Raw genomic sequence first — 53,405 nt, forward strand, 5'->3', positions numbered from 1 at the left:
TAAACCTCCAAAGTTTCGAGACCCTTGGGGGGTCGGGCTTTTGTGCTTTGAAGGCTTCAATGAAGCTCCAAACACACCCTTTTCCCCTAGTGATCTGGCGGCCCGCCTTTTGGCTGAACCCACCAAATGACGACTGGGGTGCCCCCGTCGCTGTTGTCACATTAGCCAGAGCGGCTCGCCAAGCAACCGAATGAAGGCACAAAAGGGGCAATCGGGGGGGCTTTTCAGGGGCATGTTGCACAAAGGCAACGTTTTCACTCCGCCCTGTTTACTTTCCGTCAAACTTTGGAGCTGTTTCCTAACAAACCCTTAATTTTCAAGGGTTTTCAATACGAAGAACGACAGCCGGAACCTAGCCCTTCACGCCAAATTCAGAGATCACGAACGGGTGAGCCTGTGAATAAGTCCGTCCACATATTGGGCAGAACCGGACCTCTGCAGCTCGAAACAAGAAGGCCGGGACATGCCCGGCCTCCGTCGAATCGTACTCTCAAAGGGAGATTCAAGCTACCTTCGGCTTCAGAACGCCACGGCGAATCTGATCCTCCTCGATGGACTCGAAGAGCGCCTTGAAGTTGCCCTCACCGAATCCCTCATCGCCCTTGCGCTGAATGAACTCGAAGAAGATTGGGCCGATCGCGGTCTTGCCGAAGCGCTGGAGCAGCACCTTCGTGAACCCGCCCTCCACGACGCCTTCGCCATCGATGAGGATGCCGTTCTTCTGCAGGCGATCGAGAGGCTCGCCGTGGCTGGGGAGGCGCTTGTCGACGCGCGAGTAGTAGATGTCATTCGGCGCGGGCATGAATTCGAGCCCATTTGCGATCAGCGTCTCAATGGATTCGTAAAGATCGTGCGAGCCCAAGGCGACGTGCTGAATGCCCTCGCCTTTATACTCCTGTAGATACTCCTCGATCTGCCCGGTCTCGCCGGCATCCTCGTTGATCGGGATGCGGATCTTGCCGTCGGGGCTCGTCATCGCGCGGGAATGCAGGCCTGTCAGCTTGCCCTCGATGTCGAAGTAGCGGATCTGGCGGAAGTTGAAGAGGCGCTCATAAAAACCCGCCCATTCGTTCAGCCGGCCGCGATAAACGTTATGGGTCAGGTGGTCGATATAATAGAGGCCGACGCCTTGCGGCTTGGGATCCTTCTCACCGAGCCACTCGAAGTCCACGTCATAAATGGAGCCCTTCGCACCATAGCGGTCGACGAAATAGATCTGCAGGCCGCCGATGCCTTCGATAGCCGGGATCTCGAGCTCATTGGGACCGACCTGCGTCTGGGCCGGCTTGGCCCCCATGGAGATAGCGCGCTCATAGGCATATTTCGCATCGACCACGCGGAAAGCCATGGCCGGAGCGGATGGGCCGTGCTGGCTGGCGAAGCGCTCGGCGAAGGAGCCGGGCTGTGCATTCACGATGAAATTGATGTCGCCCTGCCGGTAGAGGAGCACGTTCTTTGAACGGTGCTTGGCGACGACGGAGAACCCCATCGTCTTGAACAGCTTATCCAACGCCTGTGGGTCGGGATGGCAGAATTCCACGAACTCGAAGCCGTCGGTCCCCATCGGATTGTCTTCGCTGATGGCCGGCGGCGGTGCGTCATGCGGGAACGGTCCCATGGCTTTCCTCCTGTCATGGATGCAGGCTCGTTGAGAGCCTGCCGGTTTTTCATCGGCGCATGCCTCACACGGGGATGCGCCCCTTCTCACACCGCATCCAGCTGGCGATCCGGCGCGGCATCCTGAAAGGCGCGGAGTTCAGCGCAGGCTGCGTCCACCGCGACGATCTTCGGATAGGCATCGAGCGAGATGTTGAAGCGCCGCGCATTGAAGACCTGCGGCACGAGATAGAGGTCGGCGAGCGTGACGCGCGAACCGCAAGCATAAGGGCCAGGTTCAATCATCGCCTCGATGGCATCGAATCCTTCGCGCACCCAATGGGCATACCATTCGTCGATGGCCGCCTGATCGTGCCCCAATATGTTCTTGAGATAGCGGAGAGGCCCAAGATTGTTGAGCGGGTGAATATCGCAGCCGACAACCGAGGCGATGGCGCGCACCTTCGCGCGGTTCACGGCCCCAACCGGCAGCAGAGGCGGCTCCGGATAAACCTCGTCGAGATATTCGAGAATGGCGGGAGACTGGATCAGCGTCGTGCCGCCGATATCGAGAGAGGGAATGCGCTTTTGAGGGTTGATGGCGCCGTATGCACCCTCCCGCTGCTCGCCCTTGAGAAGGTTCACGGCCGCGGATTCGTAAGGCACGCCCTTGAAATTGAGAGCAATCCTGACCCGGTAGGCGGCCGAGGAACGGAAATAAGTGTAGAGCTTCACCCTTCCACCTCCCCTTCAGGTGCCATCAGGCGCGCGTGACCGCTCAGGCGGTCGATGAGGGAGGCGAGAACCCTCTGCTCCTCCTCGGTGAGCACGGAGATGAAGCGCTCCTCGAAGGCGAGCGCCTCGGGAGCCAAGGCCTCGTAGATCTCCCACCCCTCCTCCGTCAGCTCCAGCAGTTCCTCCCGCCGATCGTCCTCGTTCGGGCGGCGCGCGATCAAACCGCGCTGCTCCAGGGCCGAGACCGCCCGCGAGACGGTGGATTTGTGCATGACGCCGTGAGCCGCGATGTCCCGGGCCGTGCGGTATTCGTACTGACCAAGCGTCGCAATGACCCGCCAAGCGGGAATCGAGAGACCAAACCTCTCGGCATAGATCTGCGCCAGCGCGTTCGAGGTCAGGCTCGCCAGCACATTGAGACGGTAAGGGAGGAAACGCTCCAGAACCACCATAGGGCCGGAGACCTCCTGTTTCTTTGCTGCGGAACGTGGGGCCATGGTTGACAAAAATTCGTTGCTGATGCAACTAATATGATAAATTCGTTGCAGTAGCAACTAGATTTGCAAGCCGTCCGGTCAATATCAAACGAGACCGCAATCGGCTCCGTTCCAGGGAGAACGCCTATGAACGTTCAGAACGTCTCCGGTTTTCAATCCGAGCAGCCACGCAAAAGCGCCATCGTGCCGGGCTACATGTCGGGCTTCGGCAATTCGTTCGAGACCGAAGCGCTGGAGGGGGCCCTCCCCATCGGGCGCAACTCGCCGCAGAAGATCAATTACGGCCTTTACGCCGAGCAGCTCTCAGGCTCCCCTTTCACGGCCCCGCAGGCGACCAACCAGCGCTCCTGGCTTTATCGCATTCGTCCGTCGGTCAAGCATTCAGGCCGCTACGTGAAAGTGGACAAGGGCCTCATCCGCACGGCGCCGGCAGCGCGGGAGGAGAGTGATCTTCCCCTCGGTCAGCTACGCTGGGATCCGACACCGATTCCGGATGAGGCCCTCACCTTCATCTCCGGCCTTCGCACCATCACGACGGCGGGCGATTCCGACACCCAGACCGGCATGGCGGCGCATGTGCTCCTCGTCACGCACTCCATGGACAACGAGTATTTCTTCAATGCGGACGGCGAGTATCTCATCGTGGCGCAGCAGGGTCGTTTGCGCTTCCGCACCGAGTTCGGCGTCATCGATATCGAGCCCGGCGAGATCTGCATCATCCCGCGCGGCGTGATCTTCAAGGTCGAGCTCATCGACGGCGCAGCGCGCGCCTATATGTGCGAGAATTACGGCGGCGCCTTCACCCTGCCCGATCGCGGCCCCATCGGCGCGAATTGCCTCGCCAATCCCCGCGACTTCCTCACGCCCGTTGCGGCCTATGAGGACAAGGAGGCCCCGTCTTTCCTCTTCGTGAAATGGGGCGGCGAACTTTATCGCACGCAGATCAACCAGTCGCCGCTCGACGTGGTGGCATGGCACGGCAACTACGCGCCGTACAAGTACGACCTTCGCCACTTCTCGCCGGTCGGAGCGATCATGTTCGATCATCCCGACCCCTCGATCTTCACGGTGCTCACCGCACCTTCGGAGACCCCCGGCACGGCGAACGTCGATTTCGTGATCTTCCCCGAACGCTGGTTGGTGGCCGAAAACACCTTCCGCCCGCCCTGGTATCATCGCAACCTGATGTCGGAATTCATGGGCCTGATCTATGGCGTCTATGACGCGAAGCCTGAAGGCTTCGTGCCGGGCGGCATGTCGCTTCACAATCAGATGCTTCCACACGGGCCCGATTCACAGGCCTTCGAGCATGCGAGCAATGTGGAGCTGAAGCCCGTGAAGCTCACCGGCACCATGGCTTTCATGTTCGAGACGCGCTTCCCGCAGCGTGTGACGAAATACGCAGCCGAACTGCCGACGCTTCAGGAAAACTACATCGATTGCTGGCGCGATCTGAAGAAGCACTTCGATCCGAACCAGCGCGAGCCGAAGTGAGAGCCATAGTCGACACGCACAAGAAAGAGGCCGGCGCAGAGCACCGGCCTCTCCTAAAGCATCGGACTCAGAAGTGGACACCACTTTTGGGATCCATTCGATGCTCATTTCCTGCAGCGCATCGTTTTGAGCGGAAAACCGGAGCCACTTTTCCGCCCGATGCGCTAGTTATTCAAGGCCTCCGAGGCTTACGCCCGTCCACGCGTGCGGATCATGAAGGTATCGAAGGCGTATTCGTTGAGCTGCCACCAGGGCAGCACATCATTGCGATAGGCTACCATCGAGTCGTAGGCCTTCTTGAAATTGGCGTTCTTGGCCGAGAGCTCGTCGTAGAGCTCGTTCGCGGCCTTGAGCGAAGCCTCCATGATTGGCTGGGAGAAGGTCCGCAGCTCAGCACCCGCCCCCACCATGCGGCGCAGCGCCTGGCCGTTCACGGCGTCGTACTTGGCCAGCATCCAGTTGTTTGCGGCCTCGGCGGCGTTGGACATGATGGCCTGGTAATGCTTGGGCAGTTCGTCCCACTTCGCCTTATTGATGACGAGGTGCAGCATGGCGCCGCCCTCCCAGAAGCCGGGCGCGTAGTAGTACTTCGCGACCTTCAGGAAGCCGAGCTTCTCGTCGTCATAGGGGCCGACGAACTCCGCCGCATCGAGCGTCCCACGCTCGAGAGCGGGATACACGTCGCCCGGCGCGATCTGCTGCGGCACGACACCGAGTTTGGCGAGGACCTGGCCCCCGAGACCGCCGATGCGGAACTTGAGTCCTTTGAGGTCGTCGACGGTGTTGATCTCCTTGCGGAAGAAGCCGCCCATCTGCGCGCCGGAATTGCCGCAAACCAACGAGGTGCAGTTATACTTCGCGAGGATTTCGTTGATGATCTCCTTGCCGCCGGCGAAATGCCACCAGGAATGAGATTGGCGCGCATTGAGGCTGAACGGCAGTCCGGTGGCGACGCCGAGCGCCGGCTCGCGGCCGATGTAGTAATAGGTCGGAGTATGGGCGAGCTCGACGGAGCCGTTCTCGACCGCGTCCATGGCCTGGAGGCCACCGACGATCTCTCCGGGGGCGAAGACCTGGATCTGGAACTTGCCGTCGGTCGCGTCCGCCATGTACTTGGCGAAGGTCTGGGCCGTGCCGAAAATCGTGTCGAGCGACTTGGGGAAGCTCGAGGTCAGACGCCAGCGGATCTCAGGGCTGGACTGAGCGATGGCGGGGGCCGCCACAGTCGTGGCAGCAGCCGCAAGGCCGGCGCCCTTCAGAAAGTTTCTTCTCTTCATCGTCGTCATTGGCGTTTCCCCGCGGACTCTTTCGTTGCAAGCTCAATAAACCACAACAACCAGGTGGGTGGCTATGAAGCTCTCCTCGCTCAAACAGGGCCGTGATGGCCGGCTCGTAATCGTCTCGACGGACCTGACCCGCGCGACGGACGCATTTTTCATTGTTCCGACGCTACAGCAAGCCCTTGATGATTGGGAAAAAGTCGAGCCTCGCCTGCGTGACCTTGCGGAACAGCTCGAGCACGGATCCGTGCCCTCCTTCCGCTTTCACGAGCATGACTGCGCCTCGCCCCTGCCCCGCTCTTACCAGTGGGCGGACGGTTCGGCCTATGTGAATCACGTAGAGCTGGTGCGCAAGGCCCGGGGGGCCGAGATGCCTCAATCCTTCTGGACCGATCCGCTCATGTACCAGGGCGGCTCGGATTCGTTCCTCGGGCCGCGCGATCCGATCATCGCCGTCAGCGAGGCGCATGGCATTGATTTCGAGGCGGAAATCGCCGTGATCACGGGTGACGTGCCCATGGGCGCGACCCGGGAGGAAGCGGCAAGCGCCATCCGCCTCGTCGTTCTCGTCAATGATGTTTCCCTGAGAAATCTGATTCCCGCCGAACTCGCCAAGGGATTCGGCTTCTTCCAGTCGAAACCCTCTTCCGCCTTTTCGCCGGTCGCGGTCACGCCCGACGAGCTGCAGGATGCCTGGGATGGTGGCAAGGTTCACCTGCCGCTGCTCTCCACCCTCAACGACAGGCCCGTCGGCACGCCCAATGCCGGGGTGGACATGACCTTCGACTTCCCAACCCTCATCGCGCACGCGGCCAAGACCCGCCCGCTCGGGGCCGGCACCATCATCGGCTCGGGCACCGTCTCCAACAAGGACGAAGGCGGAGGGCCGGGCAAGCCCATCGCCGATGGCGGTCTCGGCTATTCCTGCCTTGCGGAGCAACGCACGGTGGAAACCATCCTCCACGGCGAGGCGCGCACGCCTTTCATGCGCTTCGGCGATACGATCCGCATCGAGATGAAGGACAGGGACGGCCACTCGATCTTCGGCGCCATCGAGCAGGAGGTGGTGGCGTATCGGAAGGAAACCTGATGCATCTCCCATAGGCAGCCACCCGGGACGCTCTACAACTCTGCTTGCAAGCAACGCAGGGAGCGCCTCATGGACGATCACGTCTACAAAGTTGTCGAACTCGCCGGCTCATCCACGGAGAGCATCGAGGATGCCATTCGGACGGCGATCAGCCGCGCGAGCAAGACCTTGCGAAACCTGCGCTGGTTCGAGGTGCTGCAAACCCGCGGTCATATCGAGAACGGCGAAGTGCGCCATTACCAAGTCGTGCTGAAGGCTGGCTTCACCCTGGACGAAGGCGGCTCATAGAGCATAGGTCCGAAAAGTGTAATCCACTTTTGGGACCTATCCGATGCTCATTTCTTGAGTGGCGCATCGTTCTTCGCGGCCCTTCGGGTCCGCACGATGCGCCGAACCGCCTTCGCGAATCGTCAGTCGTCGGCACGAACGTCGAAGAGATGGGGGTACTGACGAGGCTGTGAGCGCAGGTACTGGTTGGGCGCCTTGACGGAGGCGCCAAAATGCGCGGCCGCATGCCAGGGCCAGTGCGGCTCATAGAGAATGGCTCGTGCGAGAGCGATCAGGTCGGCATCGCCCGTGGCGAGGATGGCCTCCGCCTGTACATAATCCGTGATGAGGCCCACCGCGATGACCGGCATCCTGGTGGCCGCCTTGACAGCACGAGCAAGGGGCACCTGGTAGCTGGGGCCCACCGGGATCTGCTGCGCAGAGGAAAGACCGCCGCTCGAAACATGCATCCCACTGCAGCCGCGTGCCTCGAGCGCCTGCGCAAAGGCGACCGTCTCTTGAATCGTCCAGCCGCCCTCGGCCCAATCGGTTCCCGAAACGCGCACGGTGACGGGCCGCTCCGCCGGAAAGGCGGCGCGGACGGCATCGAACACCTCGAGCGGGAAGCGCATCCGGTTTTCCAGCGACCCGCCGTATTCATCCGTCCGCTGGTTGGACAGCGGCGATAGGAACTCGTGAAGCAGATAGCCGTGAGCCGCATGGATCTGAACGGCCCCGATGCCGAGCCGGGCAGCCCGTTTGGCCGCATCGGCGAATGCATTACGCACGCGCGCCAGCCCATCCTGGTCCAACGCCGTTGGGGCATTGTCGGCGGCAGCGAATGGAATCGCGGAAGGCGCTTCCGTTTGCCAGCCGTTGGGATGATCCGGCGAGATCTGGCCTCCCCCCTTCCATGGCACCTCTGTGGAAGCCTTGCGCCCGGCGTGAGCCAGCTGAATGGCGATCGGCATGTCGGACCAGCGGCGGACGCTGTCCAGAACACGCCCCATGGCGGCCTCGCATTCATCCGAATAGAGGCCCACATCGGCATAGGTGATGCGCCCTTCGGGTACGACGGCGGTCGCCTCGATAGTCAGGAGCGCGGCCCCCGAGAGAGCGAGCTGACCTAGATGGATCAGGTGCCAGTCGGTCATGCATCCGTTCTCGGCCGAGTACTGGCACATGGGTGCAATTACAATCCGATTGGCGAGTTCAAGCTCTCCGACCCGAAAGGGTGTAAACAGTTTTGCAGGCGCCATCGGCTGTCTCTCCAGGAAGCGGGTAAATTCAGGACAAAGGGCCGTTCGGCTAAAACGCGCAACCGACCCAAAAGGTCGGAGCAGGGCGATGAGCCGAGACAGGCGACAATGTCCGTCACAAACACCGTCGCCCGTCAGGTGACAAGTCGCTACTTCACCTCGGCCTCGTAGATATAGAGTACGGACTTGTCGTCCTCGGGCATGAAGTAGCCGCGAATTCCCGCCTCGCTCGTCTCCATCCAGACCGGGTTGTGGGTCATGTCGAACCCGGAAGCAGTCCAGAGCAGCACCGGCGTCTGGAAGAGCGGACGACCGTCCGTAAGACTGACCAGATCGATCCCGCCGAGCCGGAACGGAGCCTGATCGGGCGTGACCCGCATTTCCGTGACGCCGGAGCACAGCATGCGGTGATTGCCCGCGTATTTGCAGTCCTGATAATCGAGGTAGTGCGACGTGTTCAGCTTCCTCAGCTGCTCGGGAGACTGATCCCCATTGGTGGGCTTGCCGTTGGCATCGAGAGTCCAGCGATAGAACCGGCGCGAACCCCAGCTCACGCCATGCAGGGAATTGTCGTCGGTATCGTGAACGACGCCGCCGACATGATCCGCGAAGCGGAACATCTCCTCCGCCTTCATGGTCTCCGGATCGACCCGGTAGACGATGGAGCGGCTGTTCGGTCGGTATTCCGCCACGGGCACCCAGATATAGCGCCCGTCGTAATCGATCCCGCCCGGATGATAGATCGAGCCCTCCCCGAGAGTGATCTCGGAGATGAGGTTGCCCTTCATGTCGATCTTGAAGAGATGACCCACGCCCGCGCCCGTATCCCGGTCATAGCCATCCACCGGCTGCGGAAAGCGCTTGGTCGGTTCCTTGATCTCCACGGACGACACGAACAGCGTATCGCCGATCTTCACCATGCCCTGTGGATGATGGGTCACGAAATTGATCGGAACGGCCGAGACCGGCTTCCACTGCGTCCCGCGGGACAGCTTGGTGACCCGCTCGGCCAGAAGATCCCGATCAAGGTCGGCCGCCTGCAGGATCGAGGGTACAGCCCCGATACCCAGCACCGTCAGAAATACGGTCAGGCAACGTCGTGAAAAGCGTTTCATCGCACTCCTCCCTGGTGACATCCGCTTCTAGCGAGCGGGTGATGTCAGTTTAGTGTCGTGTTCGCCCTCAGCAATGCCGTTAGGTTACACCGAACGTTCATTGTGCGGACAGCGTGCGATGGGTCGCCCTTATTCACCCAACTCCTCGCGCAGCATCTCCAATTCCAGCCACCGCTCCTCCGCCGCATGCAGATCCGCCTGCAGTTGCGTGAGAGCGTCCATGGCCTTCTGGAACCGGGCCGGATCGCGGGAATAGAGTTCCGGATCGGCGAGGATCTCCTGCACCTTGGCGATCTTGGCCTCCAGCTCCTCCATGCGCTTCGGCAGGGTCTTGAGGTCGTGCTGCTCGTTGAAGCTGAGCTTCCGCTTGGCTTGGACCGAAGGCGCAGCAGCTGGTTTCTCGGCACCCTTCGGCTTCACGTCCTTCTCGACGGCACGGGCCTGCACGCCCTGGCCGCGCTGGGCCACCATGTCGGAATAGCCGCCCGCGTACTCGATCCAGTTCCCCTCGCTTTCCGAGACGAGGACGGAGCTTACGGTGCGATCAAGAAAGTCGCGGTCATGGCTGACCAGGATGACCGTTCCGGAATAATCCGTGATCATCTCCTGCAGCAGGTCGAGGGTTTCGAGATCGAGATCGTTGGTTGGTTCGTCGAGCACGAGGAGGTTCGAGGGCTGGGCCAAAGCGCGCGCCAGCATGAGACGATTGCGCTCGCCGCCGGAGAGCACGCCCACGGGGGTGCGGGCCTGCTCGGGCGAAAACAGGAAATCCTTCATATAGCCGATCACGTGCTTCGTCTGCCCGCCGATGGTGACGCTGTCCCCTCGCCCACCGGTGAGCGTTTCGGCCACGGTGGCATTGGGGTCGAGGCTCGCGCGGCGCTGGTCGAGGGTGACCATCTGCAGGTTGGAGCCCAGGCGTACCCGGCCGGAATCCGGCTGAAGATTTCCGGTCAGCAGGTTGATGAGCGTGGTTTTCCCTGCCCCATTCGGCCCGATGATGCCGAGCCTGTCGCCGCGCAGGATGCGAAGAGACAGATTCGAGACGATGGGACGGTCGCCGTAAGCCTTCGAGATGCCCTCCGCCTCCACCACGAGGGTGCCGGACTGTTCGGCCTCGGCCAGGGTCATATTGACGGTGCCGACGGCGCGCTTGCGGTCGCGGTATTGCTGACGCATGGCATGGAGGTTGCCGAGACGGCGGACATTCCGCTTACGCCGGGCGGTCACGCCATAGCGCAGCCAATCGGCTTCGGCCACGAGCTTGCGACCGAGCTTGTGCTGCTCGGCTTCCTCCTGCTCCAGCACCTGATCGCGCCATCCCTCGAAATGGGCAAAGCCCTGATCCATGCGCCGGGTGCGGCCCCGGTCGAGCCAGATCGTGGACTGGGACAGGCTTTCCAGGAAGCGCCGGTCGTGGCTGATGAGCACGAGGGCGGAACGCAAACTCTTCAATTCGCTTTCCAACCATTCGATGGCCGGGAGGTCGAGATGGTTGGTCGGCTCGTCCAGCAGCAGAATATCGGGCTCCGGTGCCAGCACATGGGCGAGCGCCGCCCGCCGGGCCTCGCCGCCCGAGAGATCGGCAGGCTTCTCTTCGCCGGTCATACCGAGCTGCTCCAGCAGATAGCGGGCCCGGTAAGGATCATCGCCCGGGCCGAGGCCGGATTCCACATAGGCCAGCGTATTCGGGAAGGCGCTCAGATCCGGCTCCTGCGCCAAGTAGCGCACGGTAGCGCCGGGCTGAACGAAGCGCTTGCCGCCATCCGGCTCGATCATGCCTGCGGCAATCTTGAGCAGGGTGGATTTTCCTGAGCCGTTACGGCCCACGAGGCAGGCCCGCTCGCCGGGCGAAACGGAAAGTTCCGCGCTCTCGATCAAAGGCGTTCCGCCGAAGGTGAGCGCGATATCCTGAAGAAGGAGAAGAGGAGGAAGAGCCATTCCTGCTCACCTGACAGCTCTTGCCTGAGGATGCAAGACCACTCTGGGGTTGTTACGGGGGTGGACGCTCAACGATCTTTATGGTCCCTTGCTACCATCTAGCTGGACCCCTGCATGACTCTGACGAGACGTTTGCTCCTTTTGGCGTTGATCTCCGTTCTGCCGGCGATCGTCATCTGGGCGTTTACTGAGGTTTCGTTGCGGCGGGCCCGGGAGGCAGAGGTCAACGACCTTGCCGTCCGGCAGGCCCAATTGGTGGGCGCCGAACTCGAAAGAATTTTTGATGGGATCCACGGCCTTCTTCTCGCCGTGGATGAAACCCCGTCCATCCGCGCGTTCGATACCGCAGTCTGCAGTCCGTATCTGAAAGCAATTCAGGAAAAAGTGCCGTATGTCCTGTCCTTCGTCGCTATGGACATCAGCGGGCATATCCGTTGCCGGCCAACCGGCACCGTCGATACGCAACACTACTATGCCGACCGCCCCTATTTCCATAATGCCCTCGGCATGATGGGCTTCGTCGTGGGCGAGTATACGCCGGTCTTCGAGGAAGGCGGGCTCGATCCTCATCCCGTATTGCCACTTGCCCTGCCTATCTGGAACGATAGGGGCGATGTGGTGGGCGTGCTGGCCGCGGCTCTCGACCTGAAATGGCTCAGCCAGAAATTGAAGGAAAGGACCGTGCCGAAGGGTGGCTCGGTCATGATCGCGGACCGGAGGGGTATCGTCATCGTCCAGGACCCTTCTCCGAACAGCTTGGTCGGAAAGCTGCTGCCATGGGATTATCTGGCTCAAGCCAGGGCAAATGAGGTGGGAACCGCCGAAACCGTCAGCGTAGACGGAGTCAAGCGGGTCGTGGGCTACATCCCGCTCGCACTTCCCCCGAAAGACATCTACATCAATGTCGGCCTGTCGACGAAGGCCGCCTTCGCGTCGATCAATCAGGCCGCTAGGCGAGGCTTCATGCTGATTGCGGCGGCGCTCATTCTGGCTTTGTCGCTCTCATGGCTGGCGAGCCGCGCCTTCATCACGAAGCCATTCGAGATCATGACGGATGCGGTGAAGGATTGGCGGCGCGGCGATTACCAGGCCCGCATCAACCTGCCTAAGAACTCGGGCGAGTTCGGCATTCTGGCGAAAGCCTTCAACGACCTCATGGACGATGTCGCCGAGCGTCAGGAAGCGCTGAAAGCCAGCGAAGAGCGGGCCCGGCTGGCGCTAGAGGCCGGCCATATGGGAACTTGGTGGTATGATCACCGAAAGCAGATTGGCGGCTGGTCGAGTCAGGCAGCCCAACTCATGGGCTATCCGGCATCGCACACGACAACGACCATCGATGAATGGAAGTCTCTGATCCACCCCGATGACGCGCAAGAGGCCATCGCCAAGATTCGCGAGGCGTTTCTCGGCAATGGCGACTATGAGGATGAGTACCGGGTGCGGCATTCCAACGGGCTCGTCCGCTGGATCAACTCGAAAGGCCAGGTCTCCTTCGATGCAAAACATAATCCTGTGTTTTTTGTCGGCATCTTTCAGGACATCACCGAGCGCAAGCAGGTGGACGAGCAGCAGCGCTTCTTCCTCGACGAGTTGAATCACCGCGTGAAAAATACCCTTGCTACGGTGCAATCCATTGCCGCGCAGACCCTGCGCTCCGCTGAGAGCCCCGCGCAGTTCAAGGAAGCGTTCGAGGGACGGCTGCTCGCCCTTTCCATGACCCATAATCTGCTGACCCTGAAATCCTGGCGCGAGGCGGATCTGCACGATATCGCCGAGCAGGAACTGGCCCCTTACAAGCGGGAATCCGACGAACGGGCCGTGATCGACGGGCCGAGGGTGAATCTGCCGCCCCGTTATGCCATCAATCTTGGCCTTGTTCTGCATGAGCTGGTGACGAACGCCGCCAAGTACGGCGCTCTTTCCGTCCCCACAGGTCGACTCAACCTTTCGTGGACGGTGACCCCTGCCAAGGATCGACCGTCACAATTGCACATCCGCTGGACCGAAACGGGCGGGCCTCCCGTGCAGCCGCCCAAGCGCCAGGGTTTCGGATCTCGCCTGATCCGCCGAAGCGTCGAGGGAGAGCTGGATGGCTGCATAGCGCTCAATTTCGCGGTGACGGGTGCCTCCTATGACATTTCCGTTCCGCTGCCCGGATAACCTATATCCATCAGAGGAAGGACAGCATGCGCCCCATGCAGGCTGCCGTAAGGCAGCTGTCGGATTTGACGGAGAGGACATCAGGCAAGGATGCTTTCAACCCGTTCGGGCCCTCGCGTGAGGCCCGGCAGCAGGAGACAATGTGTGACCGGCCCCTCCCCCGTGCTGTCGATTGAAAACCTCTCCATCGGCTTGCCCGCCTTGGCGGACCGGCAGCACGCGATCAAGGATCTCTCGCTCGCGATCCAGCCGGGAGAGACGCTTTGCGTCGTCGGTGAATCGGGCTCCGGCAAGTCCATGACGGCGATGGCCGCCATCGGGCTTCTGCCGCCTTCCGTCACGGTGCTTTCCGGCGCCATCAAGCTTGGCGGGTTCGACCTGCTCTCCCTCGACGAGGAAGGATGGTGCGACGTTCGCGGGCGGGACATCGGCATGGTGTTCCAGGAGCCCATGACCTCGCTCAACCCGGTCATGCGCGTGGCGGACCAGATCGCCGAAACCTTCCAGGCGCATCGCCTCCTAGGCCCGGCCGAGCGGTACAGGCGCGCCGTCGAATTGCTCACCGAAGTGAACCTGCCGAACCCGGAGCTCATCGCCCGCGCCTATCCGCACGAGCTCTCCGGCGGTCAAAGGCAGCGCGTGATGATCGCCATGGCCCTGGCGCTCGAGCCAAAACTCCTCATTGCCGACGAGCCGACGACAGCGCTTGATGTCACGACGCAGGCGCAGGTTCTGAAGCTCATCGACAACCTGCGCCGCAAGAAGGGCACGGCCGTTCTCTTCATCACGCACGATTTTGGGGTTGTGGCCGAGATCGCCGACCGCGTCGCGGTTCTCCAGAACGGCGAGATGGTGGAACAGGGAACGGCGGATGAGGTGCTCCACAATCCGCAACACCCCTATACCAAGCGACTTCTGGCCGCAGTTCCGTCGCTCACGCCTCCTCCGCCGAAGGAATTGCGGAACGAGCCGATCATCCTGAAGGTCGATGCCCTCACTAAATTCTACGGTGGACGCGGCTTCTTCAGGAAAGGTCGTGAGGTCCAGGCAGCCAATGCGGTGAGCTTCGACATCCGCCGCGGCGAAACCCTTGGGCTCGTGGGCGAGTCAGGCTCCGGCAAATCCACGGTCGGGCGCTGCGTGCTGCGTCTGATCGAGCCGGATGGCGGCACAATCGAGATCGGCAGCCTGCCCTTCAGCGCTCTCTCGCAAGCTGATCTGCGTCCTCACCGACGCAAGATCCAGATCGTGTTTCAGGATCCCTTCGCCTCCCTCAATCCGAGACGCAAGGTAGACTACATCGTTGCCGAAGGCCCGATCATGCAGGGCATCGATCCTGCCAAGGCTTTCGAGGAGGCGCGCATCCTGCTCGAGAAAGTGGGCCTGCCCGCCCAAGCCGCCGGGCGTTATCCGCACGAGTTCTCCGGCGGCCAGCGCCAGCGCATCGGCATCGCCCGAGCGCTCGCCATGAAGCCCGACGTTCTGGTGGCGGACGAGGCCGTTTCTGCCCTCGATGTCTCTGTGCAAGCCGAAATCCTGAAACTGCTCAAAAGCTTGCAGAACGAGCTAGGCCTCTCCATTCTCTTCATCACCCACGATCTTCGTGTCGCTGCCCAGATCTGTGATCGCGTGGCTGTCATGCAAAAAGGTCGAATTGTCGAAATGGCCCAAACCGGGCAACTCTTCGCCGACCCGCGCGACGCCTATACGCGCCAGCTCCTGGCCGCAGTGCCGGGAAAGGCAAGACTATTTTCAGGGAGTACATAACCGGTGAACGACCAGATCAGCCCGCACATCGCACCGAACATGGTTTTCAAGAATCTCATCGGCGGCAAGGACGTCCCGTCCTCCGACGGCATGCTGCTCGATGTCATCTCGCCGGTCGATGGTGCGCTCTTCGCCAAGATCGCTTCCGGCACGGCGCAAGACGTTGATGCTGCGGTCAAGGCCGCGCGCAACGCCTTCGAGGGAGCCTGGGGCAAGCTGACGGCGACTGAGCGAGGACGTTTGCTGATGAAGCTAGCCGCCATCGTCGAGGCGCATGCCGATGAGCTGGCAATCCTCGAGAGCCGCGACAACGGCAAGCCCCTTCGCCAATCCCGTGCCGATGCGATCGCGCTGGCTCGCTACTTCGAATTTTACGGCAGCGCCGCGGACAAGCTTCACGGCGATGTCATTCCCTATCTCAACACGCATTTCATCGGCGTCGAGCGGGTGCCGCATGGGGTCACGGGGCATATCGTGCCCTGGAACTATCCGATGCAGATCTTCGGCCGCTCCGTAGGCGCAGCGCTTGCTGCCGGTAACGCCACCGTCGTGAAGCCTGCGGAGGATGCATCACTCACGATCCTGCGCGTCGCCGCCCTCGCCCGTGAAGTTGGCTTTCCCGATGGAGCGATCAACATCGTGACGGGTCTTGGCCGCACCGCTGGTGCGACGCTTGCTGCCCATCCCGGCATCGACTTCCTGTCCTTCACCGGAAGCCCCGAGACCGGCACCGCCGTGCAGACGGCTGCCGCCAAGAACCATGTGGGCGTCACCCTTGAGCTTGGCGGAAAATCGGCGCAGGTCGTCTTCGACGATGCGGATATCGAGCGCGCCCTTCCCACGCTCGTCAACGCCATCATCCAGAACGGTGGCCAGACCTGCTCGGCGGGAAGCCGCCTCCTGATCCAGCGCGGCATCTTCGAGGATGTGGTGAGTGCCGTTGCCGAGCGCTTCCGTGCACTGCGCGCAGGACATCCGGAGCGCGAGCCCGATCTCGGTCCCATGATCAACCAGGCCCAGCAGCGCCGCGTTCTCGGCTATCTGGATCGCGCACGCAACGAAGGTCTCACCATCCTGGGCGAAGGCGTGGTGGCCATCGATGCGCCCGCCGAAGGCTTCTATGTCCCGCCGGTCTTCTTCGCGCCCGTACCGCACGAGAGCATACTCTCCCAGGAAGAGGTGTTCGGCCCGGTTCTCGTGGCCACCCCTTTCGAGGATGAGGCCGAGGCGATCCGGCTGGCGAACGGCACGCCTTATGGTCTTGCGGCCGGCGTGTGGACCCGCGATGCCATGCGCTCCACGCGCGTGGGCCGCTCCATGCGTGCAGGCCAGGTTTTCGTGAACTGCTACGGCGCAGGCGGCGGCATTGAGCTGCCCTTCGGCGGCTTCGGTCGCTCGGGCCATGGCCGCGAGAAAGGTTTCGAGGGCCTGATCGAGTTCACGACCACCAAGACCCTCGTCATCGCTCACAGGTAGGAAACGATCACTCCTCCAACCTCATCCTTCGAGACGCGGACCGCGTCTGCTCCTCAGGATGAGGCCCACGATAAAAAACTGGATTCTGAGAAAGGAAAAAGTTGATGAAACGCCTCGAAGGCAAGGTAGCGCTGGTCACGGGCGCCGGCTCGGGCTTTGGTCTGGGTATCGCAGAAACATTCGCCCGCGAAGGCGCAAAGGTCGCTGTCGTCGATATCAACGAAGACGCAGCCAAGACTGCCGCGGAGAAAATCGGAGCTTCGGCCATCGGCCTGGCTGCGGACGTCTCGAAAGCATCCGATGTGAATGCTGCCGTAGAGAGGACGCGCTCCGCCTTCGGCAAGCTCGACATCGTGGTCAACAATGCGGGCATCACCCACCGCAACCGGTCCATGCTGGAGGTGGAGGAAGACGAGTTCGACCGCATCTTCGCGGTCAACGTGAAGTCGATTTATCTCTTCGCCAAGGCCGCTATTCCGCTCATGCAGAGCCAGGGCGGCGTCATCATCAACGTGGGCTCCACGGCGGGATTGCGTCCGCGTCCTGGCCTCACCTGGTACAACAGCACCAAGGGTGCGGTGCACACCATGACCAAGTCCATGGCGGTGGAGTTGGCGCCCCAGAAGATTCGCGTCTGCGCTCTCGCACCGGTGGCAGGCGAGACGCCGCTGCTCGCGACGTTCATGGGCGAGGACACGCCCGAGAGACGTCAGCAATTCGTCAACTCGATTCCGCTCGGCCGCTTCTCCACCCCACAGGACATTGCCAATGCGGCGCTCTATCTGGCTTCCGACGAAGCCAGCATGATCACCGGCGTGGTGCTGGAGGTCGATGGCGGGCGCTGCATCTGATCAGCGCGAAGCGCTAGACTCTCTTCTCACGGATCTCGGGCGCACCCGAGATCCGATTCTGCTTGCCGCGCGCATTCCGAACCATGAGGAAATGCCTGTGCTCCCGCGACTTTCTTCCAGACTCGCAGCCGCTCTTCTCGCCTATGCGCTCAGCGGCCTGTCCAGCGCGCTCGGCGCAGGGGCCGAACAGAACGCCAAGGTGCGGCAGGTTGTCGATGACGCGATGAAGCCGGTCATCGAACAATACCAAATTCCCGGACTGGCCGTCGCCGTGACGATCGACGGGACACGTCATTTCATCGAATATGGCGTGGCTTCAAAGGACCCTCAGGTTTCCGTCACGCGCGACACGCTCTTCGAGCTGGGATCGGTCAGCAAGACATTTACCGCGACCTTGGCGGCTTACGCCGAGAGCGAAGGCAAATTGTCGCTCACTGATCCGGCCACCAAGCACATGCCCGAGCTGAAGGGGAGCGCCCTGGACAATGTGCGATTGCTGGATCTCGCTACGCATACGGCTGGTGGTTTCCCGCTTCAGCTGCCCGATCACGTGAAGGATCAACAGCAGCTCATTGCCTATTATCGCGCATGGGAACCCCGGTTCTCTCCCGGCACGCATCGCAGCTACGCCAATCCGAGCATTGGTCTTCTCGGCGTGATCACCGCAAGAGCCTTGGGGGCAAGCTTCGAGACCCTGGCGGAGCGTCTGTTCTCCGAACTCGGGTTGCGGCGGACTTATATCAACGTTCCTGCAGCGGAAATGAAGCCCTATGCCTGGGGATACAATCGCGACGGAAAGCCCGTCCGGGTCTCGCAAGCCCTCCTCGCGAACGAAGCCTATGGCGTAAAATCGAACGCAGTCGACATGATCCGCTTTCTGGAAGTGAACATGGGGATCGGAACGGTTCCGACGAGAATCGCTCGCGCCGTCAATGCGACTCATACCGGCTACTTCCACTCGGGCGAACTGATCCAGGATCTCATCTGGGAGCAATATCCCTATCCGGTCGAGCTGGAAAAAATCATTGCCGGCAACTCGATGAACATGAAGGCGACGCCGGCGACCGCGATTGATCCGCCCATGGCACCGAGAGGGGATATGATCCTCAACAAGACCGGATCGACCAACGGTTTCGGAGCCTATGTGGCCTTCGTTCCGGACAGGAGGGTCGGCATCGTCATGCTGGCGAACAAAGCCTATCCGAATGAAGCACGAGTGAAGGCCGCCTATCAGGTGCTATCGCGCCTCACGGAATGATCCGGCCTCTCAGCCCTTCGTCCATTGAAACGGGAGTGGAGCCTCGCGGAAGGCAAAGCGGTCGAGATGAGAAGCGACGACGCCTTTCATCCGCTCCAGCGTCTCACCATCCTCCGCTTCGACCGTGACCGTGAGCTTGTCGCCATCCGCCTTCATCGTGGCGACGGCGTTCGGGAAGCGGACGATGCCTTCGTTTTCGCTCAACTGTACATCGAGCTTATGGCTCCAATGCTTGCAGAGCTGCTGAAGGTAACGGGTGCCGTTGCTGGTCGGCACCAGAGCTGTCTCACGAGCCATCTTGAGCCTTTCGTGCGGCCTCTCCCTGGGAGAGGCTCATTTCCAGAGATTTATGCGTTTGAAACCCCGCTGGCACGTTAAAAATCGGTAAGGAACATCTTCCCTCCGGCGTCACTCTGCGTAAGCTAAAGACCATCGCGACCCTTCGCTCCTTACACCGGATGGAGATCCGCCCCATGTCGAAGCGTTTCCTGGCCGCCGCCCTGCTCCTCTCCGTCAGCGCCCTTCCTGCCTTTGCCGCCAAGACGTCTCTCGTCGTCGGCATGCCCATCGAGCCCCCGGGCCTCGACCCGACAATTGCCGCACCCGTCGCGATCCGCGAGGTCACCTGGGTCAATCTCTATGAGGGCCTCGTGCGCATCGACCGGAGCGGCAAGGTGCAGCCGCTGCTGGCGAAAAGCTGGGAGATCTCGCCTGATGGCCTCACCTACACCTTCCGCTTGCAGGAAGGTGTGAAGTTCCACGACGGCACCACTTTCGACTCCGCCGACGTGAAGTTCGCTTTCGATCGCGCCCGCGATCCGAAATCCACCAATGCGCAGAAGCAGATCTTCGCGCCCATCGCCTCCATCGAGACGCCTGATCCCGCAACCGTGGTGATCAAGCTGAAGGAGACCTCGGGCAACTTTCTCTACTATCTCGGCTGGGGTGATGCTGTGATCGTGGCGCCTGAAACGGCCGAGAACAACAAAGCCAACCCGATCGGCACAGGACCGTTCAAGTTCAAGTCCTGGACGCGCGGCGACAAGGTCGAGCTCGTCAAGAATCCCGACTATTGGCAGAAGGATAAGGTGAAGCTCGACAGCGTCACCTTCCGCTTCATCAGCGATGCACAGGCGCAAGTGGCTGCGCTGCGCGCAGGCGATGTGGATGCATTCCCGAACCTCGGCGCCCCCGAACTCTTCGCCGAATTTCAGAAGGATTCCCGCTTCAAGGCGGTGGCCGGCAACACGGAAGGCGAAACGGTCGCAGGCATGAACAATGCCAAGAAACCGTTCGACGATGTGCGGGTGCGCCGTGCCCTGATGCATGCGGTGGATCGCAAGGCGCTCATCGAGGGCGCCTATTCCGGCTTCGGCCAGCCCATCGGCAGCTTCTTCTCGCCGAACCACCCGGCTTTCGTGGATATGACCAATGTCATTCCCTACGATCCGGCAAAGGCGAAGGCGCTTCTGACGGAAGCCGGCTACGGCAACGGCCTCTCGATCACGATCAAGACTCCGCAGATGGCCTATGCGAGCCGCTCGGCGGAACTGCTCTCCGCCATGTTCGCGGAGGTGGGCGTCGACATGAAGATCATTCCCACCGAGTTCCCGGCCAAGTGGATCGAGGAGGTGTTCAAGGCCAAGGATTACGACGTCACCATCGTCTCCCATACGGAGCCGCTCGACATCGAGATCTTCGCCCGCGACAACTATTACTTCAATTACAAGAACGACAAGTTCAAAGCGCTGATCGCAGAAGCCGGCAAGACCACGGACGAGAAGGCGCGCTTTGCCAAATATGCAGAAGCACAGAAGATCCTCGCCGAGGACGTACCGGCCCTCTTCCTCTTCCAGCTGCCGAAGCTCGGCGTGTGGAATGCCAAGCTGCAAGGCCTGTGGGAGAATTCGCCGATCCCGTCGAACGACGTGACAGAAGCGTCGTGGACGGAGTGAACAACACCCTCCCGCCTCTTCCCTCCCCCTTGTGGGGAGGGTTAGGGTGGGGGTGTGAGCGATAGCCTATGAAGGTCTAGCGCCGACACCCCCACCTCCATCTCCTCCCCACAAGGGGAGGAGTGTAGATTGGCATTCGATGAATCGCTTTCTCGTTCAGCGCGTGACTAGCGTGAGGCCCATATAGGCCATGCTCCGCCTCATCCTCTCTCGCCTCGCCTCGCTCGCCATCACCCTGCTTTTCGTCTCGCTGGCGATCTTCCTGATTCTGGAAGTGCTCCCGGGTGATCCGGCGGCGATCATGCTGGGCACCGCCGCGCGGGAGGATACGCTGGCGGCGTTGCGGCAAGAGCTCGGGCTCGATCAGCCAGCTCTGCTTCGCTACCTGGATTGGATCGGCGGGATTTTGCACGGTGATCTCGGGCAATCGATCACCTACAAGATGCCGGTCTCGACGCTGGTGGCCGAGCGCATGAGCGTAACGCTGCCCTTGAGCCTTCTTGCCATTCTGATTTCGACCGCTCTCGCCTTGCCCCTCGGCGTCGCCGCTGCCGCGCGCCGCGACGGGCCGGTGGATCGTGCGGTTCTCGTGTTCAGCCAGATGGGCGTGGCCGTGCCGAATTTCTGGATCGGCCTTCTGTTCATTCTCTTCTTCTCCACCCGCCTCGGCTGGTTTCCGGCCGGCGGCTTTCCCGGATGGGGTGCGGGATTATGGCCCGCCTTTCAGGCGCTGCTGCTGCCTTCTGTTGCCCTCGCCCTGCCCCAGGCCGCCGTGCTGACCCGGGTCACACGCTCGGCCACGCTCGAAGTGATCGGCGCGGATTTCGTGCGCACTGCGCGCGCCAAGGGCGTGGACAAACGCGCCACGCTGCGTCGCCATGTGGTGCCGAATGCGCTCATTCCCGTCACCACGATCCTTGGCCTGCAGCTTTCCTTCTTCTTCGGTGGTGCGATCCTGGTCGAGAACGTGTTCAACCTGCCGGGTTTGGGGCGGCTCGCCTATCAGGCGCTGAACCAGCGCGATCTCGTGGTGATCAAGGACATCGTTCTGATCTTTTCCGGCCTCGTGATCGTCGTGAATTTCCTCGTCGATATCGGCTACACGATCCTCGATCCGCGCCTGAGGAGCCGAGCATGACGAACCGCTCCTCCATCCGCGTCAACGCCGCCCTCGTGATCGGCGGCATCCTCACAGCCATGCTGATTGCCACCGCCCTCCTCTCGCTCGTCTGGACGCCGGAGGTGCCGACCCGCGTGCGCGTCGCCATGCGCCTCAAGGCACCGCTGGAGGCAGGCCTGCTCGGCACAGATCATTTCGGGCGCGATGTCCTATCGCTTCTCATGGTGGGGGCCTGGAACTCGCTCGCCATCGCTTGGCCTGCGGTTCTTCTCGGAGCTGCCATCGGCACCGCCATCGGCACGGCGGCAGCCGCATGGAAAGGAATCGCAGACGAGATCGCCATGCGCGTCTCGGACGTGGTCTTCGCCTTTCCCGCCGTGCTCTCAGCCATCATGATCGGCGCTCTTGTCGGCTCAGGCCCGCTCTCAGCGATTCTCGCAATTGCCGTGTTCAACGTGCCTGTCTTCGCGCGGGTCACGCGCGGCGTGGCGCTGCAGATCTGGACGCTTGACTACATCGCCGCCGCCCGCGCCATCGGCAAACATCCCCTGCGCATCACATGGGAGGATGTGTTGCCGAATATCGCGGGCGCGCTCATCGTGCAGGTCACGATCCAGCTCGCACTCGCGATCCTCACTGAAGCGGGCTTGAGCTATCTCGGCTTGGGTGTTCGTCCGCCGAACCCGAGCTGGGGCCGCATGCTGAGCGATGCGCAGACCTATCTCTCGCAAGCCCCTCACCTCGCCATCGCACCGGGCATCGCAATTGCGCTGTCGGTGCTTGGCCTGAACCTCCTGGGCGATGGCCTGCGCGATGCGCTGGACCCGACATTGAAGGGGCGTGGCGCTTCGACGTAAGTGCACGATGTCTTCTATACATTCATGTCATCCCCAGACTTGTTCCGGGGATCCACGTCTTTGATGCGCCGTGTTTCCAAAGACGTGGATGGCCGGGACAAGCCCGGCCATGACGGGGATAGGATATCCTAGGCGGCTTTGCTCATCGCCTTCTGCACATCTGCCAGGATCTCGTAGGAGCGCAGGCGCTTGCCGTGATCGTAGATGGCCGAGGCCACGATCAGTTCATCCGCACCCGTCTGTTCGATGAAGCCTTCAAGACCCTCGCGCACGGTCTCAGCCGAGCCAACGAAGGAGCAGGCCAGCATGTTGGAGGCCTGGACCTTCTCGGCTGGCGTCCAATAGGTCTCGATGTCGTCGATGGGCGGCTGGAGCTTGCCGCGCGTGCCGCGGAACATATTGGTGAAGGCCTGCTGCGCCGAGGTGAAGAGAACTTTCGCCTCCTCGTCCGTATCGGCGGCGATCACGTTCACGCCCACCATCGCATAGGGCTTGTCGAGCTGGGCCGAAGGCTGGAAGCGCTCGCGATAAACCTGCAGCGCCTGGAACAAGGCATTCGGCGCGAAATGCGAAGCAAACGCATAAGGCAGCCCCAGCATGGCGGCGAGCTGCGCGCCAAAGAGGCTGGAGCCGAGAATCCAGATCGGAACATTACTGTCGGTGCCCGGCACGGCCTGAATGGCCTGGCCCGGCTGCAGCGGCCCGAGCAGCGCCTGCAGCTCCAGCACATCCTGCGGGAAGGTATCGGCGCTCGTCGGATCGCGACGCAGCGCGCGCATGGTGCGCTGGTCGGTGCCGGGAGCCCGGCCGACCCCGAGATCGATACGACCGGGGAACAGCGCATCGAGCGTTCCAAACTGCTCGGCGATGATCAGCGGCGCGTGGTTCGGCAGCATGATGCCGCCTGCGCCCACGCGGATCGTCCTAGTGCCGCCGGCCACATGCGCGATCACGATGCTCGTCGCAGCGCTCGCAATCCCGATCATGTTGTGGTGCTCGGCGAGCCAGAAACGGTTGTAGCCCCATCGTTCGGCATGCTGCGCCAGATCGAGAGAGTTCCGCAGCGCATCGGAGGCCGTCGAGCCTTCCGTGATATGCGCGAGGTCGAGGATGGAAAACGGAGGCATGGGCAAGGATCTCTCAAGCGGGCCGGACGACGGGAAGTGTTCAGATCAGCACTCTGCGCTCTTGATACAACCCCCGAAGCCCCTCTCCCGAAGCACAGCAGCCTTGCATAAGAAAAACCCGGCGCATTCGGCGCCGGGTTTTGGAGTTTTAGACTTCTCTAGGATTAGCCGCGGGTGCGGGCCCGGATCATGTAGCTGTCGAAGGCGTACTCGGCCACTTGGAACCAGAGATATTCCTCATTGCGGAAGGCACGGATCGACTCGATGATCTTCTTGAAGTCCGGATTCTGGGCGGAGATTTCCGCATAAACCTCGTTCGTGGCCTTGTAGGCCGCGTCGAGAATCTCTGCAGAGAACGGACGCAGCTGTGCGCCGGCAGCCACAAGGCTGCGGAGCGCCGCAGGATTCTTGGCATCGTACTTGGACAACATGTCCATGTTCGCGGCCATGCAGCCCGCCTGCAGGATCGCCTGATAGTTCTTCGGCAGCGACTCCCACTTGGCCTTGTTGAACATGAAGTGGATCGTCAGGCCGCCTTCCCAGAAGCCCGGGTAGTAGTAGAACGGCGCGACCTTCTGGAAACCGAGCTTCTCATCGTCATAGGGGCCGATCCACTCGGCGGCGTCGATGGTGCCACGCTCGAGCGACGGATAGATGTCGCCGCCCGCCACCTGCTGCGGGACGACGCCGAGCTTCTGCATCACCTGACCGGCGATGCCGGCGATGCGCATCTTCAGGCCCTGCAGGTCCTGGACCGTCTTGATTTCCTTGCGGAACCAGCCGCCCATCTGGGTGCCGGTGTTGCCGCCCGGCAGCGCATAGAGGTTGTGCTTGGCCATGAACTCGTTCACGAGATCCATGCCGCCGCCGTGATAGTTCCAGGCATTGAGCTGGCGTGCATTGAGAGTGAACGGCAGCGCCGCAGCTGCAGCGAAGGTCGGATCCTTACCGACGTAGTAGTAAGCAGCCGTGTGGGCCATCTCGACCGTGCCACCAGAGACCGCGTCGGCAGCCTGGAAGGTACCGACGATTTCACCGGCGGCGAAAGGCTGGATCTGGAACTTGCCTTCAGTGGCCTCGGACACGTACTTCGCCAGGAAGTCCGCGCCGCCATAGATCGTATCGAGCGACTTCGGGAAGCCCGAGGTCAGGCGCCAGCGGATTTCAGGATTCGATTGAGCGATGGCCGGCTTGGCGATGGCACCGGCGGCGATTCCGACACCGGCCGTAGCGAGAAAATTACGGCGTTTCATGATTTCCTCCTGTCTTGGATTGCGCCGCTGCTTACGCGACAGCACCGTCTTGAGCAATTCTCCGGAAGACCAAGTCCGCGGATTTCACACCGTTAATACCGCCACTCAGAGGACAGCACGGTTATGTAATATATAGCATCCATCAAAAGGCCGGCTCTCAAGGTCGGATCCCAAAAAACAAGAACAGGTAATCCTCTAATCCGAATTTTCTCCATCTTTATACAAAATACCTCCAACGGGCCTGTCATACTTCAACTTTCGCCACAGAGTCGTCCCATTCGTTAACTGAGCTTGACCTGAGCAAGGGGAGGAGCCGAACGGCCCTTATAAGCGGATGAACAGGACGGGGATTTTGCTCGCAGCGTCAGCTGTCACGCTCGTGGTTATGAGCAGCGGTGCCGAAGCCCGAAAGGTCTCTTACGAGATCAACGGCAAGCGGTATTCGTACAGTACCAATAATCGCGCCGAAACAGAGGAGGCCAAAAAGCGGATTGCGGCTGCCAAAGCATTGGAAGCAGCAAAAGCCAAGGCCGACGAGGAGAGGTCCAAGCACCCTCTGGTCGCGGCCTTCGGCTCGACAACCCAGAGAGAAGCCAAACAGGCCGAGGAGAGGCTCAAACAGCTTCTTCCCGAAGAGACCTCGATCACCAAGCCCTCGCAATCTTCTCCGGAGTCCTCGCAATCTTCTCCGGAGCGCAGGGCGGACCAGCGCGACAAGCGGCGAGACTCCAGGAAGGATAACAAGAAGCGCGACTCGGCCACTGTCCTGGCGGCTCAACAGCCAGCACTGCCCAAGGCATTGGCCGCTGTTGCTCCGCCTCCTGTTGCCGAGCCAGTTAGAACACCGCATCAGGCCAAGGTCAGATCTATCTCCTTTGATGTCGAGACCGGCATCAGGACGATCATCATGGTCGATGGTGCAGTCGAGGAAGAGCCGTTCGATAGCAGCGTCTTGACTCACCTCGTGCCAGAACAGGGACAGGCGAACAGCCTCATGGCCTTCGTGAACCAGCTTCGCAAAGCTGCGCCTGAAGAGACGACCGGCTCCGTCACGACAAAACTCGCGCAACCGGCGCCTTGATGTCCCTGTAGCATCGGACATCAAAACTGAACCTGCACTTTTAGGTCCGGTGCTCTCTTTTTAAATGGCGCATCGTTTATGCGGAAACCGGATCCATTTTTCTGCACGATGCTCCAGCAAAACAAACGGCGCCGCATTGCTGCGGCGCCGTCCAGTTGAGCGAAAGCAAGTTTCTTAGAAATCCATGCCGCCACCGGGCATGGCCGGAGCTGCGGCTTCCTTCTTCGGCTTCTCGGCGATCATGGCCTCGGTGGTGATGAGGAGGCCAGCCACGGACGCGGCATCCTCAAGAGCCACACGCACGACCTTGGCCGGATCGATGATGCCGAACTTGTAGAGGTCACCGAACTCGCCGGTCTGGGCGTTCCAGCCAGCCGAGTACTCATTAGCCTCGGCCACCTTGCCGACGATCACCGAGCCGTCCTCGCCCGCGTTGAGGGCGATCTGGCGAGCCGGAGCCTGAAGCGCGCGACGCACGATCTCGACGCCGGTCTTCTGGTCGTCGTTGGCGGGCTTAACGCCCTCGAGCGCCTTCAGCGCACGCAGCAGCGGAACGCCGCCGCCCGGCAGGATGCCCTCTTCCACCGCCGCCTTGGTGGCGTGCATGGCGTCATCGACGCGGTCCTTCTTCTCCTTCACCTCGACCTCGGTCGCGCCGCCGACGCGGATCACCGCGACGCCGCCTGCGAGCTTGGCCAGACGCTCCTGCAGCTTCTCACGGTCGTAGTCCGAGGTGGTCTCCTCGATCTGCGCCTTGATCTGCTGGACGCGCGCCTCGATGTCCTTCTTGTCGCCAGCCCCGTCGACAATGGTGGTGTTCTCCTTCTCGATCACCACCTTCTTGGCGCGGCCGAGCATCGGAAGCGTCACGTTCTCGAGCTTGATGCCGAGATCCTCGGAGATGACCTGGCCCTTCGTGAGAACGGCGATGTCCTCGAGCATGGCCTTGCGGCGGTCGCCAAAGCCAGGCGCTTTCACGGCGGCGATCTTCAGGCCGCCCCGCAGCTTGTTGACCACGAGGGTGGCGAGAGCCTCGCCCTCGACGTCCTCGGCGATGATGAGCAGCGGCTTGCCGGTCTGCACCACAGCTTCGAGGATCGGAAGCATCGTCTGGAGGCCGGAGAGCTTCTTCTCGTGGATGAGGATGTAGGGATCCTCGAGTTCCACGCGCATCTTCTCGGCGTTGGTGATGAAGTACGGCGAGAGATAGCCGCGGTCGAACTGCATGCCCTCGACGACCTCAAGCTCGGTCTCAAGCGACTTCGCCTCCTCGACCGTGATGACGCCCTCGTTGCCGACCTTCTGCATAGCCTCGGCCAGCATGCGGCCGACCTCGGCATCGCCGTTGGCGGAGATGGTGCCGACCTGGGCGATCTCCTCGTTGGAGGTCACCTTCTTGGCATTCTTCTTGAGGTCCGCCACGACAGCCTCGACGGCCATGTCGATGCCGCGCTTGAGGTCCATCGGGTTCATGCCGGCGGCAACCGCCTTGGCGCCTTCCTTTACGATGGCCTGGGCCAGAACCGTCGCGGTGGTGGTGCCGTCACCGGCGCGGTCGTTCTGCTTCGAGGCGACCTCGCGCACCATCTGCGCGCCCATGTTCTCGAACTTGTCGCCAAGTTCGATCTCCTTCGCGACGGTGACGCCGTCCTTCGTGATGCGCGGTGCGCCAAAGGACTTCTCGATCACGACGTTGCGGCCCTTCGGGCCCAACGTCACTTTCACCGCATCGGCGAGGATGTCGACGCCGCGCAGCATCTTCTCGCGCGCATCGGATGAGAATTTGACTTCTTTAGCAGCCATTGTTCGTCACTCCTTCGAGACGTAACGATATGTGACTCTGATCGTCGGCCTTACGCGGCCTTTTTCTGAGCGGCGGTCTCTTCCAGCACGCCCATGATGTCGCTCTCCTTCATGATCAGGAGATCCTCGCCATCGATCTTCACTTCCGTGCCGGACCATTTGCCGAAGAGCACGCGGTCGCCGACCTTCACGTCAAGCGCGACAAGCTGACCAGCCTCGTTGCGGGCGCCAGGACCCACGGCGATGACCTCGCCCTGCTGGGGTTTTTCCTTGGCGGTATCGGGGATGATGATGCCACCCGCCGTCTTCTCTTCCGCATCGATGCGCTTGACCAGAATGCGGTCATGCAAAGGACGGAACTTCATGAAGCTTCCTCCAATGTTTTCAGTGCGTTAACTGCCATATGCGGAGCTTTCCCGAGCCTCCGCGGTCGAAAATTTGGTTGAGCAAGCTTCACCGTTCAAGAGGGGCTGATAAAATTTTTTGGCACTCGTGAATTCCGAGTGCCAAGCTGGTCCGCAAGAGCCCTGATGGACAAAGGACCAGCCGGGCGGCTATGCCCTTCCCGGCAGGGCGCAAGGCGCGCCCAAGGAGACCGACATGAGCGATTTGGTTGTCAGGGACAGCAACGGAGCCCAGCTGAACGAAGGCGATTCAGTGCAGGTCATCAAGGACCTGAAGGTGAAGGGCTCCTCCACAACCCTCAAGCGGGGCACCGTGTTCAAGAACATCCACCTAACGGATGACGCGGAAGAGATCGAGTGCCGCTCGGCTCAGATCAAAGGTCTCGTGCTCAAGACCTCCTTCGTGAAGAAGGTTTGATGCTTTCTCATCTTCACTCACTGCCCTCATCCTGAGGAGGTCGCTTAAGCGACCGTCTCGAAGGAGGCTTCGGTGCGCTCTGGACACTCCTTCGAGACGCAGCCTGCGTCTGCTCCCCGGATGAGGTTTGTGCGTTGGAGATCCCCAAAACGTCGATGGCCGGAACAAGCCCGGCCATGACGTGATAGCGCGTATTATCTCTCGAACATGCGGCGGCAGAGCCTCACCGCGATTTCGGTCAGGCCGGCAGCCGCCGGTCATATTCGTTCTTCAGGCGAGCCCAACCGTCCCAGAACGCCTCCGGCTCCTTGTCCGCCATGCGTGCCGCCAGAATATCGAGATGCATATGCCAGCCGGCGCTGACGTTCAGCATGGTTGCGCGATCCGGCAGGCGGCGGTGGGTCACGGTGAGAAGCACTTCGCTGCCCTGAGGCTCCAGCTCGAAGGAAACGCCGCCGGTGCTACCCCAGGTAATGGCGAGCTTGCGGGGCGGATCGAGTTCCGTGATCCGGCTCGTCATGCGGTGCTCTTCCGGGAAGCCGGCGGGACGCTGGCTCGGCGGAGAGTTAAGCTCGTCATTGCGCCAGACCAACTCGACGGGTGCACCGATTGTCATTTCCATATGGCCGGCGGCCAGCCACTGGCGGCGCAGCTCGCTTTCCGTGAGATAGGCCCAGACACGTTCGATTGGACCAGGCAAAAGGCGCTGGATCGTCAACGTGGCAGGCTCGGTCAGCACACCATAGGCATCCAGGGTTGCGAGATCAGTCATGGTCGTCTCCTCTCGGGGGTGGGGTTTTGCGGGCATCCTCCTCACGGAGGAGCCGCTCCAGCACATCCAGACGGTCGGTCCAGAAGCGTTCGTAGAAGCTCAGCCACTCATGGGCGCTCGCAAGCGGTCCTGGGTCGAGACGGCACACATGGGTGCGTCCCCGCACCTCGCGACGGATCAACCCGGCATTCTCCAACGCCTTGATGTGCTTCGAGGCGGCCGCGAGCGAAATCTCAAAAGGTTCTGCAAGCTGGCCGACCGTCCGCTCTCCCCCCGCGAGTTCGCGAAGCATCCGCCGGCGCGTGGCATCGCCGAGAGCATGAAAGATGGAATCCAGCTGAGATGTCTGTAATTCAACCATACGGTTGAATATAGACGCACACTTTTAAAAGTCAACCGATTGGTTGAACAATCAGCACAGGACCTCAGTAATGCGGCGGCGGGGGCTCAGGTGCGCGGGGCCCGGCCGGGCTGTCCTCGACCTCCCGGACACGGTCCAGCAATTCGGCGAGCTGGCGCTTGAGCGCGTCGATCTTCTTCCACTGATCGATGACGGTCTGGTTCAGATCCTCAATGACCTGATCCTGATAGGCGACGCGCACCTCCAGGGCTTCCAAACGGGCATTGATGCCGTCAGCGTCACTCATCGGCCAAAAGGCTCCTGTCCTCAGGGCGTTCGACCAAGCCATGGCCAAGGGACACGCGCTCGTCGAAGACGAAGCAGCCGCCGTTCCACCGGCTCTCTGCTTCCGGCACCTCCTCCAGATATTGCAGGATGCCGCCCTTCAAGTGGTAGACCTCCTCGAAGCCCTGGCCCAGCATGTAGGAGCTGGCCTTCTCGCAGCGGATGCCGCCGGTGCAGAACATGGCGACCTTCTTGTGCTTGGAAGGGTCGAGCTCCTTCTTCACGAAATCCTTGAACTCTCTGAACTTCCTGATGCGCGGGTCGACGGCCCCCTCGAAGGTGCCCATCTCGACCTCGAAATCATTGCGGGTGTCGAGCAGAATGACGTCCGGGTTCTCGATGAGCCCGTTCCACTCCGCAGGCGAGACATAGGTGCCGACCTGCCTTGTCGGGTCCGTCTGCGGATCGCCCAGCGTCACGATCTCCTTCTTCAGGCGCACCTTCATCTTGCCGAACGGCATGTCGGAGGCTGTCGAGAACTTGAGCTCCAGATTGTCGAGGCGGCCATGGAAGACCGGGCCGTGCCGCAGCTCGGCCATGAGGGCATCGATGCCCTCCTCCGTTCCGGCCACGGTGCCGTTGATCCCTTCTTGAGCGAGCAGGAGCGTGCCCCTGATCCCGAGATCGGTGCAGAGGGCATGGAGCGGGTCGCGGATCTCCCGGAAGTCAGGAAGCGAAACGAACTGATAGAGAGCGGCAACTTTGTACGTCATGGCCGCTGTTTACCAGCAGGCGGCTCTTTGGAAAACCCGCCACGACGATCCCTGGTGTCGCTCTGGCCGCCATGCCTCCCCGTCATGGCCGTGCTTGTCACGGCCATCCACGTCTTGGAAGCGCGCTAGGAAGACGTGGATCACCGGCACAAGGCCGGTGATGACGTGAGAGGTCACATTGCGTCGTTTCTAGAACTTCGGCCACGCCCGCTTATCGGGACACATCCCTTCCCAGGCATGAGAGAGCCGCAGCACGCCGAGATCGTCGAAGCGCCGGCCGATGATCTGCAGGCCGATGGGCAGGCCGGCTTTCGTGAAGCCTGCATTCACCGAAGCTGCCGGCTGATCGGACATGTTGAAAGCGACCGTATAGCCGATATGCTCGAATGGCTTTTCGGGATCGTGGATCGGTGAAGCGAGCTCCGCCTCATAGGCGACGTTGGGAGCGACCGGCGAGAGAACGAAATCGAAGCGGTGAGTGGCGGCAACCGCCGCGTGGCGCATCACCATCATCTGGTTCATGCCGCTATACACCTGAGCCCCCGTGAGGTTCTTTCCGCCCTCGGCCCATTGCAGGATGTACGGCAGCACCCGCGCGCGCTCCTCTTCACTCAAGGCTCCGATATCCATCCACGCGCGCTGGCGCCAGAAGTCGTCTAGACCGTCGAGCATTTCGCGGGTGACGAAGGGCTTCACTGCCTCAATCGTTGCGCCCGCATGCTCAAAGATTTTCGCAGCATTCTCGACGGCTGCGCGGATTTCAGGATCAAGTGGCAGCCCAACGCCCGCATCCATCATGAGCCCGATCCTGAGACCCTTGATGTCGATGTCGAGATCAAGCCAGGGCCAATCCTGATAAGGCAGACTCATCGGATCGCGCACATCAGGCCGCGTGAGGCTCGTCATCATCAGCGCGGCATCCCGCACCGTTCGCGTCATCGGTCCGGCCACACGTCCATAATAGGTGGGGTCGATGGGAATGCGGCCGAAGCTCGGTTTCAATCCGAACACGCCACACCACGCAGCCGGCAGGCGAATGGAGCCGCCGATATCCGTGCCGATATGCAAGGGCCCATAACCGGCGGCCGCCGCAGCACCCGCACCCGCCGAGCTGCCGCCCGGATTCTTGGACGGATCCCACGGATTGCGAGCGAGCGGATGAAAGCTCGACAGGCCGGATGAAAGCATGCCGTAATCCGGCATCGTGGTCTTGGCGAGAATGACGACGCCATCCTCGCGCAGGCGCGCGGCGGGCGGCGCATCGTCCGTCGCCGGCGTCAGAGGGCGCGCCGCCGTACCAAGCGGCACGGGCGTGCCCTTGGTCGCGATGTTTTCCTTGATGGTTGCGGGGATTCCGTCGAGCGTCCTCGCCTCGCCTTTCATCCTGCGCCGCTCGGATTCTCGAGCGGTCGTGATCGCAGCATCAGGATCGTAGGCATAAAGCGCCTGCAAGCGCGGCTCATAAGCCTCGATGCGTGCAACGACAGCCTTCGTAACATCGACAGGCGAGACTGTCTTGCGGGAATAAGCCTCCAGCAGGTCCGAAGCCGACCAATCGGCCAGATCCGTCGGCAATTGAGAGGATGATTGTGCGCTCACCTGGATGGCCCCGATGCAACATGGATTCGCTTGCAACCCATGCTGCGCTATCCCCTTCTTTACGTAAACAGGGATAGCTCCGATGCCGGCTCACGAAATAGCTGACCGGCAAGGTCATTCATCCGGCGATAGCCGATACCTCCTTTGGGTCGCCTCCAATTGAGGAAAACTCCCAACTTATTGATCTCGTGTGCGTTCTTGCAAACAGAGCAGGCCTGAAAGGCTGTTTACAACTTTCATGATGCAAGTTGACCACCTGAAGTTGCGCAGCCATCTTCTACATAGATTCAGGCCTCATCGGGTTTGGACATCTGCGCGGATCGGTACACCTTGCGATGCTGCATGGTTTCAAGACGATCACCCATCGGAAGAACCGGCTCCTGGCTGCACTGGAGCCTGAGGATTTCAGTATCCTCGAACCTGATCTTGAAATCGTCGAGCTGCCGAAAGGCAAAGTCGTTTACGAGGTCGGCGAGACGGTTCGCCATACTTACTTTCCGCATGACACCATCGTGTCGCTCACAACCGTCCTGGAAAATGGCGGCTCGGTCGAGATGGCAGTGTTCGGACGCGAGGCCATGTTCGGCTTTGTCAGTTCGCGCGTCTCGCGGCAATCATTCGGGCGTTATGTCACGCAATTCTTGGGCAGTGCCTCGCGGATAACAGTCGAGAAACTGACTGAAGCGGCTGGCCAACGCCTGAAGATCCGCCAGATGATTTTGAACTTCACGGAAGCGTTGATGGTACAGACCCTGCAGACGGTCGCCTGCAACGCCGTGCACAGCGTGGAAGCCCGCTGTTGCCGCTGGATCCTGAGCACGCGTGATCGTGTCGATCGCGATGCGCTGCCCCTCACCCATGAGACCCTCGCCGAGATGCTGGGCGTGCAACGCTCCACCGTCAGCAGCGTCACTCGCGCTCTGCAGGTTGCCGGTCTGATCAGTCAGGGCCGAGGTGTCATCACGATTACCGACCGCGCCGGCCTCGAAGAGATGTCATGCGAATGCTACAGGACGATTCGCAGGAGTTTCGAACGGCTTCTCCCCGCCACTTACGATAGAGACTAACGGGCCTTTTGCGGCTTGGCGCCCTCCGGCAAAGCATCAGATCAAATTCGGGCCGCAGATGTGAAAGAAATGCAAAAAGATTTTGCAGCTTTGTCGGATACCCAACAGACGGAGTAACTCTAGGTCATTATCGTCGGAGGTGTTAACGCAAAGTTAATACGAGGCCGCAGATGAATGATATTGAATTTCATAACAATAAAGACCCGGGCAATTTGAAATCCGCCCCAATGTACTCCCCTAACACAAAGCCTTTACTTCAGTCTCTCCTCTCGACCCTGGCCGATATCGACCTCGAATACGAGCAAGCCAAGGACAAGATCAGCAAGAACTCGCCGGATCTAAACTTAAGAATCCGAGTTCTTGAGAAACTGAAGGCGCAACATCAGGAGCGACGCACACCCTATATCCAACAATTGGCCATTCTGCAGGAGAGCATGATACTGCCCAGATAAGCATGGCAAGCCATACGACTAAACAAATACAAGTACAGAGTCAGAATTCATAATTTCTAAACGAAAGCGACTCTTCGGGGCCAAAAGCAAAAGCATCGGGTCATGGGTATGCTCCCACAGATCTGAGCCTGTTTTCCGACTTCCTTGAGGGAATGAGCCAATGACCGAAGAAGAAATTGAGATCGTCGCGGAAGAACTTGCGAAAATCGGTGGCGTTTCCTGGTACCCGGGGCGCGAGAAGGGAACCCTGATGCGGGTGGTCTCCGACCGCTATCGTGATCGGGCCCGTGTCGCCATCGAGGCGCTCGACCGCTACCGGGCCAGCAAAAAGGCCTCCATTGTTCAGGACAACGGCCATCGCGAGCCCTATGCCCCGCACCATCCACCCTATGCAGCTTCCCAGGACGAGATCAGGCCGGGTAGCACAGTGGTTTATCGCCCTCCCGGTGACCGTCGGGCCTATCCCTGCCGCGTCGTCGAGATCGAGGGCAGCCGTGCCTATTTGGCTCCCATCCTGCGGGCCTGCACGGATTGGGTCTCGATCGAACACCTGACTCCCCAGGGTGAGATTCACCAATTCAGCGCGCGGGATAAGAGTTAACGGCACGAACCAGGCGACTTTCGGTGCGAGGGCTCATTCCCGCCGGAAGCCGCCTTCTTGCAAAGCTCGCGCCTCACAGCCGGGCACGGGTGCTACGCGGGGTTGCCAGCAGCAGATTGGTCTCCGAGGCTATCACGCCGGGGATCAGGCGAATACGTCTCAAGATACCATCGAAATCGGACAGATTGGCCGCACCGAGTTCGACGACGAGGTCCCATTTCCCGTTCGTGGTGTGAATGGCGCTGACCTCTGGAAAACCGCCCAAAGCATCGACCACCCGATCCGCGGCGCGTCCCTCCACTTCGATCAGCATGATGCCGCGTACCGGCAGCGAAACCGCATCTGCCCGCAGGATCACCGTATAGCCCACGATATCACCCGAACGCTCCAGGCGCTCCATTCGCGAACGCACCGTGGCGCGGGAGACATCCAGCTCAAGCGCAAGATCGGACACACTGCGCCGGCCATTATGGCGCAAAAGCGTAACGAGGCGCTGGTCGAGATCGTCCATAACTGTCACTTTGGAAAAGAAAGCTCACCAAAGTGGTCAATCATCCTACTCCATTTGTCAAACTACACTGTTCAAATCGCCAAGCGCCTCCCCTAGCTTGGCAAACCTGATCCGGAGATGACGAATGACGCAGAAGCCCTGCCTTCTTTTTGGGGTGCCCGTTCAGGAAGGTGCCGGCCGGCTTGGCTGCGATATGGGCCCCAGCGCCTTTCGCACAGCCGGTCTTGCGACGGAGTTGACCAGCCTGGGCTACACGGTCGAAGACCGCGGCAATATCCTGCCTGCGCCGCTGCGTGAGCTGCGCCATGAAAACGGAGCCATCAAGGCGTTGCCGGAAACGGTTGCCTGGACCGAGGCCATTGCCGAGGCAGCCTACAGGGCGAGCGGCGAAGGCATGCCCATCTTCCTGGGCGGCGACCACAGCCTCTCGGCCGGCTCGATGACGGGTCTTGCCCGCCGCGCGGCGGAGGAAGGCCGCGAGTTCTTCGTGCTGTGGCTCGACTCGCACCCGGATTTCCACACCCTCGAGACGACGACCAGCGGCAACCTGCACGGCGTGCCCATGGCCTATGCCACGGGGCGTGACGGCTTCGACGGCTACTTTCCCAAAGTTCACGCGCCGATCAAGCCTGAGAATGTCTGCATGGTAGGCATCCGCAGTGTCGATCCGGCCGAGCGCAAGGCGCTTGTGACCACGGGCGTAACGATCCATGACATGCGCGCCATCGACGAGAACGGCGTCGCGCCTCTGCTCGATGCGTTTCTCAAGCGCGTCGCGGAGGCCGACGGTATTCTTCACGTGAGCCTCGACGTGGACTTCCTCGATCCAAGCATCGCACCGGGCGTCGGCACGACAGTACCCGGCGGCGCCACCTTCCGTGAAGCGCATCTCATCATGGAGATGCTGCACGACAGCGGCCTCGTGAGAAGCCTCGATCTCGTCGAACTCAACCCCTTCCTGGACGAGCGCGGCCGCACGGCCCTGCTCATGGTCGATCTCGCCTCAAGCCTCATGGGCCGCCGCGTCCTCGACCGCCCTACCCAGAGCTACCGCCACACTCCCAAAGTGACATCATGATTCCGAAACTCAACATCGTCCCCTTCGTCAGTGTCGATCACATGATGAAGCTCGTTCTCACCGTCGGCGTGGAGCGCTTCCTGATCGAACTGGCCGAGTACATCGAAACCGATTTCCGCCGCTGGGAACTGTTCGACAAGACCCCGCGCGTGGCCTCGCACAGCCGCGAGGGCGTGATCGAGCTGATGCCCACCAGCGACGGCGAAGTTTATGGCTTCAAGTACGTGAACGGACATCCGAAGAACATGCGCGAGGGACGCCAGACCGTGACGGCCTTCGGCGTGCTGGCAGATGTGGGAACAGGCTACCCCGTGCTGCTCACGGAGATGACCATCCTCACGGCGCTTCGCACCGCCGCGACCTCGGCTGTAGCAGCCAAGTATCTCGCGCCGAAGAATGCGCGCACCATGGCCATCATCGGCAACGGCGCCCAGGCAGAGTTCCAGGCCATGGCCTTCAAGGCACTTCTCGGCATCGACCGCTTACGGCTCTACGATATCGATCGGGCGGCGAGCACCAAATGCGCGCGCAACCTTGCCGGCATGGGTTTCGACATGACGATCTGCAGCACCATCGAGGAAGCGATGGAGGGTGCCGAGATCGTCACGACCGTCACAGCCGACAAGCAGAACGCCACGATCCTCACCGACAACATGGTCGGCTCGGGCCTGCACATCAACGCGGTCGGCGGCGACTGCCCGGGCAAGACGGAGCTTCACGCCGACATCCTGAAGCGTTCCGATATCTTCGTGGAATATCCGCCGCAGACGCGCATCGAAGGTGAGATCCAGCAGCTCGCGCCCGATCACCCGGTGACGGAGCTATGGCGCGTGATGACAGGCCAAGAGACAGGCCGTGCGAATGAAAGGCAGATCACGCTGTTCGACTCCGTGGGCTTCGCCATCGAGGACTTCTCGGCTCTGCGCTATGTGAAGCGGCAGATCGAGCAGACCGGTCTTTACGAGGAACTCGACCTCGTCGCCGATCCCGACGATCCGCGCGATCTCTTCGGCATGCTGCTTCGCGCAGCAGTCGCAACGCCGACCGCAGCTTGAAGAGAAAGAGCCTGATCATCGATCAGGCCCTTTTCATTTCAGAACCGATCCGCGCGATAAGGCGAGGGATCGCAGAACGGCGCATCACCAACCATCATCTCGGCGAGCAGACGGCCTGAGACGGGCCCGAGCGTCAGCCCGTGATGGGCATGGCCGAAGCAGAACCACAGGCCCTGGTGGCGGGGTGCAGCGCCGATCACGGGCCGCATGTCGGGCAGGCAGGGCCTGCGCCCGAGCCACGGCTTAGGTTCTACCCGCTCGCCCAAGGGGAACAGGTTGCGGGCAAGAGCCTCCGCCAGACCGAGCTGGCGCGCATCCTCCGGCGCATCGAAGCCCGCAAGCTCGATACCTGTGGTGAGCCGGATGCCTTTGGACATCGGCGTCAACACATAACCGCCCTCGAAATCGAGAACCGGCTGGTTGAGCCTGGCCTCTCCTTTCGAGCCGTAATGCATGTGGTAGCCGCGTTTCACGCCAAGCGGAATGCGGTAGCCGAGCGGTTTGAAGATCCGGTCGGACCATGGGCCGAGGGCAACGACCACCCGCCCCGCAGCAAGCGGCCCGTCCTCCGTCGTCACAACCCAGTCACTCCCGCTCTGCGCGAGCGTACGCGCATCGCCGGATGCAAAGCGTCCGCCTTGTTTTGTGAACAACGCGGCATAGCCTTTTGTGAGCGCCTCCGGGTCCGACACCGTCGTCGGATCGCGCCAGTGGATGGCGCCGATAGGCGCATCCAGCAGGTGAGGCTCACGTGCCTTCAACTCTGCAGGGTCAAGCACATCGTAACGAAGCCCGTATTGCTCGACGTCTTTGGCGGCAGCCAGAGCCTTCTTCCTGCCCTCCTTCGTTCTGAACGTCTCGATCCAACCGCTGCGGCGCAGGAGATGCGTCAAGCCTGCCTTGTCGATCAGCTCATCGTGCTCCGTCACGCAACGCTCGATGAGCGGCAGCATCGCATTTGTGGCCTCAAGCAAACGCTCCGGCGAGGAGTGCAGCCAATACTGGAAGAGCCACGTACTCATCTTGGGCAGATGCGCAAGGCGGTAGCGAACCTCCGGCGAGCGATTCAGGCCGTAGCGCAGCAGCACCGGAAGCTGGCGCGGCATGGCGTAGGGGATAACGCTCGCGCGCTCGATGAGCCCGGCATTGCCGTAGCTCGTTTCCTCTCCTGGCGCGCGGCGATCGATGAGGCAGACGGAGCATCCGCGCGATTGCAAGTGAAGCGCGGCAGAGACCCCGACGATTCCTGCGCCGAGCACGATGACGTCATAACGCATGATAAGCGATCTCGACTTAAGCGTTGGGGTTGAGAACGGATTTCGTCATGCGCCTCAGCCAGGTTGCTTGCACAGGCTGCAACTCCCCTGCCCTCAGATGCCGCGTCAGCCGTCTTTCGAGCACGCCCCAGAGCCGCCTGATGCACTCGACGATCAGGAGGTAGAGCACGGCCGCCCACAGATAGAGTTCGAAATTGTACGAACGCGAGAAGGCGAGCTTCGTCACGCCCATGAGATCGTAGATCGTGACGAGAGAAGCGATGGCGCTGGCCTTGACCATGAGGATCAGCTCGTTCCCGAGCGGACGTAAAGCCACGATCATGGCTTGCGGGAAAATGACCTTCACAAAGGTGAGGACCTTATGCATCCCAAGGGCTGCGGCCGCCTCCCGCTGACCTCTCGGCACGGCCTGAATGCCGCCGCGGAAAATTTCCGCCTGATAGGCGGCCGTGTTCAGGGTGAAGGCGAGGAGCGCGCAGTACCAAGCCTCACGGAAGAACCACCAGAGACCGAGATCCGTCCAGAAGGTGCGCAGTGATCCAAGGCCGTAATAGAGCAGGAACAGTTGCGCGAGCAGCGGCGAACCGCGGAAGAAATAGATGTAAGCACGCGCGAACCAGTGCAGGGCACGGTTATCGGACAAACGCGCGAGCCCCAGCAGGAGCCCGAGGGTGCCGCCGAGCGTGAACGAGATCGCCACCAGCTGCGCCGTGACGCCGACGCCTTCAAGGAAGCGCCAGCCGTAGCGGTCGAGGAGATCGAGGTCGATGATAAGACCCAGAAGATCGCGAAACATTCTTCTAGCCCCTCACATGGCCGCGATTGGCGCGACGCTCCAGGAACGTGAAGGCAAGTCCCGACCCCGCCGATAGAAAAAGGTAGATGAAGCAGGCCGCGAGATAGAACACCATCGGCTGCTTCGTTGCGCCCACAGCAAGGTTCGTCTGGCGCATGATGTCGACAAGCGAGATCGTCGAGATCAGCGACGTGTCCTTCAGCAGGGTCAGCCAGTTGTTGGAGAGTCCCGGCAGGGCCGCGCGCATGAGCTGCGGGAAGACGACAAGGCGGAAGGAGAGCCATTTGGAGAGGCCCAGCGCGCTTGCGGCTTCGTACTGCCCTCTCTGAATCGTGTTGAGTGCACCCACCCAGACCTCGCTGGAAAAGGCCGCCAGAACGAGGCCGAAAGCAATCACGCCGGCGAGAAAAGCATTGATCTGAACCTGGCCCTCATAGCCCATCGCCGCCATCACGCGCTGGATGAGGATCTGCCCGCCGTAATAGACGATGAGAAGGGTCAGCAATTCCGGCAGCCCACGGAAGATCGTAGCAAAGACCGTGGCAACGGCCCGCACGCGGGGGCTGCGGGAGCGCGCCATCAGCGCGACGGCAAGGCCGAGAAAAATGCCGACGGGGAGCGTAGTGAGCGCAAGAGTCACCGTCACGAGCGTTCCCGCCGCGAGCGCGCTGCCCCAACCGCCTTCGGAAAAGGAAAGGAGAGAAAACATATCCTGCAATGGACTGACCTTTAAGCAGGGTTCGCGGAAGGCGTCAGCACGGTCGTGCTGGCGCCTTTCGATGTCATATCAATGGTTCGAACGTTTTAGTAGATGTCGAACTCGAAGTACTTGGCTTGAATCTTCTTGTAGGTGCCGTCGGCGACGATGTCCTTGATCGCCTTGTTGAGCTTTTCCTTCAGATCCTTGTCTTCCTTGCGGATTGCAATGCCAGCTTCGGAGGTCGTTCCCTCGATATCGCCGAGCAGCTTGCAGCAATCCTTGCCGGCGTTCTTCAGCCATTCGACGAGCACGAACTTGTCGGCTACGGAAGCGTCCAGACGGCCGTTCGCAAGGTCGGCATTCGCCTCGTCCTGCGTCGGATACAGTTTAGCCGAAGCGCCGGCCTTGCCGTAGACGTCCTCGGCATAGATCGCCTGGGTGGTGGAGGACTGGGCGCCGACGGTCTTGCCTTTCATGGAAGCAGCCGTCGTATCCTTGATCGGCGAGTCCTTCGGCACGGCGACGGAGAGCGGCGTGCGGTAATAACGATCGGTGAAATCGATCTGCTTCTTGCGCTCTTCCGTGATCGTCATCGATGCGACGATGGCGTCATACTTTTTGGCGAGCAGCGCGGGAATGATGCCGTCCCAATCCTGGGCAACGATGGTGCACTTCACCTGCATCTTCTCGCAGAGAGCATTGGCGATATCGATATCGAACCCCTGCAGCTTGTTGTTGGAATCCATGAAGTTGAAGGGCGGATAAGCGCCTTCCGAAGCGATCACGATTTCCTTCTTCTCCTGAGCCGACGCTAGGGACGTCATGCTCAGAATGCAGATTCCTGCTGCGAGAAGCGTCTTGTACATTCTTGTACCCTCTGTTGTTTCGACCTGACCGGTCCTCTCCACGCCTGCCCCTACGGATGCTCCGTATAGCCGACGAATTCGTGATAAAGCGCGGCCGTGGCATTCAGCCGCTCCTCGACTTTCGGGCCGAGCTCGTTGAATACCGCGTTCAGCAAAAGATGCACCAAGGAGAGCATCGGCGCCGTCGATTCCCAGAACAGGTTCAGGTCCGTGGGAATGCGGAACACCTCGCTGGTGCAATCGTCCGCCCAGTCGCAATAGGTGTCGGTCACCAGGGTTACCGGGATGCCACGCTCGTGCGCCTTGCGTGCCAGCAGCCTGGCCTGCCGTGAGTAGCGGCGCGCCTCGAACATCACGAGAGCGGCCCCGCTGTCGCTGCCGAGGATCGCCTCGCCGAAATGGCCGGAAGCTCCGTCAAGCAACTGGACACCATCGCGCAGGTATTGAAGGTTGTGGGCAAGGGAGGCCGCGAGTCCCCTCTCCGTCTGGAAGCCGGCGACATAGATTCGAGGGGCTGTCGCCAAACGCCGGCTTACTGCCTGAAAGGCCGCCGACTGAGCATATTCGTAAACCCGGACGAGAGCGCCGACCTCGAGCTCGAAGCTTCTGGTGAGCTCCCCCAGGTCCTGCCGACTGCGCTTCTGAAACTCTTTCAGTCGATCCCCGATGAGCCAGGGGCTTCCTCCCAGATCCGTCCGCAGATGATCCTTAAGATCCTTCAGGTGCCGATAGCCGATGGAGCGGCAGAAACGCCCCACGGTCAGCTCGCTGACTCCGATCTTGTGGGCGATGGAGGCCGAGGTCTCAAAAGGAAGATCGTTCAGGTTCGCAAGCATGTAGCTCGCCACCGCTCTGCCGGACGCGGTCGCCGTATTCAGGCTCTCTTCCAGGCGCTGCTTCACGTGCCGGCTCACGAAATCCCTCCGCGCGGCCATTAAGACAGCTCTCTGACATAAAAGCAATCTCTGCTATTTTTCTGCCCAAGAACTACAAACAAAAACCTTAGATGCCTGACAATCGACCTGAATTCGAATGATATGACATTTAGATAAACTGTATTCGCTTAACTTGAGCATTCCTGCCGACAAATTAAGTCTCAAACAAATGCCTGCGGTATGTAAAACCTGCGGAATAATTCCTTACTCTATTGTCTATTCCCTTACGTTTCGCCTATAGATTTAATTCAATTAAGGTTGCGTGGCGCTACTCGATGAAACGTCTGTTCTCAGAAGTATTTCTGAACATAGTTGCAGGCGTTATCGCATTGAGCATCCTTGCAATTTCAGCCTACACCTTGTGGATCGACCGCCTGGATACATGGCAAGGGGCGGAACGGTCGTCCCGCAACGTGCTGACCGCCATCGCGCAAGACCTGACCAGTGACCTCGAGCTGCTGGATCTGTCGTTGAAAGGCGTCATGGAGGCGCGGCGCATCGTCGGCTTCGAGAACCTTGCTCCCGACATCCAGTACCGGCTGCTGTTCGATCGCGCAGCCTCGGTGACCTTCATGGGATCCCTCCTGGTTGTGAATGAGTCGGGCGGTCTTATGGCGGATGCAGGTCCGGTCATTGCATCCCGCGATCTGAACGTTGCCGATCGCGACTATTTCAAGATTCACAAAGAGAACAATCACATCGGCCTGTACGTCAGCCGCCCCTTCAAGAGCAAAATCCGAAAGGATGATTTCAGCATCGGCATCAGTCGCCGCCTCTCTCGTCCCAATGGCAGCTTCGAAGGCGTGGTGATGGGGTCGATGCCCCTGTCCGACATCAATCAGTTGTTCAAAGACCTGAGCCTTGGCCAGGAGGGGGCGATCAACCTCTTTCGCAGTGACGGCATCCTGCTGACCCGGCACCCCTTTGACGCAGCCCAAGTCAATCAGGATTTTGGCAGTTCCCCGCATGTGCAGCGCCTCTTGCAGGGAAGATCTGGAACCTTCGAGTCCATCTCCCCCATCGATGGAGTGCGCCGCATCATCTCTTTCGAGCGGCTGGACAGGTATCCTCTCGTTCTCACGGTCGCCTTATCCGTGGACGAGATCTTTGCGACCTGGAGACGGAAAGCCCTCGTACTGGGCGTTCTCACGGCTGCGCTCTGCTCTGCTGTCGTGGGACTGACATTTCTCTTCCAGAGCGAGTTGCGACGCCGCACGAGGGCCGAGACCAAGCTCAGAAGAATCGCCAGAACAGACGATCTATCAGGGTTGCCGAACCGCCGCGGCTTTCGGGAGACGTTCGAGCGCGAGTGGCGTCAGGCGATCCGCTCGGGCTCATCGCTCTCGCTGCTGTATGTCGATGTCGACTGGTTCAAGAGTTTCAACGACCAGTATGGTCATGGAAGGGGCGATGAAGTGCTCCGCACGATTGCCGGCACGCTCGATGCCAGCATTCGCCGTCCGCGGGACGTCGCTGCCCGTTACGGCGGTGAAGAATTCGCCGTCGTCCTTCCCGACACTGATTTAGCGGGCGCTCTGATCATTGCCGAGAGCATCCGCAAGGCCATCCTGGCACTGGGCATTATTCATGAGGGCAGCCCCTACCAGTTCGTGACGGTCAGCATCGGGGCCGCATCGGCCAGACCGGCTCGCGGAAGCAATGGCTCATATCTCCAGGAGGCATCAGATAGAGCTCTCTACGATGCCAAGGCGGCAGGCCGAAACTGCATTCGCCCGCCCGCTGCAGATGAGATCGGCTCGCCCAGGCGGCATCTCCAAGATATGATTTCCTGAGACTGACCCTGCCCTGGGATGCAATTCCAGCCAGAAGCCCTCTCACATCCTGCCGATGGAAAGAACGAACAGATAGCCGTCAAGCAGCACGCAGAGTAACGGATTCACGACACCCCCGCTGGTCGTCCAATTCGCATTGTTCCAGAGCACCTCTCAGCCGGCGGTGAAATCGCAAGTGAGCCTCCGTGAGAAGGCGCTGTTTCCTGGCAGGTGGCAGAGAGCCCACGTGACTGTCGCGCACGAACCTCTCAGCGGCGGCATAAAGATCGTCAGCGGCGACCTCAAGTCCCGGATTGCGCTCGAGCATGCTGATCGTGTCGACGAGAAGCGCCGTCAGATCACGCAGGTGAATTGCTCCACCCCCTCTTTCGATACCGGCCAGAACACGCTCGATCGTGCTGAGTTTATCGTTCATTTCTGCGGCAGAGATTATGGATGTCATAGGCGCTCGTCAGTGGAAGGACCAAGCCATGGACCGATCATCGGCTCCATGTTGAGAATGTTCCAGCATGGTTAACCGCGCGTTAACACGACGGCACTGGGATCTCCGCATGGGAAACAATCGCGTTCGAGAGTTGTCACGTTCTGCTCGTGCGTCCACGGACATTTACGATTAAAGCCGAGATGGTTCGTGGCACCGTCGGTGGATCAGACAAAACATTAGCTAATGGGATGGATCGATCGTGCTTACCGCCCGCTTCGCGGGAGGGGGGCCCCAGCATGAGGATCCAATCCGCCTGGATGAACTCATTGCCGTCATTCCGTGCCAGAAGCTCTCACCGTCGCAAATCGCGGCTCGTCCGGGGGGCCGCACACGGTGGCACCGGGAGTTCAGGCGCGAGCCAGTTCGTCCCTGCATCCGCGCCGGTTCTTATTCGTCATCTCGCAGATGGTCCTGGAGAGTCCGGAGCCGTGGTCTAGAGGTCGCCGCTATGCGGCGGGTCTTGCCCAACAAAAGTACAATTTGCAGGTACGCTACTCGCCCTAGAACTCTTCTATGCCAAACAAGAAGAAAAGGTAAGTAGATGAAACTGTCAGTTGGCGACAAGGTGCGTGCGTATTTTTATCCACCCAAGACGACACACAGTTTCGTTGAAGGTATCATCGACCGCAACGAGATTAATACTTTCAGAGGTCTCGGTTTTTCGCTCCAGGTGACGCGAGAAGTCGTTCTAGGGCACGAGCTCACAACTCCTCGGAGCCTGCCTTACATCATCGCCTACGAGAAGGAAGATGACTTCGAGGGCCGGATCGAAGTTTTGCAGCCCGCCGGCCAGCTCCCCTCAGAGCCGGTAATCGAGGTTGTGTCCGGAGTTGAAGCAAATCATGCGACCAAGGCACAGCCCGACGAAATCCCCGAGGAACTTAGCCCGCTTCTTGAGACGCGGGTTGAGGCGGAAATCCAATCAGAGCCCCAGAAGCGGGGCTGGAGGCGGCTGTTCAACCGGGCGGCCTGACGAACGGCGATCCGCCTGAAGCGACTTGAAGCCGGGAAGTTCATTTCATTGAGAAGATGCCGATCATCCGCAAGGGGGCAAAGAGCCAAGAAAAGCAGGGCCAATGAAGGTCCGCTAGCCAGCCGAATTTGGAATTCTGGATAAGGTCCGCCTCGTCCCAGAACAAGATGTTTGATCAAGGATTGGGGGATCGGAACCGCGCCCGACAGGCGTCGTTCCAATGCTGCGGAGATCCGGGAGACAAACAATGGGCAAAGGAAGCAAGAAGCACCGAAGCAGCACGAAGAGGAACAAGCTTCGCGAGAAAGCCAAGAGGCTGATCAGCGAAGGGAGGAAGCTGACAGGAAGGCTTCTGAGATACGACCATCGCGGTAAGACAGGTTGATCGACAAAGGGGAGCAGTGCCCAAGGTCGCGTTTTCCGTTGCTAGGCCTGTGTCGGGACCTCAACCGCTTGCCAAACTGCAGCGTTGACAAGGCATGCAATTCATCTGCGACGCCCCTGAGCAAACAAGCTGGTTCCGGATCGAGACGGAGGGCGAAGCCATCCTTGAGTCGCAGATCATGGGCCATGCGGTTGAGAAGCATTTTCGCCAAGCCTGGGATGCGGCAACAGCAACCTACCGCTCAACCGCCAGCCACTTCATTGAGCAGAACATTGGTCTCAAGGCTTACGTGCAGCGGACCATGCCCGTGTTTCTGACCTTGCGCGATGCGGAGGGCAATGGCTTGGCAACAGCCATGCTTCCGCCCGGCGGACGCAATGACCCATCCTTCAAGATCATTATTGTTGGACCTGAGAATCGGGATCCCTACCCGGATCATGGGGAGGCTATTCGCAAGCTCGGAGAGCACTTTGGTCTCATCCTCGATCGTAACCGGTGCTATCCCTATCGATGACCAGGTCCTCCTGGAAATGAACTACGTGCTCCATCGCGGAATGCCACTGCGGGTCAGGCTCTGAAGATCCCCTGCCCTTCAGGAGCGCCTCCTGTTCTATCCCTAAGCAGAGATCCAAGAAGTGCCATAGCAGACCTTTATGATTGTCCAGCATCCGTTCTCTTAAGCAACTCCTCCGATCGGTATCACGCTGGCTAGCTGGACATTAGTGCATCGTGCGGACCCAGCGGGCCGCGCTAGCGAAAAGTGGACCCGGTTTTCCGCGCAAACGATGCGCTACTCCAGAGAGGAAGCATCGGATCAAATCCCAAAAGTGGATTCCACTTTTTTCGTCCGAGGCTCTCGGTAGAGGACTCATTTGCTCCACTCGGATGTGACGGCGATCAGCGCAAGGTCCGCGAGATAGTTGCGGGCCAACCGGTCGAAGCGGGTTGCAATCCGCCGCCAGTTCTTCAAGCGGCAGAACAGTCGTTCGATCAGGTTGCGGCGGCGATAGGCGGTGCGATCGAGCGGATACGGTACAGCGCAGTTGGCCGAAGAGGGAATGACCGCCTTGATCCGGCGCTACGGCCGTGATCGAGGGACCAAGCGTCTTCCCGGCAATGAGCGTCACTCCGACAACAGTCATGAAAGGCAGCACGGAAAGGAATGTCCCACGCGCGCTTCTTTGGAACAACCCGTATGGTTGCGGCGGAAAACCTCCGTGCAAGCGGTATAGCGAGAGCATATGCCGCCATGTTCAACGCAAGCACACCACCAAGAGACCACTGCCTTCTGAGAATGATCCCTATCGCGATGGCCTAGCCCCCCAAGGCAGAGCCGACACTCGCCAAGACCCCCAACCGTTGGGCGCCAGCAGCACAAACAACCATGTAGAAGACCGTCTCCGTCCTTGCCTACGATGGACATGATCATGCCAATCAGAAGCAGAGTCTCAGGAAGCCAGCTCCCCTCATCATGGCTTTAACGATGTCACAGGGCAGGAGTCAAAGATGCATCTGCTCACGCCACTTCCTGGAAACAGATCTCTCGATCTGCCTTGGAGCAACCCGACCAGAGGCCCTGATGAGGAAAACTGAAGCCGGCAATTTCGCTCAGGAGCAGAACCGGCTTTCCGTGAGCGATCTAGGTAAGCTGTCCCCGCGCCTCGACCGGAATCTCGCCGACGATTTCGCCCCCGCGGACGGCGACCAAGCGGTCCACCATATTGACCACCACGCACACGTGGTTCGGGACAACCCGGATGATATCGCCCACCTTCGGGCGGTCGTTGCAGCGTGACAGATCGAGGAACCCGTGCTCCTCCGCAAACCGGGCGATCTGCGCTTCCGGATGCTCCAGAATGAGCCCGTGCCCCTCGAGCCCACCCGTGTCGCTGGTGAGCGTCTTCGAGCCGGAATCGAGAATGCCGCGCTCGGGCCCTGCCCGGCTCACCACCGTGGCGTAGACGGTCAGCGCACAATCCTCCAACCGCGCCATGCCGGCCGCCAGCATCATGCGGTCGTTGAACACATAGGTGCCCGCCCGGTGCTCCGTCACACCTTTGATCTTGCCGAGATCGACGAGGTTGGGCGTACCACCGGATGACACAATCCGCGGTTCGAGGCCGAATTCCCGCACGCCCGCCGTGGCGGCATCGAGAAAAGCCTGCGTCTCGGAGATCGCGCTTTCCGGCGGATAGAGCATGAAGCCGGCGAAGGAGAGACCCGGGCGGGAGGCGATGTCACGGGCAAGGGCCACCGCCTCGGCGACCGTCTCAACGCCCGCGCGCTTGCGGCCAGTATCGCACTCGACCACCACGTCCAGGTTGCGACCGGCAATGGCGGCGGCCTGAGGTAGACCCGCGACGACGGTCGGGTTGTCGGCTGCAACCGTGACCTTGGTGCGCGACAGCAAGCGGCCGAGGCGACCAAGTTTATGTTCGCCGAGGATGTTGTACGAGATCAGGATATCGTCCAGACCGGCCGCGGCCATGACCTCAGCCTCACCGAGCTTCTGGCAGGTGATGCCGCGCGCGCCAGCGTCGCGCTGCATGGCGGCGATGAGCGGGCTCTTGTGCGTCTTGACATGCGGCCGATTGGCGACGCCCACCGCATCGCACAGGGCCTGTACCCGTGCGATGTTGCGCTCGACCACGTCCAAGTCGACCACCACCGCGGGCGTCCCGAAGCGGCGCGCGATCTCCTCTTTGAGGTTTTGGACTCTCATGACGCCCCCATCAATCCCTGACCTGAAAAATGACTTCGATCTCGACCGTCATCCGGTTGGGCAGAGACCCCATTCCGACGGCCGAGCGGGCATGCCGTCCGACGTCGCCCAATACGTCGACGAGAAGATCGGAGCAACCGTTGATGACCTTGGGATGATCAGAGAAGTCCGGCTCGGCGTTGACCATGCCGAGCAGCTTCACCACCGCCTCAATGCGGCTGAGCTCGCCCAAAGCCGATTTCGCGACCGCCAGCAGATTGAGTCCGGTCAGGCGGGCATCCTCATAGCCTTGCTCGATGGTCGCATCGCGCCCGAGACGGCCCGGCCGGTAGGTACCGTCGGCTCGCTTGGGACCCTGGCCAGAGAGATAAAGGAGATTTCCGGCAAAGCGGTAAGGCACATAGTTGGCCACCGGCACAGGGGCGTCGGGTAGGACAAGACCAAGGGAGGCGAGTTTCTCTTCAGGTGTCATCAATGAATCTTTCTCAATTTAGCAGTTATATATCCAGCGCATCAGGTCCGGGCACTGCGCAGGAATTCCGCCAAGCGGGGGCTCTTGGGATTACCGAATATCTCCGAAGGCGGACCTTGCTCGGCGATCTGCCCTTGCTCCATGAACACGACACGATGCGAGACATCCCGCGCAAAGCGCATCTCGTGCGTGACGATCAGGAGCGTTGCCCCCTCCTCCGCTAAGCTCTTGACCGTCAGGAGGACTTCCTGAACCAGCTCTGGGTCGAGCGCCGAGGTGATTTCATCGAGCAGCACCAGCTTCGGGTTCATCGCCAGCGCTCGGGCGATGGCGACACGCTGCTGTTGCCCCCCAGATAATTGACTGGGATAGTGGTCGACACGTTGGGAAAGACCAACGCGACCGAGCCACTTCTCGGCGATGGCGCGTGCCTCGTCCTTGGAGAAGCCGCGGACCTTTCTCAGGCCGAGCATGACATTTCCGGCAGCGGTCAAATGTGGAAAAAGGTTGAAGCTCTGGAAAACCATGCCGGTCATGGACCGCTGGCGCGACAACTCCCGGTCCGACAGGCGGCGGCGGCTGCCATCGATGCGATAACCGATCGACTCGCCATCGAGCAGGATTTGACCATCGTCAAACTCCTCCAGCAGGTTCACGCACCGCAGGAGCGTCGTCTTGCCGGATCCGCTCGACCCGATGATCGAGACGACGTCCCGCTCGTTGACGTCGAGGTCGACGCCCTTGAGGACCTCGACATTATGAAAGCGCTTGCGCAACGCCTTGATCTGCAGAAGAGGACGCACATGAAGCTCCATTAACGAACGGCGACACGCCGCTCCAGTGCCTTGCCGGCCTGCTCAATGCCGAGATTGACCAGGAGGTAAAGGAGACCTGCGAAGAGATAGAAGTCGAGCGTCATGAAGTTTCGCCCGACGATCTCCTGCGTTTTAAGCAGCAGCTCGCCGACGCCGATGACAGACAGGAGTGTCGAGGCCTTCACGAGCTCGGCACCGGTATTGATCCACGTCGGCAGGATCGAGCGGAGCGCCTGAGGCAAGAGCACGTAGGCCAGGATCTGCGGAAATGTCAGGCCGATGCTGCGCGCCGCTTCCGTCTGGCCGATCGGGACCGACTGCAAGGCACCGCGGACGATCTCGCCGATATGCGACCCGCAGAACAAGGTCAGCGCCAGGAGACCGGCCTGGAAAGCGCTGAGCTGGAGGCCGATGACGGACGGAATATAGAATGACGCGAGGATGAGCACGAGCACCGGCGTGCCCCTCATTACGTCCACATAGGCTCGGCACAGGAGCCGAAGGACCAGTGGCCCGTAGACGAGAAGAATGCCGATCGCCAAGCCCAGGACCGTTCCGAGCAAAATCGAAACCATTGATGTCTCGATGGTGCGGATAAAGCCCTCGAGCAGAGCGTCCCGGGCCATCCACAATTCCCTGAGGAATATCTCCATGTCGCTCTCCTGCTAGCCTAGAATTTTGGGAAGCGACGCTCGAGGCTGCGCAGGCCCGCGGCGATGATGAGGCAAGTGGCGACGTAGAGGCCGCTCGCCACGATCCACGTCTCGACGACCCGGAAGCTCTCGACATTGATCTTGCGCGCCTGAAACGTCAGCTCCGGGATCGCGATGGCCGCCGCGATGGACGTATCCTTGAACAGCGAGATGAAGGTGCTGCCGAGCGCAGGCAGCGCATTGCGCAGCATGATTGGCATTATAACGTAGATGCTCGTCTGGAACCGCGTCAGGCCAATTGCGCGACCAGCCTCGACGACGCCCCTCGGAACTGATACGAGCCCGGCGCGGAACACTTCGGTCAGATAGGCTCCCGCGTAGATTGCGAGCGATGCGACGAAGCTCTGAACCTTGTCGAGCCTGATTCCGTACTCGGGAAGTGCGAAATAGGCTAAGAGCACGATGACAAGGATCGGCAGGTTGCGGATCACGGTCACGTAGGCACCGGCGATCCTCCTCCCGGTCTTCGATGGACCAACGCTCGCGAACCCGCCGATAAAGCCGATGACGGTGCCGATCGATACCGCTGCTAGCGCGAGGCCCAAACCGAAGGCGAGCCCCGACAAGAGCTTGTCGAGGTTCGCCCAGATGACAGCGAAATTGAGCGTATAGCCCATGGGGGTAACGTCTGCGCTCTTAACGCAGTTCGCTCGGGAAGCCGATCTTTGGCTCAGGAGGGGCCTCGCCGAACCACCGCTGGAACGCAGCCTTGTAGTCTGCGAACTCGACGCCCGTCATCGCTTCGCGCAGCGCGATGTTGACGAAGTTAAGCCAATCCGGATCGCCCTGCCTGACCGCGCAGGAATAGGTCTGCGGATTCCAGCCGTAGCCGGCGTCCTGATAGCGGCCCTCGTTCTGCTTCATGAACCAACGCAGGGAGGACATGTCGGTCGCCGCCGCGTCGGCGCGCCGCGAGTTGAGCGCCTGATAGATCAGATCGACACTGTCGTACTGATCGACCTTCGCATCCGGCAGAGCCTGGTGAACCATCTCCTCAGCGTAGACGTTCTGCAGTACCGCAACCGTGACCTTGTTTCCGGCGGCCTTCAGCGCATCGTAACTCGCATAGGAGCCGCCCTTCAGAAGCAGGAGGCCGACGCCCTCCCGATAGTAGGGAAGCGTGAAGGCGACCTGCTGGGCGCGGGCGGCTGTCACGGTCATAAACTGGCAAGTGATGTCGACCTTGCCCGTTGTTATGTTGGGAATCCGCGCGTCCGATGCCTGCGTCACGAACTCGACCTTGTTCGGGTCGTTGAACAGCCCCTTGGCGACGATCTTGGCGATGTCAACGTCGAAGCCAGCCAGTTGCCCCTTCTCATCGCGGAAGTGCCACGGCGGGTTCGTGCTTCCAGTCCCGACGATCAGCTTTCCGCGCTGAAGCACTTCCTGAAGCTTGCTCTGGGCCTGTGCCTGTGCCGCGCCCATGATGCCCGCGGTGATCGCGAGGGCACTCAGCCCTACCAGTAGTCCTCTAACAGTCTTCGACATGCCGTTCCCCTTTTATAGAGTCCGATATATCAGACAACAGTCTTGTATTTCGGACAACGCGAGGCTAGACCCGTTGGTGTTTCGCCGCAAGAGCTCAATGGTGATCGTGAAGGTTCTGGAATGGATGATTTGACCCGCCGCTCTTCCAAAGATGCACCTCAGCCGCCGGCCTCCCCGTCCGGCGAGCGGCAGCGCGGCATCGACAGGGTCATCAGCCTGCTTGAGGCGCTTCTGCGACAGCGGGCACCGACGCGCATCGGCGACATTGCGCGCCTCATCAACGCCCCCCGCTCGACCACCTACGAGATCGTTAACCGGCTCATCGAGGCCGACATCCTGGAGAATGTCGGCACAGAAGGTCACGTCTATTTCGGAAAAACCTCGCATCTGTTCGGCCGCGCCTATGCGGATGCGAATCCATTCTATCGAAGATGTAGAGAGGCGCTGGATCGCCTTGTGGCGGAGACCGGAGCAACGGCGCAACTCTGCGCCTTGCGAGGACGCAAGTACGTCGTTATCGACTCGCGGGACGGAACGGGGCTGTTCCGCATCACAACGGATGTCGGGGTCGAAGTTCCGATCCCGTGGACCGCATCTGGTAGGCTCCTTCTCGATCACATGAGCGCTGAGGCTATCGAGGGCTTCGTGCCGCCCGAGGACTTTCGGCTCCCTGATGGCCGCCTCCTCGATCTCGACAGCTTCCTGCAGGAAGTCGCCAAGGCACGCTGCGATGGTTACTGCGTGACAGCTGGATTGGCGGACCGCTTTACCTGTTGCCTCGCCGCTCCCATTCGCAATCACTCAGGCGTTGTGGTTGCAACCGTATGCTTCACCGTCCCAGTGGATACGGCGCCCGATACGCGCAAAGCGCTGCTCACGCGGCTCCTGGCAAGCGCCCAGGAGCTTTCAGAAAGCACCGCATAAGAAATCCCAAGCCTTCCTCAAGCGGAAGGGCAGCTTTGGGTCGAGGCCTCCACGAGTGAACACGGGCACCTTGAAGGAGGAGTGGTCCGATACGGGCTTCGCACCAAAGGTGAACAACGGTTGCCGCTAAGGCTAAAAATTCAAGTCCGCTCGGGAATAATGCACCAGCCTGAAGCGTCTAGAATGGTAGTTCCGCGCTGCAATTCCTGAACAGCCGCTTGGAGTTCACCCAATGTCTCGACCTGTCTCCAAGAGATCCAGTGATCCGTTTGAAGGTCTGCAGTTGCCTATGGGCGCCTGGAAGGCGCTTGAGGACGCCAACATCACGAGCCTTCAGCAACTTAAAGCCATGGCTCCCTTCATCGAACAGGTACCGTCCATTGGGCCGGATATCGCTCGCGCGATCAATGATAGCCTCGACCGGTTGGCTGTTAAGAGAACCGTCCGGGTCAGGTTCGTATGCCCCAAGCGTTCCCGTCGCCAGAACTGACACGCCAGCGTTTTTAGCGCGAGTGGAACGGTCCTGTCTTGGAATCGGCCATGCTGAAGGTGTGGCATGTTCGGTGCTCTGAGCCCCTGGTGGCTCAATCATCTGGGGCGTTGCTAGCTGCCTGATAACCTGGATGACGGCCTCAGGCAGGTCGGGATTAGCGAGATAAACCGCCTCTTCGGGAAGATTATCCGGGCCAAGCCGTTCTCGTTCCTACGTAATCGTAGACCACATA

General features: G+C 60.7%; 51 protein-coding genes and 2 pseudogenes. 22 read left to right on the plus strand and 31 right to left on the minus strand.

Annotated features, from left to right (window positions below):
• Positions 1 to 502: 502 nt before the first annotated feature.
• The 3 genes from hppD to ACUXUR_RS24510 all read right to left on the minus strand — a co-directional run bounded on the left by hppD (position 503) and on the right by ACUXUR_RS24510 (position 2,828).
• Positions 503 to 1,618 (minus strand): 4-hydroxyphenylpyruvate dioxygenase, encoded by a 1,116-nt coding sequence (gene hppD, locus ACUXUR_RS24500; RefSeq protein ID WP_445504961.1) that lies wholly within the window; start codon positions 1,616 to 1,618, stop codon positions 503 to 505.
• Between the two features lie 86 nt (positions 1,619 to 1,704).
• Complete coding sequence (gene maiA, locus ACUXUR_RS24505) at positions 1,705 to 2,331, minus strand: maleylacetoacetate isomerase (protein WP_445504962.1); 627 nt, start codon at positions 2,329 to 2,331, stop codon at positions 1,705 to 1,707.
• Positions 2,328 to 2,828 (minus strand): MarR family winged helix-turn-helix transcriptional regulator, encoded by a 501-nt coding sequence (locus tag ACUXUR_RS24510; protein ID WP_445504963.1) that lies wholly within the window; start codon positions 2,826 to 2,828, stop codon positions 2,328 to 2,330. Before ACUXUR_RS24510 ends, maiA begins: the two co-directional genes overlap by 4 nt.
• A 126-nt stretch (positions 2,829 to 2,954) precedes the next feature.
• Between ACUXUR_RS24510 and hmgA the strand changes: the two genes are divergently transcribed.
• Complete coding sequence (gene hmgA, locus ACUXUR_RS24515; protein WP_445504964.1) at positions 2,955 to 4,322, plus strand: homogentisate 1,2-dioxygenase; 1,368 nt, start codon at positions 2,955 to 2,957, stop codon at positions 4,320 to 4,322.
• Positions 4,323 to 4,510: 188 nt separating this feature from the next.
• Here the strand turns inward: hmgA and ACUXUR_RS24520 are convergent, their stop codons facing one another.
• The gene (locus ACUXUR_RS24520) at positions 4,511 to 5,599 is read right to left on the minus strand and encodes a TRAP transporter substrate-binding protein (RefSeq protein ID WP_445505009.1); all 1,089 of its coding nucleotides are present in this window, start codon (positions 5,597 to 5,599) and stop codon (positions 4,511 to 4,513) included.
• 73 nt (positions 5,600 to 5,672) lie between these two features.
• Here ACUXUR_RS24520 and ACUXUR_RS24525 point away from each other — a divergent pair, with 73 nt between their 5' ends.
• Together ACUXUR_RS24525 and ACUXUR_RS24530 are read left to right on the plus strand one after the other, a co-directional pair.
• Positions 5,673 to 6,692, plus strand: a complete 1,020-nt coding sequence (locus ACUXUR_RS24525; protein ID WP_445504965.1) for a fumarylacetoacetate hydrolase family protein — start codon at positions 5,673 to 5,675, stop codon at positions 6,690 to 6,692.
• 69 nt (positions 6,693 to 6,761) lie between these two features.
• Entirely contained in the window at positions 6,762 to 6,980 is a 219-nt protein-coding gene (locus ACUXUR_RS24530) for a dodecin (protein WP_445504966.1), read from the plus strand.
• Positions 6,981 to 7,102: 122 nt separating this feature from the next.
• Here the strand turns inward: ACUXUR_RS24530 and ACUXUR_RS24535 are convergent, their stop codons facing one another.
• The 3 genes from ACUXUR_RS24535 to ACUXUR_RS24545 form a co-directional block, all read right to left on the minus strand.
• Positions 7,103 to 8,218 (minus strand): NADH:flavin oxidoreductase/NADH oxidase, encoded by a 1,116-nt coding sequence (locus ACUXUR_RS24535; protein WP_445504967.1) that lies wholly within the window; start codon positions 8,216 to 8,218, stop codon positions 7,103 to 7,105.
• Between the two features lie 149 nt (positions 8,219 to 8,367).
• Positions 8,368 to 9,333 (minus strand): DUF6454 family protein, encoded by a 966-nt coding sequence (locus ACUXUR_RS24540; RefSeq protein WP_445504968.1) that lies wholly within the window; start codon positions 9,331 to 9,333, stop codon positions 8,368 to 8,370.
• Positions 9,334 to 9,462: 129 nt separating this feature from the next.
• The gene (locus ACUXUR_RS24545) at positions 9,463 to 11,274 is read right to left on the minus strand and encodes an ABC-F family ATP-binding cassette domain-containing protein (protein WP_445504969.1); all 1,812 of its coding nucleotides are present in this window, start codon (positions 11,272 to 11,274) and stop codon (positions 9,463 to 9,465) included.
• 114 nt (positions 11,275 to 11,388) lie between these two features.
• On the opposite strand from ACUXUR_RS24545, the gene ACUXUR_RS24550 reads away from it, so the two are divergent.
• The 5 genes from ACUXUR_RS24550 to ampC all read left to right on the plus strand — a co-directional run bounded on the left by ACUXUR_RS24550 (position 11,389) and on the right by ampC (position 18,786).
• The gene (locus ACUXUR_RS24550) at positions 11,389 to 13,434 is read left to right on the plus strand and encodes an HWE histidine kinase domain-containing protein (protein ID WP_445504970.1); all 2,046 of its coding nucleotides are present in this window, start codon (positions 11,389 to 11,391) and stop codon (positions 13,432 to 13,434) included.
• Between the two features lie 144 nt (positions 13,435 to 13,578).
• The gene (locus tag ACUXUR_RS24555) at positions 13,579 to 15,201 is read left to right on the plus strand and encodes an ABC transporter ATP-binding protein (RefSeq protein WP_445504971.1); all 1,623 of its coding nucleotides are present in this window, start codon (positions 13,579 to 13,581) and stop codon (positions 15,199 to 15,201) included.
• A gap of 3 nt (positions 15,202 to 15,204) precedes the next feature.
• Positions 15,205 to 16,677 carry an aldehyde dehydrogenase family protein gene (locus tag ACUXUR_RS24560; RefSeq protein WP_445504972.1) on the plus strand — a complete coding sequence of 491 codons (1,473 nt, stop codon included), beginning with the start codon at positions 15,205 to 15,207 and terminating at the stop codon, positions 16,675 to 16,677.
• 104 nt (positions 16,678 to 16,781) lie between these two features.
• On the plus strand, positions 16,782 to 17,528 hold the full coding sequence (locus tag ACUXUR_RS24565; protein ID WP_445504973.1) for an SDR family oxidoreductase: 747 nt from the start codon (positions 16,782 to 16,784) through the stop codon (positions 17,526 to 17,528).
• 91 nt (positions 17,529 to 17,619) lie between these two features.
• Positions 17,620 to 18,786 (plus strand): class C beta-lactamase, encoded by a 1,167-nt coding sequence (gene ampC, locus ACUXUR_RS24570; protein WP_445505010.1) that lies wholly within the window; start codon positions 17,620 to 17,622, stop codon positions 18,784 to 18,786.
• A 9-nt stretch (positions 18,787 to 18,795) separates the two neighbouring features.
• On the opposite strand, the gene ACUXUR_RS24575 is transcribed toward ampC, so the two are convergent.
• The gene (locus tag ACUXUR_RS24575) at positions 18,796 to 19,083 is read right to left on the minus strand and encodes a DUF2218 domain-containing protein (protein WP_445504974.1); all 288 of its coding nucleotides are present in this window, start codon (positions 19,081 to 19,083) and stop codon (positions 18,796 to 18,798) included.
• Between the two features lie 176 nt (positions 19,084 to 19,259).
• Between ACUXUR_RS24575 and ACUXUR_RS24580 the strand changes: the two genes are divergently transcribed.
• The 3 genes from ACUXUR_RS24580 (at position 19,260) to ACUXUR_RS24590 (ending at position 22,718) form a co-directional block, all read left to right on the plus strand.
• Entirely contained in the window at positions 19,260 to 20,741 is a 1,482-nt protein-coding gene (locus ACUXUR_RS24580; protein ID WP_445504975.1) for an ABC transporter substrate-binding protein, read from the plus strand.
• A gap of 190 nt (positions 20,742 to 20,931) precedes the next feature.
• Positions 20,932 to 21,879: an ABC transporter permease gene (locus ACUXUR_RS24585; protein ID WP_445504976.1), complete on the plus strand. Its 948-nt coding sequence runs from the start codon at positions 20,932 to 20,934 to the stop codon at positions 21,877 to 21,879.
• A complete protein-coding gene (locus ACUXUR_RS24590; RefSeq protein WP_445504977.1) occupies positions 21,876 to 22,718 on the plus strand; it encodes an ABC transporter permease in 843 nt (280 codons plus the stop codon). Before ACUXUR_RS24585 ends, ACUXUR_RS24590 begins: the two co-directional genes overlap by 4 nt.
• A 128-nt stretch (positions 22,719 to 22,846) precedes the next feature.
• On the opposite strand, the gene ACUXUR_RS24595 is transcribed toward ACUXUR_RS24590, so the two are convergent.
• Together ACUXUR_RS24595 and ACUXUR_RS24600 are read right to left on the minus strand one after the other, a co-directional pair.
• A complete protein-coding gene (locus tag ACUXUR_RS24595; protein ID WP_445504978.1) occupies positions 22,847 to 23,845 on the minus strand; it encodes an LLM class flavin-dependent oxidoreductase in 999 nt (332 codons plus the stop codon).
• Between the two features lie 164 nt (positions 23,846 to 24,009).
• Positions 24,010 to 25,098 (minus strand): TRAP transporter substrate-binding protein, encoded by a 1,089-nt coding sequence (locus ACUXUR_RS24600; RefSeq protein WP_445504979.1) that lies wholly within the window; start codon positions 25,096 to 25,098, stop codon positions 24,010 to 24,012.
• Positions 25,099 to 25,450: 352 nt separating this feature from the next.
• Here ACUXUR_RS24600 and ACUXUR_RS24605 point away from each other — a divergent pair, with 352 nt between their 5' ends.
• On the plus strand, positions 25,451 to 26,179 hold the full coding sequence (locus ACUXUR_RS24605) for a hypothetical protein (RefSeq protein WP_445504980.1): 729 nt from the start codon (positions 25,451 to 25,453) through the stop codon (positions 26,177 to 26,179).
• A gap of 174 nt (positions 26,180 to 26,353) precedes the next feature.
• On the opposite strand, the gene groL is transcribed toward ACUXUR_RS24605, so the two are convergent.
• Both groL and groES read right to left on the minus strand, forming a co-directional pair.
• A complete protein-coding gene (gene groL, locus ACUXUR_RS24610; RefSeq protein WP_445504981.1) occupies positions 26,354 to 27,982 on the minus strand; it encodes a chaperonin GroEL in 1,629 nt (542 codons plus the stop codon).
• Between the two features lie 50 nt (positions 27,983 to 28,032).
• A complete protein-coding gene (gene groES / locus ACUXUR_RS24615; protein WP_047189369.1) occupies positions 28,033 to 28,347 on the minus strand; it encodes a co-chaperone GroES in 315 nt (104 codons plus the stop codon).
• A 235-nt stretch (positions 28,348 to 28,582) separates the two neighbouring features.
• On the opposite strand from groES, the gene ACUXUR_RS24620 reads away from it, so the two are divergent.
• A complete protein-coding gene (locus tag ACUXUR_RS24620) occupies positions 28,583 to 28,804 on the plus strand; it encodes an alkylphosphonate utilization protein (RefSeq protein ID WP_445504982.1) in 222 nt (73 codons plus the stop codon).
• A gap of 238 nt (positions 28,805 to 29,042) precedes the next feature.
• Here ACUXUR_RS24620 and ACUXUR_RS24625 read toward each other — a convergent pair whose 3' ends face one another.
• The 5 genes from ACUXUR_RS24625 to ACUXUR_RS24645 all read right to left on the minus strand — a co-directional run bounded on the left by ACUXUR_RS24625 (position 29,043) and on the right by ACUXUR_RS24645 (position 32,573).
• Positions 29,043 to 29,576: an SRPBCC family protein gene (locus ACUXUR_RS24625; protein WP_445504983.1), complete on the minus strand. Its 534-nt coding sequence runs from the start codon at positions 29,574 to 29,576 to the stop codon at positions 29,043 to 29,045.
• Complete coding sequence (locus tag ACUXUR_RS24630) at positions 29,569 to 29,937, minus strand: ArsR/SmtB family transcription factor (RefSeq protein ID WP_445504984.1); 369 nt, start codon at positions 29,935 to 29,937, stop codon at positions 29,569 to 29,571. Before ACUXUR_RS24630 ends, ACUXUR_RS24625 begins: the two co-directional genes overlap by 8 nt.
• Positions 29,938 to 30,001: 64 nt before the next feature.
• Entirely contained in the window at positions 30,002 to 30,223 is a 222-nt protein-coding gene (locus ACUXUR_RS24635) for a SlyX family protein (protein ID WP_445504985.1), read from the minus strand.
• Positions 30,216 to 30,974, minus strand: coding sequence for an oxygen-dependent tRNA uridine(34) hydroxylase TrhO (trhO, locus tag ACUXUR_RS24640; protein WP_445504986.1), 759 nt, complete (start codon positions 30,972 to 30,974; stop codon positions 30,216 to 30,218). The genes ACUXUR_RS24635 and trhO overlap by 8 nt, the downstream gene beginning before the upstream one ends.
• Positions 30,975 to 31,163: 189 nt before the next feature.
• On the minus strand, positions 31,164 to 32,573 hold the full coding sequence (locus tag ACUXUR_RS24645; protein ID WP_445504987.1) for an amidase: 1,410 nt from the start codon (positions 32,571 to 32,573) through the stop codon (positions 31,164 to 31,166).
• 335 nt (positions 32,574 to 32,908) lie between these two features.
• On the opposite strand from ACUXUR_RS24645, the gene ACUXUR_RS24650 reads away from it, so the two are divergent.
• The 3 genes from ACUXUR_RS24650 to ACUXUR_RS24660 all read left to right on the plus strand — a co-directional run bounded on the left by ACUXUR_RS24650 (position 32,909) and on the right by ACUXUR_RS24660 (position 34,693).
• Positions 32,909 to 33,640, plus strand: a complete 732-nt coding sequence (locus ACUXUR_RS24650; RefSeq protein WP_445504988.1) for a Crp/Fnr family transcriptional regulator — start codon at positions 32,909 to 32,911, stop codon at positions 33,638 to 33,640.
• Positions 33,641 to 33,810: 170 nt separating this feature from the next.
• A complete protein-coding gene (locus ACUXUR_RS24655; protein WP_445504989.1) occupies positions 33,811 to 34,092 on the plus strand; it encodes a hypothetical protein in 282 nt (93 codons plus the stop codon).
• A 160-nt stretch (positions 34,093 to 34,252) separates the two neighbouring features.
• Positions 34,253 to 34,693 (plus strand): hypothetical protein, encoded by a 441-nt coding sequence (locus tag ACUXUR_RS24660; RefSeq protein WP_445504990.1) that lies wholly within the window; start codon positions 34,253 to 34,255, stop codon positions 34,691 to 34,693.
• Positions 34,694 to 34,766: 73 nt separating this feature from the next.
• Here the strand turns inward: ACUXUR_RS24660 and ACUXUR_RS24665 are convergent, their stop codons facing one another.
• Positions 34,767 to 35,204: an Lrp/AsnC family transcriptional regulator gene (locus tag ACUXUR_RS24665; RefSeq protein ID WP_445504991.1), complete on the minus strand. Its 438-nt coding sequence runs from the start codon at positions 35,202 to 35,204 to the stop codon at positions 34,767 to 34,769.
• Between the two features lie 124 nt (positions 35,205 to 35,328).
• On the opposite strand from ACUXUR_RS24665, the gene rocF reads away from it, so the two are divergent.
• Positions 35,329 to 36,282: an arginase gene (rocF, locus tag ACUXUR_RS24670; protein ID WP_445504992.1), complete on the plus strand. Its 954-nt coding sequence runs from the start codon at positions 35,329 to 35,331 to the stop codon at positions 36,280 to 36,282.
• Positions 36,279 to 37,337, plus strand: coding sequence for an ornithine cyclodeaminase (locus ACUXUR_RS24675; RefSeq protein WP_445504993.1), 1,059 nt, complete (start codon positions 36,279 to 36,281; stop codon positions 37,335 to 37,337). The genes rocF and ACUXUR_RS24675 overlap by 4 nt, the downstream gene beginning before the upstream one ends.
• A 38-nt stretch (positions 37,338 to 37,375) precedes the next feature.
• Here ACUXUR_RS24675 and ACUXUR_RS24680 read toward each other — a convergent pair whose 3' ends face one another.
• The 5 genes and pseudogenes from ACUXUR_RS24680 to ACUXUR_RS24700 all read right to left on the minus strand — a co-directional run bounded on the left by ACUXUR_RS24680 (position 37,376) and on the right by ACUXUR_RS24700 (position 41,890).
• A complete protein-coding gene (locus tag ACUXUR_RS24680; RefSeq protein ID WP_445504994.1) occupies positions 37,376 to 38,614 on the minus strand; it encodes an NAD(P)/FAD-dependent oxidoreductase in 1,239 nt (412 codons plus the stop codon).
• Between the two features lie 91 nt (positions 38,615 to 38,705).
• Positions 38,706 to 39,410, minus strand: a pseudogene (locus tag ACUXUR_RS24685) (ABC transporter permease); the annotation flags it as partial.
• 4 nt (positions 39,411 to 39,414) lie between these two features.
• Complete coding sequence (locus ACUXUR_RS24690) at positions 39,415 to 40,128, minus strand: ABC transporter permease (RefSeq protein ID WP_445504995.1); 714 nt, start codon at positions 40,126 to 40,128, stop codon at positions 39,415 to 39,417.
• Between the two features lie 86 nt (positions 40,129 to 40,214).
• The gene (locus ACUXUR_RS24695; RefSeq protein WP_445504996.1) at positions 40,215 to 40,976 is read right to left on the minus strand and encodes an ABC transporter substrate-binding protein; all 762 of its coding nucleotides are present in this window, start codon (positions 40,974 to 40,976) and stop codon (positions 40,215 to 40,217) included.
• Positions 40,977 to 41,026: 50 nt separating this feature from the next.
• Entirely contained in the window at positions 41,027 to 41,890 is an 864-nt protein-coding gene (locus tag ACUXUR_RS24700) for a MurR/RpiR family transcriptional regulator (protein ID WP_445504997.1), read from the minus strand.
• A 350-nt stretch (positions 41,891 to 42,240) separates the two neighbouring features.
• Here ACUXUR_RS24700 and ACUXUR_RS24705 point away from each other — a divergent pair, with 350 nt between their 5' ends.
• Positions 42,241 to 43,704 carry a sensor domain-containing diguanylate cyclase gene (locus ACUXUR_RS24705; RefSeq protein ID WP_445504998.1) on the plus strand — a complete coding sequence of 488 codons (1,464 nt, stop codon included), beginning with the start codon at positions 42,241 to 42,243 and terminating at the stop codon, positions 43,702 to 43,704.
• 79 nt (positions 43,705 to 43,783) lie between these two features.
• On the opposite strand, the gene ACUXUR_RS24710 is transcribed toward ACUXUR_RS24705, so the two are convergent.
• Positions 43,784 to 44,146, minus strand: coding sequence for a hypothetical protein (locus tag ACUXUR_RS24710; protein WP_445504999.1), 363 nt, complete (start codon positions 44,144 to 44,146; stop codon positions 43,784 to 43,786).
• A gap of 583 nt (positions 44,147 to 44,729) precedes the next feature.
• Between ACUXUR_RS24710 and ACUXUR_RS24715 the strand changes: the two genes are divergently transcribed.
• Together ACUXUR_RS24715 and ACUXUR_RS24720 are read left to right on the plus strand one after the other, a co-directional pair.
• A complete protein-coding gene (locus tag ACUXUR_RS24715; protein WP_445505000.1) occupies positions 44,730 to 45,161 on the plus strand; it encodes a hypothetical protein in 432 nt (143 codons plus the stop codon).
• A gap of 479 nt (positions 45,162 to 45,640) precedes the next feature.
• Positions 45,641 to 46,060, plus strand: a complete 420-nt coding sequence (locus ACUXUR_RS24720; RefSeq protein WP_445505001.1) for a hypothetical protein — start codon at positions 45,641 to 45,643, stop codon at positions 46,058 to 46,060.
• 354 nt (positions 46,061 to 46,414) lie between these two features.
• Here the strand turns inward: ACUXUR_RS24720 and ACUXUR_RS24725 are convergent.
• The 7 genes and pseudogenes from ACUXUR_RS24725 to ACUXUR_RS24755 form a co-directional block, all read right to left on the minus strand.
• Positions 46,415 to 46,555: pseudogene (locus ACUXUR_RS24725) on the minus strand (IS5/IS1182 family transposase); the annotation flags it as partial.
• A 630-nt stretch (positions 46,556 to 47,185) separates the two neighbouring features.
• Complete coding sequence (locus ACUXUR_RS24730) at positions 47,186 to 48,268, minus strand: alanine racemase (RefSeq protein WP_445505002.1); 1,083 nt, start codon at positions 48,266 to 48,268, stop codon at positions 47,186 to 47,188.
• Positions 48,269 to 48,278: 10 nt separating this feature from the next.
• Positions 48,279 to 48,740 carry a RidA family protein gene (locus ACUXUR_RS24735; protein WP_445505003.1) on the minus strand — a complete coding sequence of 154 codons (462 nt, stop codon included), beginning with the start codon at positions 48,738 to 48,740 and terminating at the stop codon, positions 48,279 to 48,281.
• 41 nt (positions 48,741 to 48,781) lie between these two features.
• A complete protein-coding gene (locus ACUXUR_RS24740; RefSeq protein WP_445505004.1) occupies positions 48,782 to 49,543 on the minus strand; it encodes an amino acid ABC transporter ATP-binding protein in 762 nt (253 codons plus the stop codon).
• An 11-nt stretch (positions 49,544 to 49,554) separates the two neighbouring features.
• Positions 49,555 to 50,208 carry an amino acid ABC transporter permease gene (locus ACUXUR_RS24745; protein ID WP_445505005.1) on the minus strand — a complete coding sequence of 218 codons (654 nt, stop codon included), beginning with the start codon at positions 50,206 to 50,208 and terminating at the stop codon, positions 49,555 to 49,557.
• Positions 50,209 to 50,225: 17 nt separating this feature from the next.
• Positions 50,226 to 50,885, minus strand: a complete 660-nt coding sequence (locus ACUXUR_RS24750; RefSeq protein ID WP_445505006.1) for an amino acid ABC transporter permease — start codon at positions 50,883 to 50,885, stop codon at positions 50,226 to 50,228.
• 19 nt (positions 50,886 to 50,904) lie between these two features.
• Entirely contained in the window at positions 50,905 to 51,756 is an 852-nt protein-coding gene (locus ACUXUR_RS24755) for a transporter substrate-binding domain-containing protein (RefSeq protein WP_445505007.1), read from the minus strand.
• 120 nt (positions 51,757 to 51,876) lie between these two features.
• Here ACUXUR_RS24755 and ACUXUR_RS24760 point away from each other — a divergent pair, with 120 nt between their 5' ends.
• Positions 51,877 to 52,680 (plus strand): IclR family transcriptional regulator, encoded by an 804-nt coding sequence (locus ACUXUR_RS24760; protein WP_445505008.1) that lies wholly within the window; start codon positions 51,877 to 51,879, stop codon positions 52,678 to 52,680.
• Positions 52,681 to 53,405 lie beyond the last annotated feature (725 nt).

Source organism: Microvirga medicaginis (assembly GCF_052658925.1).

Bases quoted from the DNA above. Each gene is read 5' to 3' on its own strand.
- ACUXUR_RS24575 (WP_445504974.1), bottom strand. From the start codon at position 19,083: ATGGCTCGTGAGACAGCTCTGGTGCCGACCAGCAACGGCACCCGTTAC.
- ACUXUR_RS24735 (WP_445505003.1), bottom strand. From the start codon at position 48,740: ATGACACCTGAAGAGAAACTCGCCTCCCTTGGTCTTGTCCTACCCGAC.
- ACUXUR_RS24540 (WP_445504968.1), bottom strand. From the start codon at position 9,333: ATGAAACGCTTTTCACGACGTTGCCTGACCGTATTTCTGACGGTGCTG.
- ACUXUR_RS24550 (WP_445504970.1), top strand. From the start codon at position 11,389: ATGACTCTGACGAGACGTTTGCTCCTTTTGGCGTTGATCTCCGTTCTG.
- ACUXUR_RS24665 (WP_445504991.1), bottom strand. From the start codon at position 35,204: ATGGACGATCTCGACCAGCGCCTCGTTACGCTTTTGCGCCATAATGGC.
- ACUXUR_RS24750 (WP_445505006.1), bottom strand. From the start codon at position 50,885: ATGGGCTATACGCTCAATTTCGCTGTCATCTGGGCGAACCTCGACAAG.
- ACUXUR_RS24655 (WP_445504989.1), top strand. From the start codon at position 33,811: ATGAATGATATTGAATTTCATAACAATAAAGACCCGGGCAATTTGAAA.
- ACUXUR_RS24580 (WP_445504975.1), top strand. From the start codon at position 19,260: ATGTCGAAGCGTTTCCTGGCCGCCGCCCTGCTCCTCTCCGTCAGCGCC.
- ACUXUR_RS24565 (WP_445504973.1), top strand. From the start codon at position 16,782: ATGAAACGCCTCGAAGGCAAGGTAGCGCTGGTCACGGGCGCCGGCTCG.
- ACUXUR_RS24660 (WP_445504990.1), top strand. From the start codon at position 34,253: ATGACCGAAGAAGAAATTGAGATCGTCGCGGAAGAACTTGCGAAAATC.
- ACUXUR_RS24510 (WP_445504963.1), bottom strand. From the start codon at position 2,828: ATGGCCCCACGTTCCGCAGCAAAGAAACAGGAGGTCTCCGGCCCTATG.
- ACUXUR_RS24590 (WP_445504977.1), top strand. From the start codon at position 21,876: ATGACGAACCGCTCCTCCATCCGCGTCAACGCCGCCCTCGTGATCGGC.
- ACUXUR_RS24525 (WP_445504965.1), top strand. From the start codon at position 5,673: ATGAAGCTCTCCTCGCTCAAACAGGGCCGTGATGGCCGGCTCGTAATC.
- ACUXUR_RS24620 (WP_445504982.1), top strand. From the start codon at position 28,583: ATGAGCGATTTGGTTGTCAGGGACAGCAACGGAGCCCAGCTGAACGAA.
- ACUXUR_RS24545 (WP_445504969.1), bottom strand. From the start codon at position 11,274: ATGGCTCTTCCTCCTCTTCTCCTTCTTCAGGATATCGCGCTCACCTTC.
- ACUXUR_RS24680 (WP_445504994.1), bottom strand. From the start codon at position 38,614: ATGCGTTATGACGTCATCGTGCTCGGCGCAGGAATCGTCGGGGTCTCT.
- ACUXUR_RS24720 (WP_445505001.1), top strand. From the start codon at position 45,641: ATGCAATTCATCTGCGACGCCCCTGAGCAAACAAGCTGGTTCCGGATC.
- ACUXUR_RS24595 (WP_445504978.1), bottom strand. From the start codon at position 23,845: ATGCCTCCGTTTTCCATCCTCGACCTCGCGCATATCACGGAAGGCTCG.
- trhO (WP_445504986.1), bottom strand. From the start codon at position 30,974: ATGACGTACAAAGTTGCCGCTCTCTATCAGTTCGTTTCGCTTCCTGAC.
- ACUXUR_RS24650 (WP_445504988.1), top strand. From the start codon at position 32,909: ATGCTGCATGGTTTCAAGACGATCACCCATCGGAAGAACCGGCTCCTG.
- ACUXUR_RS24730 (WP_445505002.1), bottom strand. From the start codon at position 48,268: ATGAGAGTCCAAAACCTCAAAGAGGAGATCGCGCGCCGCTTCGGGACG.
- ACUXUR_RS24715 (WP_445505000.1), top strand. From the start codon at position 44,730: ATGAAACTGTCAGTTGGCGACAAGGTGCGTGCGTATTTTTATCCACCC.
- ACUXUR_RS24600 (WP_445504979.1), bottom strand. From the start codon at position 25,098: ATGAAACGCCGTAATTTTCTCGCTACGGCCGGTGTCGGAATCGCCGCC.
- ampC (WP_445505010.1), top strand. From the start codon at position 17,620: ATGCCTGTGCTCCCGCGACTTTCTTCCAGACTCGCAGCCGCTCTTCTC.
- ACUXUR_RS24535 (WP_445504967.1), bottom strand. From the start codon at position 8,218: ATGGCGCCTGCAAAACTGTTTACACCCTTTCGGGTCGGAGAGCTTGAA.
- hmgA (WP_445504964.1), top strand. From the start codon at position 2,955: ATGAACGTTCAGAACGTCTCCGGTTTTCAATCCGAGCAGCCACGCAAA.
- ACUXUR_RS24630 (WP_445504984.1), bottom strand. From the start codon at position 29,937: ATGGTTGAATTACAGACATCTCAGCTGGATTCCATCTTTCATGCTCTC.
- ACUXUR_RS24585 (WP_445504976.1), top strand. From the start codon at position 20,932: ATGCTCCGCCTCATCCTCTCTCGCCTCGCCTCGCTCGCCATCACCCTG.
- ACUXUR_RS24760 (WP_445505008.1), top strand. From the start codon at position 51,877: ATGGATGATTTGACCCGCCGCTCTTCCAAAGATGCACCTCAGCCGCCG.
- ACUXUR_RS24675 (WP_445504993.1), top strand. From the start codon at position 36,279: ATGATTCCGAAACTCAACATCGTCCCCTTCGTCAGTGTCGATCACATG.
- ACUXUR_RS24530 (WP_445504966.1), top strand. From the start codon at position 6,762: ATGGACGATCACGTCTACAAAGTTGTCGAACTCGCCGGCTCATCCACG.
- hppD (WP_445504961.1), bottom strand. From the start codon at position 1,618: ATGGGACCGTTCCCGCATGACGCACCGCCGCCGGCCATCAGCGAAGAC.
- ACUXUR_RS24745 (WP_445505005.1), bottom strand. From the start codon at position 50,208: ATGGAGATATTCCTCAGGGAATTGTGGATGGCCCGGGACGCTCTGCTC.
- ACUXUR_RS24710 (WP_445504999.1), bottom strand. From the start codon at position 44,146: ATGACATCCATAATCTCTGCCGCAGAAATGAACGATAAACTCAGCACG.
- ACUXUR_RS24755 (WP_445505007.1), bottom strand. From the start codon at position 51,756: ATGTCGAAGACTGTTAGAGGACTACTGGTAGGGCTGAGTGCCCTCGCG.
- ACUXUR_RS24695 (WP_445504996.1), bottom strand. From the start codon at position 40,976: ATGTACAAGACGCTTCTCGCAGCAGGAATCTGCATTCTGAGCATGACG.
- ACUXUR_RS24520 (WP_445505009.1), bottom strand. From the start codon at position 5,599: ATGAAGAGAAGAAACTTTCTGAAGGGCGCCGGCCTTGCGGCTGCTGCC.
- groL (WP_445504981.1), bottom strand. From the start codon at position 27,982: ATGGCTGCTAAAGAAGTCAAATTCTCATCCGATGCGCGCGAGAAGATG.
- rocF (WP_445504992.1), top strand. From the start codon at position 35,329: ATGACGCAGAAGCCCTGCCTTCTTTTTGGGGTGCCCGTTCAGGAAGGT.
- ACUXUR_RS24635 (WP_445504985.1), bottom strand. From the start codon at position 30,223: ATGAGTGACGCTGACGGCATCAATGCCCGTTTGGAAGCCCTGGAGGTG.
- ACUXUR_RS24625 (WP_445504983.1), bottom strand. From the start codon at position 29,576: ATGACTGATCTCGCAACCCTGGATGCCTATGGTGTGCTGACCGAGCCT.
- groES (WP_047189369.1), bottom strand. From the start codon at position 28,347: ATGAAGTTCCGTCCTTTGCATGACCGCATTCTGGTCAAGCGCATCGAT.